Source organism: Nocardioides marinus (genome assembly GCF_013408145.1).
Classification (GTDB): domain Bacteria; phylum Actinomycetota; class Actinomycetes; order Propionibacteriales; family Nocardioidaceae; genus Nocardioides; species Nocardioides marinus.
Genome location: NZ_JACBZI010000001.1, coordinates 1,461,070 through 1,518,740, shown reverse-complemented (window position 1 = coordinate 1,518,740; position 57,671 = coordinate 1,461,070). Strand labels below are relative to the sequence as shown.

At 72.2% G+C, this 57,671-nt stretch carries 42 protein-coding genes (2 of these 42 only partly in view); 19 read left to right on the top strand and 23 right to left on the bottom strand.

The features are described 5' to 3' along the window. Both BKA05_RS07185 and BKA05_RS07180 read left to right on the top strand, forming a co-directional pair. Window positions 1-3,908 carry the 3' portion of an ATP-dependent helicase gene (locus BKA05_RS07185; protein ID WP_343045556.1) on the top strand. The gene continues 790 nt to the left of window position 1, outside the view, so only the last 3,908 of its 4,698 coding nucleotides appear in the window; its start codon lies off the left edge, out of view; it ends in the stop codon at window positions 3,906-3,908. After that, window positions 3,908-4,708, top strand: coding sequence for an Fpg/Nei family DNA glycosylase (locus tag BKA05_RS07180; RefSeq protein ID WP_179530822.1), 801 nt, complete (start codon window positions 3,908-3,910; stop codon window positions 4,706-4,708). Before BKA05_RS07185 ends, BKA05_RS07180 begins: the two co-directional genes overlap by 1 nt. A gap of 15 nt (window positions 4,709-4,723) precedes the next feature. Here BKA05_RS07180 and BKA05_RS07175 read toward each other — a convergent pair whose 3' ends face one another. The 3 genes from BKA05_RS07175 to BKA05_RS07165 all read right to left on the bottom strand — a co-directional run bounded on the left by BKA05_RS07175 (window position 4,724) and on the right by BKA05_RS07165 (window position 9,519). Further along, a complete protein-coding gene (locus BKA05_RS07175) occupies window positions 4,724-8,518 on the bottom strand; it encodes a M12 family metallo-peptidase (RefSeq protein ID WP_179530821.1) in 3,795 nt (1,264 codons plus the stop codon). 41 nt (window positions 8,519-8,559) lie between these two features. Continuing rightward, window positions 8,560-8,871 (bottom strand): helix-turn-helix domain-containing protein, encoded by a 312-nt coding sequence (locus BKA05_RS07170; RefSeq protein WP_179530820.1) that lies wholly within the window; start codon window positions 8,869-8,871, stop codon window positions 8,560-8,562. Between the two features lie 123 nt (window positions 8,872-8,994). After that, the gene (locus BKA05_RS07165) at window positions 8,995-9,519 is read right to left on the bottom strand and encodes a CinA family protein (RefSeq protein WP_246289771.1); all 525 of its coding nucleotides are present in this window, start codon (window positions 9,517-9,519) and stop codon (window positions 8,995-8,997) included. 32 nt (window positions 9,520-9,551) lie between these two features. On the opposite strand from BKA05_RS07165, the gene BKA05_RS07160 reads away from it, so the two are divergent. Both BKA05_RS07160 and BKA05_RS07155 read left to right on the top strand, forming a co-directional pair. Then, on the top strand, window positions 9,552-11,333 hold the full coding sequence (locus tag BKA05_RS07160) for a glycoside hydrolase family 15 protein (protein WP_179530819.1): 1,782 nt from the start codon (window positions 9,552-9,554) through the stop codon (window positions 11,331-11,333). Window positions 11,334-11,756: 423 nt separating this feature from the next. Then, window positions 11,757-13,235 (top strand): HNH endonuclease signature motif containing protein, encoded by a 1,479-nt coding sequence (locus BKA05_RS07155; RefSeq protein ID WP_179530818.1) that lies wholly within the window; start codon window positions 11,757-11,759, stop codon window positions 13,233-13,235. An 83-nt stretch (window positions 13,236-13,318) separates the two neighbouring features. On the opposite strand, the gene BKA05_RS07150 is transcribed toward BKA05_RS07155, so the two are convergent. The 6 genes from BKA05_RS07150 to BKA05_RS07125 form a co-directional block, all read right to left on the bottom strand. Next, complete coding sequence (locus BKA05_RS07150) at window positions 13,319-16,117, bottom strand: ExeM/NucH family extracellular endonuclease (protein ID WP_179530817.1); 2,799 nt, start codon at window positions 16,115-16,117, stop codon at window positions 13,319-13,321. A gap of 117 nt (window positions 16,118-16,234) precedes the next feature. Beyond that, on the bottom strand, window positions 16,235-18,544 hold the full coding sequence (locus BKA05_RS07145; RefSeq protein WP_179530816.1) for a 5'-nucleotidase C-terminal domain-containing protein: 2,310 nt from the start codon (window positions 18,542-18,544) through the stop codon (window positions 16,235-16,237). 205 nt (window positions 18,545-18,749) lie between these two features. Further along, on the bottom strand, window positions 18,750-19,358 hold the full coding sequence (gene pgsA, locus BKA05_RS07140; RefSeq protein WP_179530815.1) for a CDP-diacylglycerol--glycerol-3-phosphate 3-phosphatidyltransferase: 609 nt from the start codon (window positions 19,356-19,358) through the stop codon (window positions 18,750-18,752). A 27-nt stretch (window positions 19,359-19,385) separates the two neighbouring features. Beyond that, window positions 19,386-20,780: a 30S ribosomal protein S12 methylthiotransferase RimO gene (rimO, locus tag BKA05_RS07135; RefSeq protein ID WP_218842704.1), complete on the bottom strand. Its 1,395-nt coding sequence runs from the start codon at window positions 20,778-20,780 to the stop codon at window positions 19,386-19,388. Between the two features lie 133 nt (window positions 20,781-20,913). Beyond that, the gene (locus BKA05_RS20240; RefSeq protein WP_218842356.1) at window positions 20,914-22,617 is read right to left on the bottom strand and encodes a helix-turn-helix domain-containing protein; all 1,704 of its coding nucleotides are present in this window, start codon (window positions 22,615-22,617) and stop codon (window positions 20,914-20,916) included. 2 nt (window positions 22,618-22,619) lie between these two features. Continuing rightward, window positions 22,620-25,067, bottom strand: coding sequence for a DNA translocase FtsK (locus BKA05_RS07125; protein WP_343045555.1), 2,448 nt, complete (start codon window positions 25,065-25,067; stop codon window positions 22,620-22,622). Window positions 25,068-25,092: 25 nt separating this feature from the next. On the opposite strand from BKA05_RS07125, the gene BKA05_RS20235 reads away from it, so the two are divergent. Then, complete coding sequence (locus BKA05_RS20235; RefSeq protein ID WP_343045554.1) at window positions 25,093-25,329, top strand: hypothetical protein; 237 nt, start codon at window positions 25,093-25,095, stop codon at window positions 25,327-25,329. Between the two features lie 146 nt (window positions 25,330-25,475). Here BKA05_RS20235 and BKA05_RS07120 read toward each other — a convergent pair whose 3' ends face one another. The 11 genes from BKA05_RS07120 to gcvT form a co-directional block, all read right to left on the bottom strand. Beyond that, a complete protein-coding gene (locus BKA05_RS07120; protein ID WP_179530812.1) occupies window positions 25,476-27,089 on the bottom strand; it encodes a Na+/H+ antiporter NhaC family protein in 1,614 nt (537 codons plus the stop codon). Between the two features lie 82 nt (window positions 27,090-27,171). Beyond that, complete coding sequence (locus tag BKA05_RS07115) at window positions 27,172-28,857, bottom strand: ribonuclease J (RefSeq protein ID WP_179530811.1); 1,686 nt, start codon at window positions 28,855-28,857, stop codon at window positions 27,172-27,174. Window positions 28,858-28,905: 48 nt separating this feature from the next. After that, window positions 28,906-29,802 (bottom strand): 4-hydroxy-tetrahydrodipicolinate synthase, encoded by an 897-nt coding sequence (dapA, locus tag BKA05_RS07110; RefSeq protein WP_179530810.1) that lies wholly within the window; start codon window positions 29,800-29,802, stop codon window positions 28,906-28,908. Between the two features lie 10 nt (window positions 29,803-29,812). Next, entirely contained in the window at window positions 29,813-30,760 is a 948-nt protein-coding gene (locus tag BKA05_RS07105; protein WP_179530809.1) for an LLM class F420-dependent oxidoreductase, read from the bottom strand. Between the two features lie 32 nt (window positions 30,761-30,792). Beyond that, on the bottom strand, window positions 30,793-31,272 hold the full coding sequence (locus BKA05_RS07100) for a dihydrofolate reductase (RefSeq protein ID WP_179530808.1): 480 nt from the start codon (window positions 31,270-31,272) through the stop codon (window positions 30,793-30,795). Window positions 31,273-31,281: 9 nt separating this feature from the next. Beyond that, entirely contained in the window at window positions 31,282-32,106 is an 825-nt protein-coding gene (locus tag BKA05_RS07095) for a thymidylate synthase (protein WP_179530807.1), read from the bottom strand. A gap of 22 nt (window positions 32,107-32,128) precedes the next feature. Beyond that, window positions 32,129-32,953 carry a trypsin-like serine protease gene (locus BKA05_RS07090; protein ID WP_179530806.1) on the bottom strand — a complete coding sequence of 275 codons (825 nt, stop codon included), beginning with the start codon at window positions 32,951-32,953 and terminating at the stop codon, window positions 32,129-32,131. Further along, a complete protein-coding gene (locus tag BKA05_RS07085) occupies window positions 32,950-33,786 on the bottom strand; it encodes a PhzF family phenazine biosynthesis isomerase (protein ID WP_179530805.1) in 837 nt (278 codons plus the stop codon). Before BKA05_RS07085 ends, BKA05_RS07090 begins: the two co-directional genes overlap by 4 nt. 7 nt (window positions 33,787-33,793) lie before the next feature. Then, window positions 33,794-35,299, bottom strand: coding sequence for a hypothetical protein (locus BKA05_RS07080; RefSeq protein ID WP_179530804.1), 1,506 nt, complete (start codon window positions 35,297-35,299; stop codon window positions 33,794-33,796). A gap of 8 nt (window positions 35,300-35,307) precedes the next feature. After that, window positions 35,308-35,577 carry a hypothetical protein gene (locus BKA05_RS07075; protein ID WP_179530803.1) on the bottom strand — a complete coding sequence of 90 codons (270 nt, stop codon included), beginning with the start codon at window positions 35,575-35,577 and terminating at the stop codon, window positions 35,308-35,310. Window positions 35,578-35,581: 4 nt separating this feature from the next. Further along, entirely contained in the window at window positions 35,582-36,709 is a 1,128-nt protein-coding gene (gene gcvT, locus BKA05_RS07070) for a glycine cleavage system aminomethyltransferase GcvT (protein WP_179530802.1), read from the bottom strand. Window positions 36,710-36,782: 73 nt separating this feature from the next. On the opposite strand from gcvT, the gene BKA05_RS07065 reads away from it, so the two are divergent. Then, window positions 36,783-38,291, top strand: coding sequence for a leucyl aminopeptidase (locus BKA05_RS07065; RefSeq protein ID WP_343045553.1), 1,509 nt, complete (start codon window positions 36,783-36,785; stop codon window positions 38,289-38,291). Window positions 38,292-38,310: 19 nt separating this feature from the next. On the opposite strand, the gene BKA05_RS07060 is transcribed toward BKA05_RS07065, so the two are convergent. Beyond that, on the bottom strand, window positions 38,311-38,700 hold the full coding sequence (locus tag BKA05_RS07060; RefSeq protein WP_246289770.1) for a hypothetical protein: 390 nt from the start codon (window positions 38,698-38,700) through the stop codon (window positions 38,311-38,313). A 112-nt stretch (window positions 38,701-38,812) separates the two neighbouring features. Here BKA05_RS07060 and lpdA point away from each other — a divergent pair, with 112 nt between their 5' ends. The 9 genes from lpdA to BKA05_RS07015 all read left to right on the top strand — a co-directional run bounded on the left by lpdA (window position 38,813) and on the right by BKA05_RS07015 (window position 51,187). Further along, window positions 38,813-40,228 carry a dihydrolipoyl dehydrogenase gene (gene lpdA / locus BKA05_RS07055; RefSeq protein ID WP_179530800.1) on the top strand — a complete coding sequence of 472 codons (1,416 nt, stop codon included), beginning with the start codon at window positions 38,813-38,815 and terminating at the stop codon, window positions 40,226-40,228. 63 nt (window positions 40,229-40,291) lie between these two features. After that, window positions 40,292-42,124 carry a 2-oxoglutarate dehydrogenase, E2 component, dihydrolipoamide succinyltransferase gene (gene sucB / locus BKA05_RS07050; RefSeq protein WP_179530799.1) on the top strand — a complete coding sequence of 611 codons (1,833 nt, stop codon included), beginning with the start codon at window positions 40,292-40,294 and terminating at the stop codon, window positions 42,122-42,124. Window positions 42,125-42,249: 125 nt separating this feature from the next. Continuing rightward, window positions 42,250-45,780, top strand: coding sequence for an ATP-binding cassette domain-containing protein (locus BKA05_RS20010; protein WP_179530798.1), 3,531 nt, complete (start codon window positions 42,250-42,252; stop codon window positions 45,778-45,780). 24 nt (window positions 45,781-45,804) lie between these two features. Beyond that, complete coding sequence (locus BKA05_RS07040; RefSeq protein ID WP_179530797.1) at window positions 45,805-46,713, top strand: TIGR01777 family oxidoreductase; 909 nt, start codon at window positions 45,805-45,807, stop codon at window positions 46,711-46,713. A 21-nt stretch (window positions 46,714-46,734) separates the two neighbouring features. Continuing rightward, entirely contained in the window at window positions 46,735-47,493 is a 759-nt protein-coding gene (lipB, locus tag BKA05_RS07035; protein WP_179530796.1) for a lipoyl(octanoyl) transferase LipB, read from the top strand. A gap of 28 nt (window positions 47,494-47,521) precedes the next feature. Continuing rightward, entirely contained in the window at window positions 47,522-48,454 is a 933-nt protein-coding gene (locus tag BKA05_RS07030; protein ID WP_179530795.1) for an ATP-binding cassette domain-containing protein, read from the top strand. Next, window positions 48,451-49,422, top strand: a complete 972-nt coding sequence (locus BKA05_RS07025) for a hypothetical protein (RefSeq protein WP_179530794.1) — start codon at window positions 48,451-48,453, stop codon at window positions 49,420-49,422. Before BKA05_RS07030 ends, BKA05_RS07025 begins: the two co-directional genes overlap by 4 nt. Before the next feature lie 74 nt (window positions 49,423-49,496). Next, complete coding sequence (gene lipA, locus BKA05_RS07020) at window positions 49,497-50,438, top strand: lipoyl synthase (RefSeq protein ID WP_179530793.1); 942 nt, start codon at window positions 49,497-49,499, stop codon at window positions 50,436-50,438. Window positions 50,439-50,479: 41 nt separating this feature from the next. Beyond that, complete coding sequence (locus BKA05_RS07015; RefSeq protein WP_179530792.1) at window positions 50,480-51,187, top strand: DUF4191 domain-containing protein; 708 nt, start codon at window positions 50,480-50,482, stop codon at window positions 51,185-51,187. Between the two features lie 28 nt (window positions 51,188-51,215). On the opposite strand, the gene BKA05_RS07010 is transcribed toward BKA05_RS07015, so the two are convergent. Beyond that, window positions 51,216-52,049, bottom strand: coding sequence for an SCO4651 family lipoprotein (locus tag BKA05_RS07010; protein WP_179530791.1), 834 nt, complete (start codon window positions 52,047-52,049; stop codon window positions 51,216-51,218). 9 nt (window positions 52,050-52,058) lie between these two features. Then, on the bottom strand, window positions 52,059-52,487 hold the full coding sequence (locus BKA05_RS07005; RefSeq protein WP_343045552.1) for an RDD family protein: 429 nt from the start codon (window positions 52,485-52,487) through the stop codon (window positions 52,059-52,061). A gap of 195 nt (window positions 52,488-52,682) precedes the next feature. On the opposite strand from BKA05_RS07005, the gene glnA reads away from it, so the two are divergent. The 4 genes from glnA to BKA05_RS06985 form a co-directional block, all read left to right on the top strand. Further along, window positions 52,683-54,101 (top strand): type I glutamate--ammonia ligase, encoded by a 1,419-nt coding sequence (gene glnA / locus BKA05_RS07000; RefSeq protein WP_179530790.1) that lies wholly within the window; start codon window positions 52,683-52,685, stop codon window positions 54,099-54,101. A 454-nt stretch (window positions 54,102-54,555) separates the two neighbouring features. Continuing rightward, on the top strand, window positions 54,556-54,768 hold the full coding sequence (locus tag BKA05_RS06995; RefSeq protein WP_179530789.1) for a hypothetical protein: 213 nt from the start codon (window positions 54,556-54,558) through the stop codon (window positions 54,766-54,768). Beyond that, window positions 54,765-57,236, top strand: a complete 2,472-nt coding sequence (locus tag BKA05_RS06990; RefSeq protein WP_179530788.1) for an AAA family ATPase — start codon at window positions 54,765-54,767, stop codon at window positions 57,234-57,236. The genes BKA05_RS06995 and BKA05_RS06990 overlap by 4 nt, the downstream gene beginning before the upstream one ends. Continuing rightward, window positions 57,233-57,671: the 5' portion of an acyltransferase gene (locus BKA05_RS06985; protein ID WP_179530787.1), read on the top strand. 173 nt of this gene lie beyond the right edge of the window; the window shows 439 of its 612 coding nt (coding positions 1-439); the start codon lies at window positions 57,233-57,235; the stop codon falls past the right edge of the window. The genes BKA05_RS06990 and BKA05_RS06985 overlap by 4 nt, the downstream gene beginning before the upstream one ends.

Sequence of the window (57,671 nt, the reverse complement as noted above, 5' to 3'; positions counted from 1 at the left end):
ACTCCGAGGGCGGCGGCCGCGACAACAGCCTCTGGCCGCACGTCGAGGAACGCGTCGCGGACCTCATCGAGGCCCACCGCTCCACCATCGTCTTCGCCAACTCCCGGCGTCTCTCCGAGCGGCTCACCGCCCGGCTCAACGAGATCGCCGCCGAGCGCGCCGGCGTCGAGCCGGAGCCCGGCGACGTGGTGCCTCGACAGCAGACGCGGATGCCCGCCGAGGTGATGGCGCAGTCCGGGGTCTCGACGAGCTCGACCGACAACCCGGGGGCGCCGGTGCTGGCCCGCGCCCACCACGGCTCGGTCTCCAAGGAGCAGCGCGCCCTCATCGAGGACGACCTCAAGCGCGGTCGCCTGCCCGCCGTGGTCGCCACCAGCAGCCTCGAGCTCGGCATCGACATGGGCGCGGTCGACCTCGTCGTCCAGATCGAGTCCCCGCCCAGCGTCGCCAGCGCCCTGCAGCGCGTCGGCCGCGCCGGCCACCAGGTCGGCGAGGTCTCCCGCGGCGTGCTCTTCCCCAAGCACCGCGGCGACCTGGCCCAGACCGCCGTCGCGGTCGAGCGGATGCGCACCGGCGCCATCGAGTCGATGCGGGTGCCGACCAACCCCCTCGACGTCCTCGCCCAGCAACTCGTCGCCGCCACCGCCATGGAGGCGTGGGACGTCGACGCCCTCTACGACCTGGTCCGCCGCGCCGCGCCGTTCACCGGTCTGCCGCGCTCGGCGTACGACGCCGTGCTGGACCTCCTCACCGGTCGCTACCCCTCCGACGAGTTCGCCGAGCTGCGCCCGCGCATGGTGTGGGACCGTGTCACCGGGCAGCTCACCGCTCGTCCGGGCGCGCAGCGGCTCGCGGTCACCAGCGGCGGCACCATCCCAGACCGCGGCCTGTTCGGCGTGTTCCTCGTCGGCGGCCCTTCGACAGGCTCAGGGAGCGGTGGCGGGGGCGCCCGGGTCGGCGAGCTCGACGAGGAGATGGTCTACGAGTCCCGCGTCGGCGACGTCTTCGCGCTCGGCGCGACCTCGTGGCGCATCGAGGACATCACCCACGACCGCGTCCTGGTCACCCCGGCCCCCGGCATCCCGGGCCGGCTGCCGTTCTGGAAGGGCGACGGCCTCGGCCGCCCCGCCGAGCTCGGGCAGGCCGTCGGAGCGCTGGTGCGCGAGCTCGGCTCCGTGCCGCGCAAGCAGGCGGAGGCCCGGGTCCGCGAGCAGGGCCTGGACGAGTGGGCCTCGACCAACCTCGTCGACTACCTCCACGAGCAGATGGAGGCCACCTCGGTGCTGCCGAGCGACCAGACGCTGGTGGTCGAGCGGTTCCGCGACGAGCTCGGCGACTGGCGGCTGGTGCTCCACTCGCCGTACGGCACCCAGGTCCACGCCCCCTGGGCGCTGGCGATCAACGCCCGGCTGCGGGAGCGGTTCGGCGTCGACGGGCAGGCGGTGGCCAGCGACGACGGCATCGTGGTCCGCATCCCCGACACCGACGCCGAGCCGCCCGGCGCCGACGTGGTGGCCTTCGAGCCCGACGAGATCGAGGAGATCGTCACCGCCGAGGTCGGCGGCTCCGCGCTCTTCGCCTCCCGGTTCCGCGAGTGCGCCGCCCGCGCCCTGCTGCTGCCGCGCCGCGACCCCGGGCGTCGCTCCCCGCTGTGGCAGCAGCGCCAGCGCTCGGCCGCGCTGCTCGAGGTCGCCTCGAAGTACCCCTCCTTCCCGATCGTCCTCGAGGCCGTGCGCGAGTGCCTCCAGGACGTCTACGACCTGCCCAGCCTGGTCTCGCTGATGCGGCGGGTGGAGCGCCGCGAGGTCTCCGTCGTCGACGTCCCCACCCACGCGCCGTCGCCGTTCGCGCGCTCGCTGCTCTTCGGGTACGTCGCCCAGTTCGTCTACGAGGGCGACTCCCCCATCGCCGAGCGGCGGGCCGCGGCCCTCTCCCTCGACCAGGGCCTGCTCGCCGAGCTGCTCGGTCGCGCCGAGCTGCGCGAGCTGCTCGACCCCGCGGTGCTCGAGGAGGTCGAGGCCGAGCTCCAGCGCACCGCCGAGGACCGTCGGGTCCGCGACGCCGAGGGTGTCGCCGACCTGCTGCGGCTGCTCGGCCCGCTGACGACCGAGGAGCTGGTCGCCCGCTCGGTGCCCGACGCCGACGTCAAGCAGTGGGCGCTCGACCTGGCCACCGCCCGTCGGGCCGTCGAGGTCCGCCTCGGTGGCGAGGAGCGCTGGGCCGCCATCGAGGACGTCGGCCGGCTGCGCGACGGCCTCGGTGTCCCCGTCCCGCCCGGCACCCCCGACGTCTTCGCCGACCCAGTCGAGGACCCGCTCTCCGACCTTGTCGCCCGGCACGCGCGCAGCCACGGCCCGTTCACCGCCGAGGAGGTGGCCACCCGGCTGGGGCTCGGGGTCTCCGTCGTCCGGCTGACCCTGCAGCGCCTGGCGGCCCAGGGGCGCGTGCTGGATGGTGAGTTCCGACCCTCCGGCGCCGGCACCGAGTGGTGCGACGCCGAGGTGCTGCGCAAGCTGCGTCGCCGCTCGCTGGCCCGGCTGCGCAAGGAGGTGGAGCCGGTCGAGCCCGAGGCGCTGGGCCGCTTCGGCACTGCCTGGCAGCACGTCTCCGGCAAGCGCGGCCTGCGCGGCCTCGATGGCCTGCTCGCCGCGGTCGACCAGCTCGCCGGCTGCGCCGTCCCCGCCAGCGCCCTGGAGCCGCTCGTGCTGGCCTCCCGGGTCCGCGACTACGAGCCGGCCATGCTCGACGAGCTCACCGCCTCCGGCGAGGTGCTGTGGGTCGGCCACGGTGCGCTCGGCAGCAACGACGGCTGGGTCAGCCTGCACCTGGCCGACCAGGCGCCGCTCACGCTGCCCGAGCCGGTGCCCTTCGACCACAGCGAGGCCGCCGAGGCGGTGCTCGCCGCGCTGGCCGGCGGTGGCGCGTGGTTCTTCCGCCAGCTGGCCCAGCAGGTCGAGGCCGCCGGGGTCAGCGCCACCGACGACGTCCTCACCAGGACCCTGTGGCAGCTGGTGTGGTCGGGCCGGGTCGCCGGCGACACCCTGGCCCCGCTGCGGGCGCTGACCCGGGGTGGCGGCACCACCCACCGCACCAAGCGCGCGCCCGCGCGTCCGCGCTTGGCCTCGACCACCGGCTCGGCCGGCCGGCTGCGCGCCACCGGCGCCCGCACCGGTCCGCCCGAGACCGCCGGGCGCTGGGCGCTGCTTCCCGAGCTCGACACCGACCCCACCCGCCGGGCCCACGCCGCCGCCGAGCACCTGCTCGACCGGCACGGCGTGATCACCCGCGGCGCCGTCGCCAGCGAGCGCATCCCCGGCGGCTTCGCGGCGGTCTACAAGGTGCTGGCCGCCTTCGAGGACTCCGGACGCTGCCGCCGCGGCTACTTCGTCTCCGGCCTCGGCGCCGCCCAGTTCGGCACCGTCGGCGCCATCGACCGGCTGCGCACCTTCTCCGAGCCCACCACCGGCCCGGACGCCGCCCCCACGAGCAGCAGTGATGCCGAGGTCGTGTCGGTCGCCCTGGCCGCGACCGACCCCGCCAACCCGTACGGCGCGGCCCTGCCCTGGCCCGAGCGCTCCAGCGCCGAAGAGGGCGGGGCCGGCCACCGCCCCGGCCGCAAGGCCGGCGCCCTCGTCGTGATCGTCGACGGACGCCTGGTCCTCTACGTCGAGCGCGGCGGCAAGACCCTGCTCACCTTCAGCGACGACCCCCAGCTGCTCGGCCTGGCTGCCCGTTCCCTCGCCGACGCCGCGGCCCGCGGGGCCCTGGGTCGGATGACGGTGGAGAAGGCCGACGGCGAGCCGTTGCTCGGCTCCGGCACCACCCCGCTGCGCACCGCGCTGACCGAGGCCGGCTTCGTCTCCACCCCGCGCGGCCTGCGCCTGCACCCCGGCCCCGGGCGCCGCTGATGCCCGAGGGCGACACCGTCTTCCGGGCCGCCCGGCTGCTCGACCGCGAGCTGTCGGGCCGCCGTCTCACGCGCACCGACTTCCGCGTCCCCCAGCACGCGACCACCGACCTGTCCGGCGGGCTGGTGCTCACGACGCTGCCGCGCGGCAAGCACATCCTGACCCGCATCGAGCACGACGGTCTGGCCTGGACGCTGCACACCCACCTGAAGATGGAGGGCGCCTGGCGGGTCCTCGACCACGGCCGTCGCTGGCCGCGGCCGGCCCACCAGGCCCGCGTGGTGCTGGAGTCCGAGGCCAAGGTCGCGGTCGGCTTCAGCCTCGGCGTCGTGGAGCTGCTGCCCACCGACGCCGAGCTCGGGGTCGTGGGTCACCTCGGCCCCGACCTGCTCGGCCCGGACTGGGACGAGCCAGAGGCGCTGCGGCGCCTGCTGTCCCAGCCCGACCGCGAGGTGGGCGACGCGCTGCGCGACCAGACCAACCTCGCCGGCCTCGGCAACATGTACGTCGCCGAGCTCTGCTTCGTCTCCGGGGTGCACCCGCGGCGACCCGTCGGCGAGCTGACCGGCCTGCCGCGGATGCTGCGGCGCGGCAAGCAGATGCTCGAGCTCAACAAGGAGCGGGCCGTCCAGTCCACGACCGGCGACCTGCGCGAGCGGGAGCGGATGTGGGTCTACCGCCGCGACCGCTCCCCCTGCCGCCGCTGCGGCACCCCGGTCGCCGTGGACATGCAGGGCCCGGCCGGCAGGGAGCGGGCGATCTACTGGTGCCCGCGCTGCCAGCCGGAGACCCCCGCCTGACCACCGGGGCCGGTCTCACGGCCGGGTGAGCCAGGCGATCCCCTCGATCTCCACGTCCTTCTTGCTCAGTGTGCGGATCTCGAGCTTGCCGCTGCGTCGCTTGTCGAGGTGCAGCAGCAGCACGACGTGCTCCTGGGTCTCGTCGGTCTTCAGCGAGTAGCGGCCGAGGTCCCGACGCCCGAGGTCGACGGTGATCGAGCCCGCCTTGCGGCCGGTCGAGACGACCAGCGCGAGCACGTCGGCCCTCTTGACCTTGCTCTTGGTGGTGAGCAGCGCCCCCCGGGGGTCGCTGCGCCACAACGAGCCGCCGAAGGCGGACTCGGTCTTCACACGTTTCCAGCCGGTGAGGTTCTTCAGCGTGCCGGGGCCGTAGGGCACGGCGACGACCGCGCGCACCGGGGTCGTGTCGATGTTCCCGGCCTCGTCCACTGCAGCGGCCTCGAGCACGCGGGTGCCGCTCTTCACACGGGCGAGGTCGACGGCCCCGTCCGCGCACGGCAGGGCCTTGCCGTCCAGCGTGCAGCGGAACGTCGAGCCGGCCTCCGACGACAGCAGCGAGGCCGACAGCCGCTTGCTGGACAGGATCTCTGCCGGCGCCGTCACGAAGGAGGTCTCCGGCGCCACGTCGTCGACCACGGTCACGACCAGGTCGAGCGCCACGTCGTCGGTCGGGTCGTCGGCGGCGTACGTGCCGGTGACGACCGTGCCGACGGTGATCGTGCGCGGCTCCCCGGTCGGGGTGATCGTGCACGAGGCGGTGGCGGCCGCCGCGGTGCCGGCGGTCGTGGCCGTGCAGAGCTCGCCGCCGTCGCGGTCGACCAGCGTCACCGCAGCGGTGCGCGGGTCACCGGCCGAGCCGTCGTCGGGCTCGGCGAGCGCGACGCTCAGCGTCACCGGCTCGTCGAGCCGAGCGACGCTCGGGCCGGTCCACCGCACGTCGAGGTCCTCGGGCGTCACGGTGACCGGGAAGGACTCCTCCACCAGCAGGTCCTCGGGACCGGTCACGGTGACCGTCGCCTCCGCGGTCCCCGGTGCGTCGGTGAGGCCGCCGACCACGCCGAAGACGCCGCTGCCCCCGCGGCGCACGGCGCTCACGCCGCTGATACCGGTCACCGCGACCTCGAGCGCGTCGAGCGTGTCGGCATCGGCGCCGGTCACCTCGACGGTCAGCGGCTCGCCCTCGGTGTCGAGCAGCGGGTCGGAGTGCTGCACCGCGGCGGAGGCGGGAACGGTGAGCCGTACCGGCGACTCGATCGTGAAGTCGGCGCGGTTCACGTCGTAGAAGTAGTTGTCGACCGCCTCGATCCGCAGCCGGGCCCGCTCGGTCGCTGTCCGCGGCCAGGTGACCTGCTCGCTGCCGTCGTTGGCGGTCGTCGCCAGCACGGTCGGGAAGGTCGCGCCGCCGTCGGTGGAGAGCAGGATCCGCACCTGCGGGGCGTACGCCGCAGCGCTGGTGCCCGCGACGTCCCAGGTCACGGTGCCCGGGGTGCCGCCCTCCACGACCGTCGCGGCAGGCTGGGAGGTGACCCGGAACGGGCCGGCCGACCCGACGCTCAGCGTCACGTCGTCGTACTGCGTCCCGCCGCCGGTCGCGAAGCCGTCCCGGGCCGTCAGCCGGAACGACAGCGACCGGGTCGCGGTGGGCAGCCGCTCGGAGTAGCACTCGACGACCTCGGGCGCGAGCACCTCGCCGGAGGCCGCCGGGCAGGACCCGGTGGCGGCGTTGGTGTTGCCGCTCAGCACCTGCGCGAGGTCCGGGAAGGAGCGGCTCGGGTCGTCGGTGGCGAGGTTGAGGTCCGGGGAGCCGTAGGTCAGCGACTCCTCCCGCGAGACGTCTGCAGCGGTGCCGAAGACCCGGAACAGCGGCCCGGAGGCGGTCGAGCTGCTGGTGAGCTGGGTCCCGGTGGTGCCGCCGGTGTCGTTCTGCTCCCACAGGTAGGTCAGGGCGTCACCGTCCGCGTCGGTCGCGGAGCCGGTGAGCTCGAAGGGGGTGCGCAGCGGGATGGTGCGGTCGGCCGGGGCGGTCACGGTGGGCGCGTGGTTGGCGGTCTCCTCGACGAGGAAGCCCTGGTTGGTGCCCGGACCGCCCTGCACCTGCACACCGGTCGTCGCCGTGAAGCCGGGCGCGTCACCGGTGACGGTGACCCGCTCGACGTCGACGCCGCGGCCCGCCGAGACGTTGAACTGCAGCGTGAAGCCGTCCGCGCTCACGGGCGGCAGCAGCGCGTCGTACCCGACGACGGTGGGGCGGAAGCCGGTCAGCCGGTAGACGGTGCTGGAGATGTTGAGGGAGTTGTACTCCAGGAAGGACGTGCCGATCGTGATCGGCTCGGCGCCCGGGTAGTGGAAGGTCAGCTCCTCGACGTCGTCGAAGCCGGTCATCGAGATCGTCTGGACCTCGTCGAAGACGCCCGGGGAGTCGGTGACGTGCGCGGTGACCTCGTCGATGGTGCGTTGGGAGAAGGCGGGGTCGGTGTGCGGCTGGAGGTCGTCGGTGTCGCAGATGCCGGCGTAGGCCATCACCGAGGAGCCCGAGCCGGGCTCGACCGAGGTGCCGCCGTTGCGGTTGCCGCCCGAGCACGCGCCCTGGGTGCCGTTGAAGGTGTGGTTGCCGGCGAACTGGTGGCCCAGCTCGTGGGCGACGTAGTCGATGGCCATGAAGTCGCCGTTCGGGAACGGCAGGCCCGTGCAGCCGCCCGCCTTGTCTGCACCGCCCACGGCGCCGAGGTAGGCGACGCCGCCGCCGTTGATGCCGAGCATCAGGTGACCGACGTCGTAGTGGTCGGCGCCGATGATCTGCCCGGCCACGAACTGCATGCGGGTCAGCAGGGCCCCGCTGCAGCCGCCGGTCTCCGGGTCGAGGTCGGCGGCGTCGAAGCAGGCGCTCGCGCCGCACGGCCCATCGGGCCCGGTCGCCTTCGCCGCGGTGTCGAGGCTGAGCGCCTCGCTGCCGTCGACCAGCACCATGTGGATGGCGAGGTCGTCGTTGTAGATCTGGTTGACCCGGTTCATCAGCACCGCCTTCTGGGCGAGCACGATGTCGGGGTCGGCCGGCTGGCCACCGCTGCCGAAGTAGCGGGCGTAGGCCGGGTCGGTGACCAGCGCCAACCGGAAGGTACGCCGCTCGACCAGCGCGCCCGGAGCGGTCCGCGCGGCCGCGGGCAGCCCGCTCGCGCGACCGGGCGCGGCGGCGCGGATCAGCCCCTCGGCGACCCGGTGCAGCTCGTCCTCCCCGGGCAGCGCGGCCCGGTCGTAGACCACGTGCGTGGTCTCCCCGGGCGCGTCGACCGCGGGGTCGACCGACCAGGCGCCCTCGGGGCCGCGGACGGAGGCGTGGAAGCCGAGCGGGGTGACGTCGAGCCGCACGGAGGAGCGCGGGTCTCCGACGACGTGGCCGGCGTAGGTGCGGATCTCCGGGTGCGCGGCCTGGAGGCCTGCCTGCAGGACCGGGTCCTCCACGACCGACAGCGTGCGGGCGGCACCGTCCGGGCCGGGCACCTGCACCCGGACGCTGCGGGCGCCGGGGGCCGCACCAGCCAGCTGGCGCGCGAGCCCGGCCACGTCGAGGCGGTAGGCCGCGTAGGTGTCGGGGCGCACCCGCACCGGGGCACCGTCGACACGGTCCGCAGGTGGCAGTGCGTAGCCCTCCACCGCGGAGAACAGACCCACCCGACGGTCGGTGTCGCGGCTCCCCCCGTCGCCGATCGTCTCCGCGGTGGCCGGCGCGACCACCAGAGCCGGGAGCACCAACCCGAGAGCGGCGACCAGGAGCAGCACGAGGGGCGTGGGGCGCACGCGGGTGAGGGGCACGCCGGGGCAACGACCCGCGAGGGCGCGCGGTTACGTGAGGATCAGGCGGCGGAGGCGACCGAGGCGGCCACGCGGGCGTCGACCGGCAGCACCGGGATCGGGGTGGGGGCCATCGCGGCCTCCTCGAGCGCCACGGCGTCGGAGACCGAGCGCAGCACCGAGGACAGCGGCACGTCGAGCGCACCGCACAGCGAGGCGAGCAGCTCGGAGGAAGCCTCCTTCTGCCCCCGCTCGATCTCGGAGATGTAGCCGAGGCTGACACGCGCCTCGGCGGAGACCTCGCGCAGCGTCATGCCCCGATCCACGCGGTGGGCGCGGAGCACCTCACCCAGGAGACGTCGGAACAGCACCATGGCTCAACGCTACCGGACGCCGTGACCTTCCCGGGTGGCTATCCCCCGCTGGTGGACCGCCCGGGAGCAGTCTTTGCACGGTCCTCACGCCCTGCGAGGGCACGACACGACGTGCACCCACGCTCAGCACGGCTCCGTGTTCGCTGAGAGCAGAACGTCGACCAGCATGTCGAGCGCGGCAGAGACCGTCCCCGCGCGCACGTCCTGCCGGTCGCCGCCCAGCGTGAGCCGGCGGTGCGTCTCCACACCCGGGCCGACCAGACCCACGAAGACCGTCCCTGCCGGCTTGCCCTCCTGCAGGTCCGGCCCCGCGACCCCGGTCGTGGCCAGCGCCCAGGCGGCCCCGGTGCGGCTCGCTGCCCCGCGGGCCATCGCCTCCGCGCACGCCGCGGACACCACGCCGTCCGAGGCGATCAGCTCGGCGGGGACGCCGAGCAGCCGCTGCTTCAGCTCGGTCGCGTAGGTCACCAGCCCCCCGACGTACGCCGCGGAGGAGCCGGGCACGGCCGTGACCGCGCCCGAGAGGAGCCCCCCGGTGAGCGACTCGGCCGTCGCGAGGGTCTCGCCGCGCTCGCGCAGCAGGCGCACCACCTCCATGGCGGGCTCCATGGCGGGCTCCATGGCGGGGCTCGCACCGTCGTCGACCATGGGGGTGAGCGTGGCACACGTAGGTTCGAGGCATGGCGCTGCGCATCGAGGACTACGCCCTCATCGGAGACCGCCGCGGCGCCGGGCTCGTCGGCACGAACGGCTCGATCGACTGGCTGTGCCTGCCGCGCTTCGACTCCCCCGCCTGCCTGGCAGCCCTGCTCGGCACCGAGGAGCACGGCTTCTGGCAGTTCGAGCCGGTGGGTGACTACGCCGTCGAGCGGCGCTACGTCGGTGACTCCGCGGTGCTCGAGACCACCTTCCGCACCGAGGACGGCGAGGCGACGCTGACCGACCTGATGCCGCACACCGCCGGCCGCGCCGACGTGGTCCGGGTGCTGTGGGGCGTCAAGGGCCGCGTTCGGTTCACGCACACGTGGCGGGTGCGGATGGACTACGGCCACGTCCGTCCGTGGGTGCGCCGCGCGGAGGCCGGCGGTGAGCCGGTCATCACGGCGATCGCCGGCCCCGACACCCTCGTGCTGCGCGGCCCCGACCTCCCGGTCGCGGTCGACCACACGCACCAGGGCGAGGTCGAGGTCGAGGAGGGCCACGAGCTGCGCTTCTCGATGACCTGGATCCCCTCCCACCGCTCGCTGGAGGACCTCGCCGCCCACGAGGACGTCATCAACAAGACCGTCGAGGCCGACGAGGGGTGGGTCGACGCCTGCCGCGACGACCTGCCGCACCTCGAGGTCGTCAAGCGCTCGCTGCTCACCCTGCGCCTGATGACCCACGAGGAGACCGGCGGCATCGTCGCGGCACCGACGACCTCGCTGCCCGAGTGCTTCGGCGGCACGCGCAACTGGGACTACCGCTACTGCTGGCTCCGCGACGCCGCTCTCACCCTCGGCGCGCTGATCGAGGCGGGTTTCACCGACGAGGCCACGCTGTGGCGCGACTGGCTGCTGCGCGCCGTCGCCGGCGACCCCGAGGACCTGCAGATCATGTACGGCGTCGACGGCGCCCGACGGCTGCCCGAGATCGAGCTCGACCACCTGCCCGGCTACGAGGGCTCCACCCCCGTGCGCGTCGGCAACGACGCCGTCGGCCAGCTCCAGCACGACGTCTTCGGCGAGGTGATGGACGCGCTGGCCCGGGTGCGCGAGCACGCCACCGACCCCGACGGCAACGCCTGGTCGCTCCAACGGGCGCTGGTCGGCTCCCTGCTCGAGCACTGGGAGGAGCCGGACCGGGGCATCTGGGAGATCCGGGGCGAGCCGCAGCACTTCACCCACTCCAAGGCGATGGCCTGGGTCGCGGTCGACCGCGCCGTCCGTGCCGTGGAGACCTACGGCCTCGAGGGCGACGTCGAGCGGTGGCGGGAGGTCCGCGACCGCGTGCGCGCGGAGGTGCTCGAGCACGGGTACGACGAGGAGCGCGGCACGTTCGTCCAGCACTACGGCAGCTCCGAGGTCGACGCCTCCCTGCTGCAGCTGGCCGCCTTCGGGTTCATCGAGGGCGACGACCCCCGGATGCTCGGCACCATCCGCGCCATCGAGGAGGACCTGATGCGCGACGGCCTCGTCCTGCGCTACCGCACCTCCTCGGGTGTCGACGGCATCGAGTGCGACGAGCACCCGTTCCTGGCCTGCTCGTTCTGGCTGGTCTCCGCCTACGCCGCCGCCGGCCGCGTCGACGACGCCCACGCCCTCTTCGACCGGCTCGTCGGTCTGGTCAACGACGTCGGCCTGCTCGCCGAGGAGTACGACCCCGGCGAGGGCCGGATGGCCGGCAACTTCCCCCAGGCCTTCAGCCACCTCGCGCTGGTCCGCGCCGCCTTCGACCTCGCCGACGCCTCCACCACCGGCTGACCCGACCACCGGTCGAGCAGGCGAGCGCCAGCGAGCCGCCCCCTGCTGGCCGGGCCCCCTGCTGGTCGAGCAGGCGAGCGCCAGCGAGCCGTCGTCGAGACCCCAAACGCCGACAACCAACCGCCCCCCACAGGGCGACTGGTGGGTTCCTCGTGACCCCCTTTCACGGCACGCCCTCCGGTCCGGTTCGACTACTGGGTCACCGTGGGTGGGCGTCTGGACGTTCGCGCTGCAGCAGGCCCTTCATTTATCGAAGACACGGTTGCCGTCCGCTTCGCTACCGGCACCTGGTTGCGCGCCGCTCGCATGCCTTGCGGCACGTCGAGGTGCTCGCTCGGGTTGCGGCTGGATCGTCCTCCACAGATTCACTTCGGAGCCCTCACGACCATTCCATTCGAACACTTGTTCTAGTAGAATCTGGTCATGGCACTCGGGCACCACGACACCACTGCGCAGGGCTCTCCTGCAGTGTCGACCGGTGACCTCCTGTCCCTGGCCGTCGCGCAGAAGCAGGCCGCCGACGACGCCGACCGCCAGCTCTTCATCACCATTGCCGCCTGGGCCGACCGGCACACCACCGGCGCCCTGCTCCCCGACCTCTACGGCACCTACGGGCTGGCCGACGACGACGCACTGACCGAGGCCGAGAACGCCTGGGTCTCCCGGTTCGGGATGTCGGGTGCCGACACCATGCTCGAGCTCGCCGGGCCTGGTGCCCCCGAGGTCTCGGAGTTCGCGGTCATCGAGCTTGCCGCGGCGTTGGGCCGTTCCACCGACTCCGGGCGGGCCCTGCTCTCTGACGCGGTCGAAGCCCGCTACCGACTGCCGAAGATCTGGCAGCGACTCCTCGACGGCCAGGTGCAGGTCTGGCGGGTACGGCGGGTCACCGAGGTCACCCGTCAGCTCACCGCCGACGCTGCTGCGTTCGTCGATGCGCACCTGGCCCACGTCGTGCACACCGCCTCGTTCGCCACGGTCAAGCGGCTCGCGGCCGAGGCGGCAGCACGGTTCGACCCCGAGGGATGTGAGATGGAGGAGGTCGACACCGCCGCGTCTCTGCACGTCACCCTCGACCTCTCGACCGCGTGGACCATCGGCACCGCCAACGGCGTCCCCCTGTCCGGCCTGCTGGACCGCGCCGACGCCGAAGAGCTCGAGCACGCGATCCGCACCATCGCCGAGCAGCTGCTCGCCGCCGGATCCACCGACACCCTCGACGTCCGCCGTGCCAAGGCCCTGGGCTACCTCAGCCGCGGAGACCTCACCCTCGACCTCGCTGATGAAGGTGGTCGAGCAGCGACGAGCGCCAGCGAGGAGCGGGCGTCGAGACCACCCCGCTCGAGCCGTCCCCGCCAGGTCGTCCTCCACCTCCACCTCTCAGAAGCCGCGCTCCGCGGAAACGAAGGACCCGGCACCCCCGAGGTCGACCCTGACACCGGCCGGCTCGGTCTCCACCTCGCCCGCCTCGAGAACCACCACCAGACCCTCACCGCCGACACCGTCCGCGAGTGGCTCGCCGTGCCCGGCGCCAACATCGTGGTGAAGCCGGTCATCGACCTGGCCGACCAGATCGCCGTCGACTCCTACGAGATCCCCGACCGCATCTCCACCCGGGTCAAGCTCAAGCGCACGACCTGCGTCTTCCCGCACTGCACCCGCACCTCAGCCAAGGTCGACCTCGACCACATCGAGGAGTACGTCCCACCCGACGAAGGTGGACCACCCGGCCAGACATCAACACAGAATCTCGCCCCCTTGTGCAGACGCCACCACCGAGCCAAGACCCACCCATCCCCCGACGGGCAGTGGGACTACCAGCAGCTCACCCCCACCACCTGGCTCTGGACCAGCCCCCACGGCATCCGCATGCTCGTCCACCCCGACGGCACCACCGAGCTCTGAACGCACGACAGCGCCGGCCGCGACCGAGGTCGCGACCGGCGCTGCGGCGTGCAGTGCCGCTGTCGCGGCAGAGCCTGCCGAGATCAGCGACGGACGGTCAGCACCTCCGAGGTCTCGGAGGCGGAGACCGCGTCGTCGCCGGCGTACGCCGCGGTGATGGTGTGGTCACCGGGGGTGCCGAACGGGTTCGGCAGGTGCAGGTTCACCCGCCCGTGCTTGTCCAGCTCACCGCTGACCTCGACGCCACCCGCGGTGACGGTCACCGTGCCGGTGGGCACGCCTGCGTCGCTGGTGACCTCGACCTTGAAGGTCAGGTTCCCCTTGCCCGCCTTGGGCTCCTTCGGCCGGACCTCGAGCGCCACCGTCGAGGGCGCGGTCTGCGGGGCCTCCGGGACGAGGTCGAGGCCGACCTTGACCGGGTCGTGGTCGCTCGAACGGAACGGACCGGCGTCGTGGAAGTCGGTGCCGTGGTAGTTCCACCGGGAGTACTCCATGGCCACGGACTCACCGGAGTTGATGTTCCAGATGTCCACGCCGGTCACGGCTGCCAGGGCCGCGTCGTTGGCGAGCACGTGGTCCAGCGAGCCGGACAGGCCGCTGAAGGAGTAGGACCACTCCTCGTCTGTCGAAGCGGTCTCGGTGTCGGTGTAGCCGGCGTCGTGGAGGACCTGCATCGGGTCCTCCATCGAGTAGGCGTTGAAGTCGCCGGCGAGCAGCACCGCGTCGGTGCCGGTCTCGGCCGCGATGCCGGGGACCCAGGCCGCGAGGGCCTCGGCCTGCGCGATGCGGTCGGGGTTGGCGTTGCCCTGGCCGGTGCCGTCGTCGGCGCCGGAGCCCTTGGACTTGAAGTGGTTGACCACGAAGAGGAACTCCTCGCCGCCACCCACGGGCGCGAACACCTGGCCGATCGGCTCCCGGGCGTTGCCGAAGGCCTGGCCCGAGGCCGACTGGTCACCGAGTGCACGGGCCTCGCCCACCCGCTCGACGTTCGCCGGCTGGTAGATGATCGCGTTGGTGATGACGTCCTGCTCCGAGGCCGGCGGCAGCTCGTCGGACGACGGGTTGGCCGCCCACTTCTGCTCCCCCGCGGCCGCGTTGAGTGCGGCGACGAGCGCCTCGGTGGCCTCGTCGGGCTGCTCGCCGAGCGCGGCGGAGTTCTCGATCTCCATCAGGCCGACGACGTCGGCGTCGAGGGTGTTGATCGCGGCGACGATCTTCTCCTGCTGGCGCTGCAGGTCCGCCGGGTCCCAGGCGCCGCGCTGGTCGCAGCCGCCGCGCACGTTGTTGCCGTCGCCGTCACGGTCGACGTAGGCCAGGCAGCCGTTGTCGCCCACGTTGTCGTCGTCGGCGTCCCCGAGGGTGGTGAAGTAGTTGAGCACGTTGAACGACGCCACGCTCAGGTCGCCGCCGACCTCCTCGGGCGCCGCCGTGCGGGTGTTCTCGAAGACCGCCGGCGAGGTGCTCGTGTAGTCCGGGCCGCTGACCGAGGTCGTCGGCTGGAAGCGGTACGTCGGGTTGCTCGGCGAGCCGCCCTCGGTGAGCACCACCGGCTCGGTGAAGGTCGCCGCGGCGCCGACCCGGACCGGGTCGGTGTTCGAGACGTAGGGCGGCGTGAGGAACTGGCTGCGGGTGTAGTCGGTGCCCGACCCGTCGTCCAGCGTGATCGCCCGGGCGGCGTTGTCGGCCTCGACCGCGGCGATCGCGGCGAGGTCCTGCGCGTCGGCGACCTCGGTCGGCTGGATGAGCGGGGTGTCGCCCAGGGCCAGCCCGACCTCGCCGTACTGGTTGGTGGAGTAGGTGTTGGTGACGGTGAACCGCTCGCCGGTCGGGTCGAACAGCATCCCCTCCAGCGCCTCCTTCTCCGCGTCGGAGGCGGGCCAGGCACCGGCGTACGCCGTCACCGGCTCGGCCGGCTCGCTCAGCTCGACGACCCCGGCCTGCGAGGACACGACCTGGGTCTGGCCGGCGTACTCGGTGACGTCACCCGTGACCTGCACGTGGTCACCGGGCTCGACGGTGATGCTGCCGGCACCCTGGGGGAAGTAGACGAAGACGCCGTCGGAGCCGGCGCGCTCGGCCTCGCCGCCCGTGCCGGGGGTCTGGAGGTAGAAGCCATAGAGGAAGCGCGGCACCGCGGTCACGACGCCGGTGGTGACCACCTCGGTGCCCACGAGGGGGCTGGTCGAGCCCTCGCCCTGGATCTCGGCGATCGTGGCCTCAGTGGGCTCCGGGTCGGGGTCGGGCCCGTCGGAGGCGGAGTTCTGCGGGTCGGGTGCGCCGAGGGTGAACTCGGCGGCGTTGACGTCGCCGTCGGGGCTGGTCCGCGAGGCGGAGGTGGTGTTCGACGCCCCGGGGGTCTTCGTCGTCTCGAAGGTGTTGCTGTTGACGCCGAGGAGGTCGACGACGCCGGGCACCGAGGTGACCGAGCCGGTGCCGGGGTTGAGGGCGGTGGTGCCCTGGGTCAGCCACACCGTGAAGGCGGTGCCCGACATGGACACGTTGCCGACCGCGTCGGGAGTGGGCAGCGGGGTCGTGCCTCCGGCGCCTGCGCCCTGCTGGACCAGGTAGTGCCCGCCGGCGGGCACGATGCCGGAGAGCGGGGTGACGCCGGTCGCGGCGGCGGTGCCCCCGGAGGATCGGTACTGCACCGACATCCCGTCGACGCTGATCGGTGCGTCGGTGGGGTTGTGCAGCTCGATGAAGTCGTGGGTGAACGTGGCGCCGGCGTTGCCGCCGCCGCCGTAGGCCTCGCTGATGACGAGACCGGTGCTGACGGCCTGGGCGGGGGCCAGGCTCAGACCGGTGGCCAGGGTGGCGAGGCCGAGCGAGCCGGCGCTGAGCAGCGCGAGCCGGCGGCCTGCGCCCCAAGAGGTGGTGGGCACGGGTGACTGCCTTTCCGAGAGGGGTCCGGGAGAACCGACGGCGAACGCCTCCCGACCGTCCGGGGACGACCGGGAGGCGTTCGCTGTCAGGTGGTGCTCAGAGGTGCGGGTGCCGGGTCAGCGGACCTTGAACCGCAGGGTGTCCGAGGCATCGCCGTAGGAGACGGTGATGACCTGCACGCCCTTGTCGTCGAAGGGACCGACGCGGGTGACGGCCTTGCCCTTCTTGTCCAGCTTCACGGTCTTCTCGACACCGGCGCCGGAGAGGACGACCTTGCCCGAGGCGGGCTCGCCGTCGACCTTCACCGTGACGGTGACCTTGAGCTTCTTCTTGCCGGCCTTCAGCGGGCCCTTCGGGTTGCGCTTGGTCGTGATCTCCGCCATCGCGGGCTGGGCCTCGAAGGCGAGCGGCACGACGATCTCGGTGCCGGTCGTGCGGCCCTTCACCACCAGGCCCGCGGGGCTGCCGTGGTAGGCGGGCACGATCCCGGTCACCGTGGCGGTGCCGGTCTCGTCGTCGGGGTTCTCACTCACCGTCGGGTCGACCGCGAAGGCTCCCAGTCGCTTGTCGCCGATCCGGACCACGACCTCCTCGTCGGCGAGGGTGGCCAGACCCGCGCTGGGCGCGAGGACCAGTGACGAGAGCTCGAGGGACACCTCGTCACCCGGCGCGTACGTCGCGGGGGCACCCTCGGGCAGGACGACGCCGAGGGAGTCCTGGGCGTAGTCGACCGGCACGGCGGTGCCCGTCCCGAACTCGGCCATGTACGCCACCATCGACTCCAGGTCCACCTGGCCGGTGTCGCGGGGGTCGGCGCCCTCGGCGAAGACGGAGAAGTTGTCACCGCCGCCGGCAAGGAAGGAGTTGGCCACGACCGAGTACGACGTCTCGGGGTCGATCGCCTCACCGTCGAGCCACATGCCGGTGATGTGCTCACCCGCGGCCGCGGTCGGGTCGTAGGTCCACTCGAAGCCGTCGGAGGCCCCCAGGTGCAGGAACGGCCGCGAGGAACCGGCCGGCTGCCACTGCTGCTCCAGGAGCTCCTCGAGCTGCTCACCGGTCAGCGTCATCTTCACCAGGGTGTTGGCGAAGTTCTGCATGTCGGCGGCCTGCTTGTAGGTCAGCGTCGCCGGGTAGCCGCCCTCGGCCAGCCCGACGATGTCGGCGCGGAGGCCACCGGGGTTGATGAAGCCGATCTGGGCGTCGGCCGCCCACCGCTGGGCCTCGGCCACGAGGTGACCGGCGGTGGACTCGCCGCCACGGTTCTCGGTGGTGCCGTCGGCGCGCTTGGCCCGGGTGAAGGGCCCGGCGATCTCGCCGAGCGGCTCGGCCCCGAGCTCGTCGGCCACCTCCTGCGCAGCCTCGACGATCGCCTTCACCTCGGGGTCCTCGGCGAACGGGTCGGTGGTGCGACCCACGTTGATGATCTCGCTGCCGTCACCGACCTTGAGCGAGGGCTCGACCTGGCCGTCGGCGTCGACGGTGAAGGTGAGGCGGTTGATGTTGAGGCCGTACTGCCCGGCCGAGACCACCGGACGGGGCTTCAGGGGGGCGTCTGCGGGCGCGATGAGGCAGTCGTAGGCCAGGTGGGTGTGGCCGGAGATGATCGCGTCGACCGAGGAGTCGACGTCCTGCACGATCGAGCCGAAGTCGGTGTCGTCGGCCAGCGCGCCGATGGCGGCGCAGTCGGTGGTCGGGGCGCCCTCGTGCACCAGCATCACGATCAGGTCGACCCCGTCGGCCTCGAGCGCGTCGGCCTCGGTGTTGACCGCCTCGACGATGTCGGTGACCTCGAGGTCGGCGATGCCCGTGGGCGAGACCAGCTCGGGCAGGTGCTCGGTGACCGCGCCGATGAAGCCGACCTCGACGGCGGAGTCGCCCTCGCCGATCGTCTGGACGTACGTCGGCTCCAGGGCGTCCTCGCCGGAGTCCTTCATCTTCACGTTGGCGCCGATGTAGGTCCACTCGGCCCCACCGCGCGGGTTGGTCTCGGCGTCGAAGGGCGCCATGACCCGGTCCACCAGGTCGTCGTAGCCCTTGTCGAACTCGTGGTTGCCCACGGCGGACACGTCGAGGCCGGCGGCGTTGAGCACGTCGAGCGTCGGCTTGTCCTGCTGGATGAAGGACTCGAACGTCGAGGCGCCGATGAGGTCACCGGCGGCGGCGAAGATGGTGTTCTCCTCGCCGTACTCGGCGCGGACGGAGTCGACGGCGGTGGCGAGCTTCGCCGCGCCGCCGGCGTCACGACCGGCGAGCAGCCGCCCGTGGAAGTCGTTGATGCCGACGATGGTGACGTCGACCGGCGAGAGGGCGTGGGCGGCAGGGGCCTGGGCCACGAAGGTCGCCGAGGTGGCGGCGACCGCGAGCCCGAGGCCGGCCGCTGCGACGCGTCGGCGCAGCGGCGAGGACCCGGAGCGTGAGTGCACTGGGGGAACCCTTCAGGTGGGGCTGGTACGGACCAGCGCACCGTAACCCCGCCAGGGGGTCGTGCGACCTCCCCGATCGTGAACGTCGTGTGACGCCCCCACGAAAGCGGGGATCCGGTGAAGGGTTGCCATCCGGGGACCGTCCGGATGGTCAGGTGTTGCCTCTGGCGCCGCAGGGCGCCGCGTGATCTGGTGAGGGGTTGGGTCAGCCGCGCAGCTGGTGGCGCTGCTTCCAGACGTCGCGGTAGAACTCCCAGCCCGACCACAGCGTCAGCGCGACCGCGACGGCCAGCAGGCCCTGCGAGACGTAGAAGAGGACCTCGCCCGGGGTCTGCAGGGCCGAGGGCAGGTCGGGGTCGCGCAGCGGCAGCACCAGCCCGCCCAGGGCCAGCGCCTGCGCGGTGGTCTTCCACTTGCCGAGGTCCTTGGCGGCGATGACGACCTTCGACAGCACCGAGAGGCGCAGCAGGGTGACGCTCCACTCGCGCACGAGCACCAGGATCGTGACCCACCACCAGATGTCGCCGACGATCGCCAGCCCGATGAAGGCCATGCCCGTGATCGCCTTGTCGGCGATCGGGTCGGCGATCTTGCCGAAGTCGGTCACCAGGTTGCGGGCCCGGGCGATGTCGCCGTCGATCTTGTCGGTGATCATCGCGACCGCGAAGATCGCGTAGGCGACAAGACGCCAGGTGCCCGACTCCCCACCGTCCACCAGCAGGGCCCACCCGAAGAAGGGCACCATCACGATGCGCAGGCTCGTGAGGAGGTTGGGCAGGTTCCAGTTGCTGGGCTTCTGGGACGTCTCGGTCACGTGCTCTCCTGGGTCAGGGGCGTCCGGTCAGGACAGGGGCCGGGCGATGAGGTCGATGCCGTCGGTGGCGACCACCTCGGCGCGGACGAGGTCGCCCACCGCGACGGTCGTGTCGTCGAGCCCGTCGAGCAGCGTCGTACCGTCGACCTCGGGGCCCTGCAGGGCGGCCCGGCCGACGACCTCGTCGTCCTCGACCGACTCCACCAGCACCTCGACGAGCTCGCCGATGCGCTCCTCGGCGCGCTCGGAGGTCAGCTGCTCGACCAGCGAGGTGACGTGCTCCGCGCGGGCCCGGACCTCGTCCTCGTCGAGCTTGTCGTCGAAGCCTGCGGCCTCGGTGCCGTCCTCGTCGGAGTACCCGAAGACGCCGGTGACGTCCATCCGCGCAGCGACGAGGAAGTCGCACAGCACCTGCAGGTCCTCCTCGGTCTCGCCGGGGAAGCCGACGATCACGTTGGAGCGCACGCCAGCCTCCGGCGCCAGGGCGCGGACCTGCTCGAGCAGCCCCAGGAACGACTCGGGGTCACCGAACCGACGCATCCTGCGCAGCACCGTCGCGCTGGCGTGCTGGAAGGACAGGTCGAAGTAGGGCACGACGCCCGGGGTCGAGGCGATCGTCTCGACGAGGCCGGGGCGGGTCTCGGCGGGCTGCAGGTAGGACACCCGCACCCGCTCGACGCCCTCGACGGCCGCCAGCTCGGGGAGCAGCGTCTCCAGGAGCCGGATGTCGCCGAGGTCCTTGCCGTACGACGTGGAGTTCTCGCTGACGAGGAAGAGCTCCTTCACGCCCTGGCCGGCCAGCCAGCGCGCCTCCTCGAGCACGTCGGTGGGGCGCCGCGACACGAACGACCCGCGGAAGGAGGGGATCGCGCAGAACGAGCAGCGCCGGTCGCACCCGCTGGCCAGCTTCAGCGAGGCCGTCGGGCCGGACTCCAGGCGGCGGCGGACAGACGCCGGACCCGAGGCGTGCCCGGGGACGGCGGCCGTGGACAGCGAGCGCTCGACCGGGGTGATCGGGAGCAGCAGCCGGCGGTCGCTGGGCGTGTGGGCCTGGTGGGACTCACCGGCCAGGATGCCGCGCAGCCGCTCGGCGATGTCGGGGTAGTCGTCGAAGCCGAGCACCGCGTCGGCCTCGGGCAGGGACTCGGCGAGGTCCTTGCCGTAGCGCTCGGCCAGGCACCCGACGGCGACGACGGCCTGGGCCTTGCCGCCGTGCTCGGTCTTGAGGTCGGCCGCCGCGAGCAGGGCGTCGACGGAGTCCTTCTTGGCCGCCTCGACGAAGCCGCAGGTGTTGACCACCACGGTGTCGGCGTCCTCGGCGTCCTCGACCAGGCGGAACCCCCCGGCCTCCAACCGGCCGGCGAGCTCCTCGGAATCCACGTCGTTGCGGGCGCAGCCCAGGGTCACCATCGCCACCGACAGCAGCGGACGCTCCTGGACGGGTGCGGCGGCGGTCGGGGCTTCGGTGGGCTGGGTGCCTGCGGTGTGGGTGCTCATGACGACTCGTCAGTATGGCCGGAGGCGTCGGTGCGCACCTACTCCTGACCGCTCCGCGCTACTCCCCGACGAAGGTGTCCTGCGCCTGACGACCCGTGGCACCGAGGGCACCGTGATCGACACCACCCACGCTGACCTGCAGCGAGCCGTCCGAGGACTGCACCCGCACCGGCTGGGAGACCTTCGGCAGGACCTTGACCTGTCCGAAGGCGAGGGTGCCCTTGTAGACCAGCTCGTTGGCGCCGTTGCGCACCACGACCTCGGCTCCCCCGCCGGAGGCGGTCAGCACCACCGGCACCTTCGCGCCGGTCGCGGGCGCACCGCTCGTGGTCGTGAGGCTGGGCAGCGGGTCGCGCACCTCCACCGGGGTGTCGGTGACCAGGCGGGCCACCGACCACGCGAGCACGAGGGCCATCACCGCGGCCACGAGGACCGACCAGTTGGGGCCGCCGCGGGTGCCCCGCAGCGCCCCGCCCTGGCCCAGCTCGGCCTCGAAGACGCGTCGCGGGGTGACCGGCGCGTCGGCGTACCGCTCGTCGTAGGAGGCGACCAACGGGGCCGCGTCGATGCCGAGGACGCGGGCGAGCGTGCGCAGGTGTCCGCGGGCGTAGAAGTCGCCGCCGCACGGGCTGAAGTCGTCGACCTCGACCGCCTCGATGACGTGCGGGCGGATGCGGGTGCGGTCGGCCAGCTGGTCGACGGTGAGACCGAGGCGGGTACGCGCAGCGGCGAGCTCGGGCCCGATGACCGGGTCCGGCGCGGGCTGCTCCTCCTCGGGCAGCACGATCGGCTCGACGGCGTGTCCCTCCGTGGCGATCGGGCGGACACGGTCGCCCCAGACCTCGGTCTCCTCGACCAGGTCCACGCTGCCGGGTCGCCGCAGCTCGCGGGCCTCCGGCAGCTCGGCACGGGCGCTCTCGTCGGTCTCGTCGTGGGCGGCGTCGAGGCGCAGGGCCGTGGCGCCGATGATCGGCTGGGTCATGGTCAGGTCGCTGCGGATCTCCGCGCGGACCGCGGTCACCGGCTCACGCAGCGCCGACGGCGTGGCGCTCGCGCTCATCGCCGGGGCGGCGACCGTCCCGGACGTCCCCGACGCCATGGACGGCAACGGTGCGGCCGATCCCGCACGCTCGGGCAGGAAGCGGGCCACCGAGTCGATGGCGTGGGCCAGCATCGGCCGCAGCCCGGCGTGCACGCGCTCGGGCTCGGGCTCGGGGACGTCGTGCTCGTCGTACGCCGGGGAGCCCGCGCCGTCGGTGTCGTCGTGCCCGTCGTCGTGCCCGTCGTCGTGCCAGTCCTCGTCGGAGACGTAGGTGTAGCCGTCAATCTCGGCGACCTCGCAACGGTCCTGGGCGAGCGCGGCGAGAGCGTCGACGACGTCGCCGTCGGTCAGGCCGGTGACCCTGGTCGAGAGCGAGAGCGGGACCTGGATCGGGTCCTCGCCGCTGAGCACGTCGATGGAGCCGTCGCGCAGGAACCGCCGGCGCGGCAGCACCTCGACGGCCTCGATCTCGGTCCACGGCAGACCGCGCCACTCCTTGCCGGCGCGCAGCCGCACGCCGAGCTCGTCGGCGACGAAGAGGGGTGCACGGGCGTCGAGGACACCCTGGGCGTGCACGAGGGCGATCGCGGCCAGCACCACCGCGACGACCCAGTCCACGGTGGTGCCGCCACCGGCCGCGCGGGCGAGGTACGCCGCGGCGACCACGCCCGCGACGACACCGGTGCTCGCGGTGAGCAGCGTGTTGCGTCGTACTTCCACGTTCACATCTCCCCCTGCAGGGTCGCGATGACGCCGTCGACCTCGTCGGGCTTCACGAGCACGTCGCGAGCCTTCGAGCCCTCACTGGGACCGACCACGCCTCGGGACTCCAAGATGTCCATGAGACGACCGGCCTTGGCGAAGCCCACACGGAGCTTGCGCTGCAGCATCGAGGTGGAGCCGAACTGCGTCGAGACGACCAGCTCCACCGCCTGGACGACCAGGTCGAGGTCGTCCCCGATGTCGTCGTCGAGCTCCTTCTTGCTCTGCTGCGGCGCGGTGACGTCCTCGCGGTACGACGGCTCCAGCTGCCCCTTGCAGTGCTTGACCACCTGGGCGATCTCGGCCTCGGTGACCCACGAGCCCTGCACGCGGACCGGCTTGGAGGCGCCCATCGGCAGGAAGAGGCCGTCACCCTGCCCGACCAGCTTCTCCGCACCCGGCTGGTCGAGGATGACCCGGCTGTCGGTGACCGAGGACGTGGCGAAGGCCAGCCTCGAGGGCACGTTGGCCTTGATCAGGCCGGTGACCACGTCCACCGACGGGCGCTGGGTGGCCAGCACCAGGTGGATGCCCGCCGCTCGCGCCAGCTGGGTGATGCGGACGACCGCGTCCTCCACGTCGCGGGGCGCGACCATCATCAGGTCGGCGAGCTCGTCGACGATGACCAGCAGGTAGGGGTAGGGCTCGAGCTTGCGCTCGGAGCCGAGCGGCACCTCGACCTTGCCCGCCCGGACGGCCTTGTTGAAGTCGTCGATGTGGCGGAACCCGAAGTTGGCCAGGTCGTCGTAGCGCAGGTCCATCTCGCGCACGACCCAGGCCAGCGCCTCGGCGGCCTTCTTGGGGTTGGTGATGATCGGGGTGATCAGGTGCGGGACGCCCTCGTAGGCGTTCAGCTCCACCCGCTTGGGGTCGACCATGATCATCCGGACCTCGTCGGGCGTGGCCCGCATCAGCACCGAGGTGATCATCGAGTTGATGAAGCTGGACTTGCCCGAGCCGGTGGCGCCGGCCACGAGCAGATGCGGCATCTTGGCGAGGTTCGCCACGACGAAGCCGCCCTCGACGTCCTTGCCGAGCCCGGCCACCATCGGGTGGTGGTCGGCGCGGGCGCGGCCCGAGCGCAGGACGTCACCGAGGGAGACGACCTCCTTGTCCACGTTGGGGATCTCCACGCCCACCGCGGACTTGCCGGGGATCGGGCTGAGGATGCGCACGTCGGCACTGGCCACCGCGTAGGAGATGTTGCGCTGGATGTTGGTGATCTTCTCGACCTTCACGCCGGGGCCGAGCTCGACCTCGTAGCGCGTGACGGTCGGGCCACGGGTGTAGCCGGTGACCTGGGCGTCGATGGAGAACTCCTCGAGCACCTGGGTGAGCCGGTCCACGACCTCGTCGGAGGCCTTGGAGCGCGCCTTGTGCGGCGAGCCCTCCTTGAGGACGTCGTTCGCCGGCAGCGTGTAGGTGATGTCGCCGGAGAGCGCGAGCTGCTCGACCCGCTGCGGGAGCGGCGAGTGCGGAGGCGGCTCCAGGACGTCCTTGTGGTCGGGCTGCGCGTCCTCGGTGTCGGCGACGGCAGCCATCGCCTCGGTCGGCACGTCGTCGAAGATCCCCAGGCCGGCGTCGTCGTCGGTGGGGGTGGCGTCCTCCTCCAGGGCGACGTCGAGCGCGTCCTTGCCGCGCTTCTTGCGGCCCTTGGCGGAGGTCTCGTCGACCAGCGGGGTGTCGTACGCCGGGTAGCCCTCGGGCTCGTAGCCCTCCTCGCCCTTGCGCGGGCGGCGCCTCGTGGTCGGCTCGTCCTCGTCGTGGACCCGGCCCAGGGCCCGGTCGCGCAGGTCGGCGAGCTTGTCGGGCACCTGGTAGACGGGGGTGGCGGTGATGACCAGCACCCCGAAGACGCCGAGCAGCATCAGCAGCGGCACGACGAGGTAGGAGGTGCGCAGCAGGTCCAGCAGCAGCGAGGAGACGACGTACCCGACGGCTCCCCCGCCCTCCTGCAGCGGCGTGGCGTCACCGTCGACCGGCTGGGGGCTGCCGTTGGCCACGTGGACGATGCCGAGCAGCCCGAAGGACAGCGCGGTCCAGCCGATGACCTGGCGGCCGGCCGGGCCGTGGCCGACCGGGTCACGCATGACGCGCCAGCCCGCCCAGACCAGGGCCATCGGGACGAACCAACCGATCTTGCCGACCGTGCCGGCGACGGCGACCCGGACCGGGTCGGTCACCGGGCTCTGCACCTGGAACCACACCGCGGCCGCCGAGACCAGCGCGATGGCGACGAGCGCGAGCCCGGCTCCGTCGCGGCGGTGCTCGGGCTCGAGGTCACGGGCGCCGCGGCCGATGCCGCGGGCCACCGCGCCGATGCCGTGGGCGACCGCGAGCCAGAAGGCCACGATCCCGCGCAGCAGCGCGCCGAGCGCCAGCCCCACCGGGTTCGGGCCGCTGCGCACCGAGCGCGGAGCCGGCCGCCCGGCCGTGGCCTTCTTGGCCGTCGCCTTCTTCGGCGCAGGCTTGCGCGCCGGCGGTCGCTTGGCCGCGCTCGAGGTGGTCCTGGTGGAGGTACTCCGTGGTCGGGTGCCCGAACTCGTGCCGCTGCCGGTCCTGCTCGTGCTGCGGGTGGACGTGCTCGTGCTCCGCGACCCCGGCGGGGAAGACGTACGGGTCGCCATGGTCACGACCCTAGGCGACCACCCCACGAGTCACAGGGATTGACTCACGTCCCACCCTCACGTGTCGCTTGAGGGTTTTCCGACGACACGTCCGAGCGCAGCGAGGACGTGACGCGGAGGAGGACGAGCGAGCCCGCGACCGAGGCACGAGGTCGCGACGGCGTGTCGAGACCCAGCCGAGCCGGCGTATCAATACGCCGGTTCGGCGTCCCGGGGCTCGTGGGCGGAGTCGGGGAGCGCGTCGAGCGGCGGGGAGAGGCGGCGGGCGGCGAGCATGATCGCGACCCCGACCGCCATGGTGACCAGGAAGCCGATCGTGGTCGACCCGGTGAGGGCCAGGCCGCAGTAGCCGAGCGTGGCGGACACGACGGCGACCGCGACGTACGGCAGCTGCGTGGTGACGTGGGTGATGACGTTGCAGCCGGCACCGGTCGAGCTGAGGATCGTGGTGTCGGAGATCGGCGAGGCGTGGTCGCCGGCCACCGCACCGGCGAGCACCGCACCCAGCACGGGGAGCAGGAGCTCGGGTGCGTCGACGGCGTTGACGATGCCACCGGCGATCGGCAGCAGCAGCCCGAAGGAGCCCCAGCTCGTGCCGGTGGCGAAGGCCATCGCCAGGGCGACGAGGAAGACGACCGGGACCAACCACTCGGTCGGCAACGAGGAGTCCTCGACGAGACCACCGAGGTACTCCCCCGTGCCGAGGGAGTCGATGAGCGAGCCCAGCATCCAGGCCAGCAGCAGGATGCTGACGGCGGGCCACATCGAGCGCAGTCCCTCCCACCAGCCGCGGCCGAAGGTGGACCGGCCGAACTTCGGGTTCGAGGCGGTGTCGCGGGCGTAGTAGTACAACGATGCGGCCAGGGCCGGCACGACCCCGACGAGCAGCGACCAGGTCACGTCGGCCTCGGCCAGCAGGTCCAGGGGCGCCCAGGACCCCGAGGCGCGCACCCCGCTCCAGACGATGCCGGCCAGGACGCCGACGACCAGCAGCGCGAACGGCACCACGAGGGCGCGCTTGGCACCCGGGCGGTGGACCGGCAGGTCCTCCGAGAGCTGTCCGGGGATGTCGTCGCCCGGCTCGTAGGTCTTGCCCTCCTCCAGCGCGCGGCGCTCCTCGCGGCGCATGGGGCCGAGGTCGACGTTGAGGACCACCACGAGCACGACCATCAGCAGCGCCGCCCAGGCGTAGTAGTTGGCGGCGGCGGCGCGCACGTAGGCACCGAGGTCGCTCACGGTGAGCGCGGACGCGGCGATGATCGGCGTGAAGATGCCCAGGATGTAGGCGCCCCAGCTGGAGAACGGCATCAGCACCGCCACCGGCGCGGAGGTGGAGTCGACGAGGTAGGTCAGCTTCGCCCGGGACACGCGGTGCCGGTCGGTGATCGGTCGGCTGACCTGGCCCACGGTGAGCGCGTTGAAGTAGTCGTCGACGAAGATCGCGCCACCCAGGGCCGCCGGCAGCGCGATGGCGCCGCGACGGGTGCGGATGCGGTCGTGCGCCCAGTCGGCGAAGGCGCGGGTGCCGCCCGACATCGAGACGAAGGCGGTGATGACACCGAGCGCCAGCGTGAAGACGAGGATGTAGACGTAGGTGGTGTTCAGCTCGCCGTCGACCCAGAAGATCTGGGCGAAGGCCGACCACAGCTCCTCGAGGGTGTCGACGGGGCTGAGGTCGGCGACCAGCAGCGCCGCCGAGACCACGCCGAGCCCGAGGCTCAGCAGGACCTTGCGGGTGGTCACCGCCAGCCCGATGGCCAGCACCGGGGGCAGCAGGGTCAGCAGCGGGTAGTCGTCGATCACGTCGCACCTCCTGGGTGGGCCGGGAGGCTACCGTCCGTGCCGGGGCTGCGCACCACCCTGGCGGCGGGTCGGCGTCGCGCCCTCAGGCCTCGACCACCACCGGGATGATCATCGGCCGGCGGCGGTGGGTGTTGGACACCCAGCGGCCGATCACCCGGCGTACGGTCTGCTGCAGCTGGTAGGCGTCCGTGGCCCCGTCGGCCACGGCCTTGTCGAGGGCATCGATGATGGCCGGCTTGACGTCCTCGAAGACCGAGTCGTCCTCGGCGAAGCCGCGGGCGTGGATCTCCGGGCCGCCGGCGACCTTCCCCGAGGAGGAGTCGATGACGACGATGACGGAGATGAAGCCCTCCTCGCCGAGGATGCGACGGTCCTTCAGGTCGGACTCGGTGATGTCGCCGACCGAGGAGCCGTCGACGAACACGTAGCCGCAGTCCACCTTCCCGGCGACCGAGGCCACCCCGTCGACGAGGTCGACCACCACGCCGTCCTCGGCGATGACGACGTTCTCGACGCCGGTCATCCTCGCCAGCGCGGCGTTGGCCTGCATGTGCCGGATCTCGCCGTGGACGGGCAGCACGTTGCGGGGCTTGACGATGTTGTAGCAGTAGAGCAGCTCTCCGGCCGAGGCGTGGCCGGAGACGTGCACCATCGCGTTGCCCTTGTGGACCACGCGGGCGCCCCAGCGGGCCAGGCCGTTGATGACGCGGTAGACGGCGTTCTCGTTGCCGGGGATGAGCGAGGAGGCCAGCAGGACGGTGTCGCCCTCCTCGATGTGCACGAAGTTGTGGGTGCGCTGGGCGATCCGCGACAGCGCCGACATCGGCTCGCCCTGGGAGCCGGTGGAGATCAGCACCTGGTGCTGGGGCGGCAGGTCGGCGAGCTCCTTGGCGTCCACGATGGTGTTCGGGGGGACGGTGAGGTAGCCCAGGTCGCGCGCGATGCCCATGTTGCGCACCATCGAGCGGCCGACGAAGGCGACCTGCCGCTCGTGGGCGTACGCCGCGTCGAGCACCTGCTGCACGCGGTGCACGTGCGAGGCGAAGCAGGCCACGATGACCCGCTGCTGGGACTCGCGGAAGACCTGGTCGATGACCGGGGTGATGCCGCGCTCGGTCGGGGTGAAGCCGGGGGTCTCGGCGTTGGTGGAGTCGGTGAGGAAGAGGTCGACGCCCTCCTCCCCCAGCCGCGCGAAGGCACGCAGGTCGGTGATCCGGCCGTCCAGCGGCAGCTGGTCCATCTTGAAGTCACCGGTGTGCAGCACCATCCCGGCGGGCGTGCGGATGGCCACGGCCAGCGCGTCGGGGATGGAGTGGTTGACCGCCACGAACTCCAGCTCGAAGGGCCCGAACGTGATCCGCTCGCCCTCCTTCACCACGTGGTGGACGGTCTCCTTGAGACGGTGCTCGCGCAGCTTGGAGCCCAGCAGGGCCAGGGTCAGCTCGGAGCCGACCAGCGGGATGTTCCCCCGCTCGCGCAGGAGGTACGGCGTCGCGCCGATGTGGTCCTCGTGGCCGTGGGTGAGCACGAGCGCCTCGACGTCGTCGAGCCGGTCGCGGATCGAGGACCAGTCCGGGAGGATCAGGTCGACGCCGGGCTGGTGGTCCTCGGGGAAGAGCACGCCGCAGTCGACGATGAGCAGCCGGCCGGCGTACTCGAAGGCGGTCATGTTGCGCCCCACCTCGCCGAGACCACCGAACGGGGTGACCCGCAGGCCTCCTTCGGCCAGCGGAGCGGGTGCGGTGAGCTCGGGGTGCGGGTGTGACATCTCGTCCTGTTCTGCCGGGGTGGCTGTGGGTGTGCCGGAGCGCGGGGCCTAGAGCAGGCCGGCGGCCTCCAGGCCGGTGCGCAGCGCGGCGAGCTCCTCGTCGTCGAGGGGCACGAGCGGCGATCGCACGCGACGGTTGTCGAGGACGCCGAGCAGCTCCAGGCCGCCCTTGGCGGTGGTGGCGCCGTAGTTGGCGACGCCCATGACGGCCTCGAAGGCCGGCAGGAGCCGCTGGTAGGTGGCCAGGGCGGCGGCGTGGTCGCCGGCCAGGAAGCGCTCGATCATCGAGGCGATCTCGGTGCCGGCGACGTGGCCCACGACCGAGACCAGCCCGCAGGCGCCGTGGGCGAGGAAGCCGAGGGTGTTGACGTCGTCGCCGGAGTAGACGGCGTAGCCCATCTGCGCGAGGCGCGCGGCACGGGGCATGTCGCCGACGGCGTCCTTGACCGCCACGACCTGCTCCCAGCCCAGCGTCTCCTCGTAGGTCTCGAGCCCGATCGTCGAGCCGGTGCGACCGGGGACGTCGTAGAGCATCACCGGCAGCTCGGCGGCGTCGACCACCTGGCGGAAGTGGTGGAGCATGCCCCGCTGGCCGGGCTTGTTGTAGTACGGCGAGACGAGCAGGACGCCGTCGGCGCCCTTCTCCCGGGCCTGCTTGGCCAGGACCAGCGAGGTGCGGGTGTCGTTGGTGCCGACGCCGGCCACGATCGGGACGTCGGGGCCGACCGCGTCCCGGACCGCGGCGAGCACCTCGCCGTCCTCGTCGGTGGTCGTGGTGGGCGACTCACCGGTGGTGCCGGAGACCACCAGCCCGTCGTGCCCGTGCCCCAGCAGGTGCTTGGCGACCCGCTGCACACCGTCCAGGTCGACGCTGCCGTCCTCGAGGAAGGGCGTGGCCATCGCGGTCAGCATCCGACCGAAGGGAGCGACGGGGGCGGAGGTCATGCGGCCAAGGTTATGGGATCTGCGGGGCGACCTGCTCGGCGACCAGCCGCAGGTGGTCGAGGTCGCCCAGGTCGAGGGTCTGCAGGTACAGCCGGGACTGCCCGGACTCGGCGTAGCGGGCGATCTTGTCGACCACCTCCGGGACCAGTCCGGCCAGCCCGTTCTCGCGCAGCTCCTCGACCTCGCGCCCGATCGCCGCGGCCCGTCGGGCGAGCTCGGCCTCGGTCTCGGCCACGCACAGCACCAGCGCCGAGGAGGTGGTCAGCGAGTCGGGGTCGCGGCCGATCTCCTCGCACGCCGCGCGCACCCGGGCGATCTGCTCCAGCCCCACGTCGAACGGCACGAACGGGAGGTTGAACTCGTCGGCGTACCGCGCCGCCAGCGCCGGGGTACGACGCTTGCCGACGCCTCCGATGAGCACCGGCGGTCCGCCGGCGTGACCGTCGCGCTGCACGGGCTTGGGCAGGCCGGGCGACTCGCTGACCTGGTAGTGCGTGCCGTCGTAGGAGAAGCCACCGTCCTCGGCCGACGGGGCCGACCACAGCCCGGTGACCACGGCCAGCTGCTCCTCGAACCGGTCGAATCGCTCGGCGGTGCCGGGGAAGGGGATGGCGTACTTCTCGTGCTCCTGGACGAACCATCCGGCGCCGATGCCGAGCTCGACGCGTCCGCCGCTCATCTGGTCGACGTTCGCGACCTGGATCGCCAGCGGTCCGGGGAAGCGGAAGGTCGCGCTGGTCATCATCGTGCCGAGCCGGATGGTGCTGGTCTCGCGCGCCAGCCCGGCCAGGGTGGTCCAGGCGTCGGTGGGCCCGGGCAGGCCCGGCGTGCCCATGCCCAGGTAGTGATCGGAGCGGAAGAACGCCCCGAATCCGAGGCGCTCGGCCTCGAGGGCGACCCGCAGGAGGTCGTCGTAGGTGGCGCCCTGCTGGGGCTCGGTGAAGATGCGCAGCTCCATGGCGCCCACCCTACGAAGCACCCCCGAACGGCCTACCGCCGGCGCAGCCAGACCCGGTCGAAGCCCTCGAGCTCGTCGCGCCGGGTCTCCTTCCAGTGGTGCCGGTCGAAGTCGGGGTAGAACACGTCGCCCTCCGGCTCCAGCGGGATCTCGGAGATGACCTGCTCGGTGGCCAGCGGCATGGCGGCGGCGTACACGCTGGCGCCACCGGCGACCACGATCTCCCCCGGGAGCCGGGTGGCCTGTACGAGGGCGTCGTCGAGGTCACGGGCGACGTGGACCGCGTCGTGCCCGGGCGACCAGGCGGGGTCGCGGGTCAGCACGATGGTCTCCCGGCCCGGCAGCGGGCGCCCGATCGACTCGTAGGTCGTGCGGCCCATCACGAGCACGTGGCCCATCGTGAGGTGCTTGAAGGCGGTCTGCTCCCCCGGCACGTGCCAGGGGATGTCGGGTCCCCGGCCGATCACCCCGTTGCGGGCGACCGCGGCGACCAGGACGATCCTGCGACTCATGACGATCCCTCAGACCGCGATCGGGGCCTTGATGGCCGGGTACGGGTCGTAGCCCTCGACGGCGATGTGCTCGAGCTCGAAGGCGTCCAGCGCGGTCACCGAGGGGTCCAGCACCAGGGTGGGCAGCGGGCGCGGCTCCCGGGTCAGCTGCAGCCGGGCCTGCTCGAGGTGGTTGAGGTAGAGGTGGGCGTCGCCCAGGGTGTGCACGAAGTCGCCGACGCGCAGACCGGTCACCTGCGCGACCATGTGGGTCAGCAGCGCGTAGGAGGCGATGTTGAACGGCACGCCCAGGAACACGTCGGCCGATCGCTGGTAGAGCTGGCAGCTGAGCCGGTCCGGTCCGCCGTCGGCGTCGGGCGCGACGTAGAACTGGAACAGCGCGTGGCACGGCGCGAGTGCCATCTCGGGGATGTCGGCGACGTTCCACGCGGAGACGACGTGGCGACGCGAGTGCGGGTCGCGTCGGAGGTTCTCCACGACCTGGGCCAGCTGGTCGACGTGGCGGCCGTCGGGCGTGGGCCACGAGCGCCACTGGGCGCCGTAGACGGGGCCGAGGTCGCCGGACTCGTCGGCCCACTCGTCCCAGATGCTGATGCCACGCTCCTGCAGCCAGCGCACGTTGGTGTCGCCGCGCAGGAACCACAACAGCTCGCCGAACACCGAGCGGGTGTGCACCTTCTTGGTGGTGACCAGCGGGAACCCGCCACCGCGCTCGGGTGCGAGATCGAAGCGCATCTGGTGCCCGAACACCGACAGCGTGCCGGTGCCGGTGCGGTCGGTGCGCTCGACGCCCTCGTCGAGGATCCGGGTGAGGAGGTCGAGGTAGGCCTGCACGGTGCGAACGCTACCGCCGCTGCTACGAGCCGGCCTTCTTGCCCGCCCTCATGGTGGCGCGCACCCAGTCGATGATGCCCGGGGCGTTCAGCTCGGCGTACACGCCCGGGAACAGCGGGACCGCGCAGCCCAGGCCGTAGCTGACCACGCCGACCTGGACGACCTTGCCGCTTTCACGGGTGCCGAAGATCGGACCGCCGGAGTCGCCCTGGCAGGAGTCGCCGCCCAGCTCGGAGGCGCAGAACTCGGTGTCGGCGTTGAACCCGAGCAGCAGGTTGGTGATGCACTCCAGGTCGCTGCTGACCGAGACGTCGACCTTCTTCAGGTTCTCCGGAGCCTCGCTGCCACCCGAGGACTCCACGCCCCACCCGGCGACGGTCAGCACCGTGCCCGCGGCCTCGAGCGCGTCGTCGGCAGCCTTGGGGAGCGCGATGCGCGGCGCCTTGATGCGCTTCTTGGTGCGCCACAGTGCCACGTCGCTGGAGCCGGTGTCGTCGTAGTCGGGGTGCACGGCGAAGCCGGAGACCCGCAGCACCTGCCCGCCCTTGGCCGACAGGTCGGTGCGACCGACCACGACCTGGACCTGCTTCTTCGAGAAAACCGTGCAGTGGGCGGCGGTGAGGATCCAGCGCTTGCCGACGACCGAGCCACCGCAGATCTGGCCCTCGCTGCCGGACGAGCCGGCACGCTGGATGGAGGCCATGAAGGGGAACTCCCCCTTCTTCGCGTCCTCGCCTCCGACGATGGCGGTGGCCGGCGCGGGCAGCGCCGCGACGGCGAGGGCGAGAAAGAGCAGGGGGGCGAGCAGGCGCACGAGGACGCCTCGCACGGCGGGGTGGGGGGTCACGTGGCGAACGCTACGCGTCCCTCGACGGTCGTGACGGTCGATCCCGCGACCCGAACCTGCCCGTCCACCACGTCCACGTGCACGCGCCCGCGTCGCTGCAGTGCGGCGCCCTGCGCTGCGACGTACGACGCGGGGAGCCGCCCCGTCGAGGTCAGCCACTGCCCGAGGCCGGCCTGCAGGCTGCCGGTGACCGGGTCCTCGGTGATGCCCAGGCCCGGGCAGAACGCGCGCACCTCGAGCAGCACCTCTCCCCCGGGCGCGTGCAGGCCCGCGACCCCGATGTCGAGCCCGTCGAAGGCGGCCCAGTCGGGGCGCAGCGCGGTGACCGCTGCGGCGTCGGCGAGCAGGACCCCGACCCAGCCCGGGCCGTTGTCGATCCACTCCGCGTCCACGACGGCGGCCTCGTCGATGCGCAGCGCCCGGGCGATCCGCGTGAGGTCGTCGGCGGAGACGGGCCCGCTGCGCACCAACGGCGGCGCCTCGAGGGCCAGCCGCTCGCCGCGGTGCACGCGCACGAGGCCCGCGCCGCACTCCTGCACCAGCACGCCCGGCGTCGCCGGCACCCCGCCGGCCCCGAGCCAGGCGTGCGCCGATCCGAGCGTCGGGTGCCCCGCGAAGGGCAGCTCCTCGCCGGGGGTGAAGATCCGCAGCCGGTAGTCGGCGGCGGGGTCGGTCGGCCGCAGCAGGAAGGTCGTCTCCGACAGGTTCGTCCAGCGCGCGAAGGCGGCCATCTGGTCCTCGGACAGGTCGTCGGCGTCGTGCACGACCGCGACCGGGTTGCCGGTCAGGGGGCCGGACCCGAAGACGTCGACGCAGCGGTAGGTGTGGGTCACGGGGCGATCATCTCGCCAGCAGCGCCGTGCTGTCCCCCGCCCCGGCGCCGACGGCGTGCACCCGGCAGTCGCCGGTGCGGACCTGGCAGGTGCGCACCTCCAGGGTCCCGGTCGACGAGACCCGACCGGCCTCGGAGGCGCCGGGCAGGGCGGCGCGGTCGGCCAGCAGGTAGGTGATCCGGTCGGCCGCGGTGAACCGCGCGTCCAGCAGCACGTCGGCGCGCTCGGTGCCGGAGGCCAGCTCCTCGCCCGTGCCGACGGCGAAGACCCGCACCCCCGAGCCGTCCTCCCCGCTGCGGGTCCACACGAACTGCTGGCGCGGCGAGACCTCCCCGCCGTCCCCCAGCCGCACCACCGGGGTGCCCAGCAGCTGACGGATCGCGATCGACTCGAAGCCGACCTGCCGCAGCTGCGTGACGCCCACGACGTCGACGAGCGCCCCCTGCTCGGGCGCGCTCACCACGGTGCTCACCGACCCGGTGCCGGTGTGCCACTCGTGCTCCCCGGCCGCGTCGACGAAGACGAGCACCGGGGCGGCCAGCCGCACCAGCCGCGGCTGCACCTCGCCGCCGTCGGTCGCCGTCTCCAGCCGGGCCACGACCTCGGCGTCGGGGACGTCGGCGACCTCCAGGGTCGACCCGTCCTCGGCCACCCACGCCACCCGACCGGCCGGCTCGGAGGCCACCAGGCCCGCGGACGGCTCGGCCCGGCCGAGCAGCACGCGCTCCCCCTCGGGCCCGAGTCGTACGACGTCGCCCCGGTCGTCGAGGTAGACCACCTGCGTCCCCAGCTCGGCCAGCGCGACGACCCCGTCCACGTCGGCGGTGCCGCCCGCCAGGTGCAGCCGGCCGTCGGCGTACCACGCGACGGGCGCGGGGTTGCGCGCCGGCGAGACCACCACCGGTCCGAGGGCCGGCTCGGGAGGCGCCGGGTCGGGGAGCAGGGCGGTGACCGCCACACCGACGAGCAGGGCGAGCGTCACGACCGCCAGGACCGGCAGGACTCGTCCCCGGCGCCGCGCGGGCTCCGCCCCGGTCGGCGGCGGCACGGGCAACCCCGGGACCGCAGCGACCACCGCGGCGAGCAGCTGCGGGTCGGGGACCGTGCCGGAGACCGTGCCGGAATCAGGGTCGTGCGCCCGCCCCAGCGCCGTCCAGGCCAGGCGGACCCGCACCGGCACCGGCAGCCGGTCGAGGTCCGCCGAGAGCCCGGCGGGCAGCGTCACCGTGCGCGGCTCGGCCCAGGGGGCGGTCCACCACGACTCCCCGGCGGCCCGGGCGGCGGCGCGCTCCTCGAGCAGCAGGTCACGCAGGGTGGCGTCGGGGTCGTGCTCGTCGCGCAGCCGCCGCCAGGAGCGGCGGGCCCGGCCCAGCACGCGGTCGGCCAGGGTCGCGGCGTGCCCGGCGGGGTGGCCGAGCAGCACGGCGAGGCGGACGAGGTCGGGGCGCCGGGCGGCGGCGTACTCCTCGAAGCCCGCCTCCCGGGAGTCCGGCCCGCGACCCGACCGCGCCACGACGGGGCTCAGGCGTGCAGCGACATCGGGCCGTAGACGCGACGCTCGAGCTCGAAGAGCGTCACGGCGTCCACCCCGTGCTCGGCCAGCTCGGCCCAGGTCTCACCGACCCAGGACTCGGCGTCGGCCTGGCTGGTGAACCGCTGGTCGACCAGGTCGGACGGGGCGTCGGGGCCGAGGGTCACCTCGGCGCCGGAGGCGTCCTCGAGCCGCCACCACCAGGGGCGCTCGGCGGCGGTGGGGGCGCGGAAGGTCGCGGGCTGCTCGGGGAGGTTCATGGGCTCAGGCCTCCCGGACCGACGGGTCGACGAAGGGCGGCTTGGTGAGCGCGAAGACCTCGCGCCGACCGCGGACGTCCACCGAGACCTCGGCGTCGGCCGCCACCGTGGCGGCCACCAGCGCCAGGCCCACGCCCTTGCGCAGCGTCGGGGAGAAGGTGCCGGAGGTGACCTCGCCGACCGGGACGTCGGCGGTGAGCATGACGCGCATGTGCGGACGCGGGATGCCGCGACCGGTGGCGACGATGCCGCGCAGCACGCGCTGGGGGCCGTCCGCGCGCTGGCGGGTCAGGACCTCGCGCCCCCAGAACGACGGCTTGGACCAGCCGACGGCCCAGCCCAGCCGTGCCTCGACCGGGGTGATGTCCATCGAGATGTCCTGCCCGTGCAGGGGGTAGCCCATCTCCGTGCGCAACGTGTCGCGGGCACCGAGCCCGCAGGCGAGCATCCCGTGCTCCTCGCCGGCCGCCAGCAGCGCGTCCCACAGCGACTCGGCGGCGGCGTTGGGCGCCACCAGCTCATAGCCCCGCTCCCCGGTGTAGCCGGTGCGGCACACGGTGACCTCGTGGCCGTCGCGGGTGCCGGTGGAGAAGGCCATGTAGTCGTGGTCGACGGGCAGGCCCAGGGCGGTGAGCACCTCGTCGGAGCGGGGGCCCTGGACCGCGAGCACCACCAGGTCGCGGTGCCGGTCGGTGACCTCGATGCCCTCGGGCGCCGCGGCAGCCAGCCGTCGGACGACCTCGGCGGTGTTGGCGGCGTTGGGCACCAGCAGCACGTCGTCGTCGGCACGCAGGTAGACGATCAGGTCGTCGACGACGCCGCCGGTCTCGTCGTCGCAGCACAGGGTGTACTGCGCCTGGCCCACCTCGATGCGGCCCAGGTCGTTGGTCAGGCAGGAGTTCACGAACTCGGCCGCACCGGGCCCGGTCACCGTCGCCTTCCCGAGGTGGCTGACGTCGAAGACCCCGACTGCCTCGCGGACCGCGGTGTGCTCCTTGACGACCCCCGCGCCGGCGTACTCCAGCGGCATCGACCAGCCGCCGAACTCGGCGAACTTGGCGCCGAGGGCCTCGTGCCTGGCGTGCAACGGCGAGGTGAGCAGCGGGCCGTCGGTCTGGTCCTCCAGCGTCATGGCGCGAACCTATCGCAGCGCCCGACCCCCCGACCGGGGCAGGCGAGCACCACCGCGTGGCTATCCTGCGGCGGTGACCTCGTTCATCCTCCGCAACGCCAGCCCCGCCAAGACCAAGGTCGACGCCGTCGTCGTGGGCGTGGTCGCGCAGGACTCCGGGGTCGACCTCGCCCCCGGCGGGGAGGAGGTCGCCAAGGCCTACGGCCGCAAGCTCCGTCCGCTGCTGTCCTCGCTGTCGCTCAAGGGCAGCCTGGGCGAGACGACCCGCATCCCCACCGCCGGCACCATCAACGCCCCCGTGCTCGTGCTGGTCGGGCTCGGCACCGCCCCCTCGACCGCCGACCTGCGTCGGGCGGCCGGCGCCGCGGCGCGGGCGGTCCCCAACGCCGCCTCGGTCGCCGTGGCGCTGCCGACCCCCGGTGCCGCGGAGGTGCGGGCGGTCACCGAGGGGTGGCTGCTGGGCGGCTACCGCTTCACCACCTACCAGCGCGACACCGCCTCCGACGCGAGCGGCCCGGGCGAGGTCGTGGTCCTGAGCGCCGGCGCGCGCAAGCAGGAGGTCGTGACCGCACTGGAGGAGGCCCAGGTGGTCGCCGCCGCGGTCGCCGGCTGCCGCGACTGGGTGAACACCCCGCCGGGCGACCTCACACCCCCGCTCTTCGCCGACGTCGTGGTGGCGGCGGCCGCGCCCCTGACCAAGGGCCGCGGCAAGAAGCTGACCCTGACCGTCCACGACGAGGTCTCCCTGGCCGAGCTCGGCTGCGGCGGCATCCTCGGCGTCGGCCAGGGCTCCGAGGCTCCCCCGCGCCTGGTGGAGATCAGCTACGCCCCCAAGGGCCTGCCCGAGGACGCCCCGCACCTCGCCCTCGTGGGCAAGGGCATCACCTTCGACTCCGGCGGCCTGAGCATCAAGCCGGCCGCCTCGATGCACGAGATGAAGTCCGACATGGCCGGCGCGGCTGCGGTCGTGCAGGCCACCCTCGCCATCGCCCGGCTGGACCTCCCGGTGCGGGTCTCCACCTTCGTGCCGATGGCCGAGAACATGCTCTCCGGTGCCGCCACCCGGCCCGGCGACGTCCTGCGGATGTACGGCGGCACGACCGTCGAGATCTTCAACACCGACGCGGAGGGCCGCCTCGTCCTCGGCGACGCGCTCGTGCGGGCCACCGAGGTGGAGCCCGACCTCATCGTCGACGTCGCCACCCTCACCGGCCACATGGTCGTCGCCCTGGGAACCCAGGTCGCGGGCGTCATGGGCAGCGAGGAGGTGGTCTCCCAGGTGCTCGCCGCCTCCGAGAGCGCCGGCGAGGCGTGCTGGCCGATGCCGATCCCCGAGGAGATGAAGCAGCGGATCACCTCCTCCAAGATCGCCGACCTGGCCCAGCACGACTGGGTGCGCTGGGGAGGCGGGCTCTTCGCCGGGGCGTTCCTGCGCGAGTTCACCGCCGGGCGCCCGTGGGCGCACGTGGACATCGCCGGCCCGTCCTTCGCCAGCGGCGGCCCGTCCGGGCACCTCACGGCCGGCGGCACCGGCTTCGCGGTGGCGACCCTGGTCGACCTCGCGCGCTCGCTGGGCGACTGAGCCCGCTCAGGAATCCGGCTCAGGAATCCAGGTCGCGCGCCTGCTGCTTCTGGGCCTCGCGCTGGCGGCGGTTCCAGTCGCGCATGCGCTGCGGAACCCCGACCACGGCCGCGTCGTAGGACGGCACCTGGGCCCGGTTGCAGAAGTCGTGGGCCCACTTCACCGACGGGACCCGGCGCCGGGTCCACTCCCCGTCGTGGGCCACCAGCAGCAGCGTGACGTCACTGACCGCCGTCCGCGGCTCGACGAACCCCTCGACACCGCGCCGGGCACCGACCCAGGTGGTGAGGTGCTCGACGTCGGTGGAGTCAGCGGCGCGGACGCGCGTGGAGCCGGTGCGGTAGCCGTCCTTCGCGGGGCCACGCATGCGCGGGCCACGGTCACGACGGAAGCGGTCGAGCATTCCCATGGCCCCAGTCTGCCCGACCCACCCTCGGGCAGGTGTGGACTGTGCTGGCAGTAGTGCAAAGATGGACCGCACTCCCACGAGGAGTCACCCGCACACCCCTACGCAAAGGACCATGGTGGCCGACGCCGGACACACTCCCGGACACACCGACTTCGACGTGCTCATCCTCGGTGCCGGGTCGGGCGGCTACGCCTGTGCCCTGCGCGCCGCCCAGCTCGGCCTCAAGGTCGGCCTGGTCGAGAAGGACAAGGTGGGCGGCACCTGCCTGCACGTCGGCTGCATCCCCACCAAGGCGCTGCTGCACGCGGCCGAGGTCGCCGACTCCACGCGTGACTCCGAGCGCTTCGGCGTCCGCGCCTCGCTCGAAGGCATCGACATGGCCGGCGTCAACGCCTACAAGGACGGCGTGGTCGCGCGGCTCTTCAAGGGCCTCTCCGGCCTGGTCAAGGGGCGCGGGATCACCGTGATCGAGGGCGCCGGCACGATGACCGGGCCCCGCGAGGTCACCGTCGACGGCACCGCCTACACCGGCGCGCACCTCGTGCTGGCCTCCGGCTCCTACTCCCGGTCGCTGCCCGGCCTGGAGGTCGACGGGGAGAAGGTCCTGACCTCCGAGCACGCGCTGCGCCTGGAGCGCGTCCCCTCCTCCGTCGTCGTGCTCGGCGGGGGTGTCATCGGTTCGGAGTTCGCCAGCGTGTGGCGCTCCTTCGGCGCCGACGTCACGATCGTGGAGGCACTGCCCCGCCTGGTCGCCGCCGAGGACGCGGCCTCCTCCAAGGCGCTGGAGCGGGCCTTCCGCAAGCGCGGCATCGCCTTCCGCACCTCCACCCGGTTCAGCTCCGTGGAGCACACCGGCTCCGGCGTCGCAGTCACCGTCGAGGACGCCAAGGGCGGCACCTCCGTGATCGAGGCCGAGCTGCTGCTCGTGGCAGTCGGCCGCGGCCCCGCCACCGACGGGCTGGGGTACGCCGAGCAGGGTGTCGCCATGGAGCGCGGGTTCGTCCTCGCCGACGAGCGCTGCCGCACCAACCTCGAGGGCGTCTACGCCGTCGGTGACATCGTCCCCGGCCTCCAGCTGGCCCACCGCGGCTTCCAGCAGGGCGTGTTCGTCGCCGAGGAGATCGCCGGCCTCGCTCCGGTGGTCGTCGAGGAGTCCGCGATCCCGCGCGTCACCTACTCCCACCCCGAGATCGCCTCGGTCGGTCTCGACGAGGAGACCGCCCGCTCGACCTACGGCGAGGACGCCATCGAGACGCTGACCTACGACCTCGGTGGCAACGGCAAGAGCCAGATCCTGCAGACCCAGGGCTTCGTCAAGCTCGTACGCCGCACCGACGGCCCCGTCGTCGGGGTGCACATGGTCGGCGACCGGGTCGGCGAGCTGGTCGGTGAGGCCCAGCTGATCTACGCCTGGGAGGCCCACCCCGAGGACGTCGCCCCGCTGGTGCACGCCCACCCCACCCAGAACGAGGCACTCGGCGAGGCCCACCTCGCCCTGGCCGGCAAGGCCCTGCACGCGCACGGCTGAGCCACCGGCTCACCACACCCCAGACACCGAGCAGAACCACCACCCGCTACCGAAGGAACCGCATTGGCCACCGAAGTCACCCTCCCGGCGCTCGGGGAGTCCGTCACCGAGGGCACCGTCACCCGCTGGCTCAAGCAGGTCGGCGACACCGTCGCGGTCGACGAGCCGCTGCTCGAGGTCTCCACCGACAAGGTCGACACCGAGATCCCCTCGCCCGTCGCGGGCACCCTGCTCGAGATCAAGGCCGACGAGGACGACACCGTCGAGGTCGGCGCGGTCCTCGCGATGATCGGTGAGGAGGGCGAGGGCGGCGGCGACTCGGCCGACGACTCCGCCGACGACACCGCCACCCCCGAGGCCCAGCCGGCCGACGAGGACGAGGCGGAGAAGAAGGCCGAGCAGGAGGAGCAGATCGCCGAGGAGACCGGCGACCTGCCCCCCGGCGACGAGACCCCCGAGCAGGAGAAGGCGCCCGCGGCGTCCGGCTCCGGTGGTGGGTCCGGCACGTCGGTGACCCTCCCCGCGCTCGGCGAGTCGGTCACCGAGGGCACCGTGACCCGCTGGCTCAAGCAGGTCGGTGACAGCGTCGAGGTGGACGAGCCGCTCCTGGAGGTCTCCACCGACAAGGTCGACACCGAGATCCCCTCCCCCGTGGCCGGCACCCTGCTGGAGGTCAAGGTCTCCGAGGACGAGACGGTCGAGGTCGGCGCCGAGCTCGCCGTGATCGGCGACGGCTCCGCGGCCCCTGCCGAGGAGCCCGAGCCCGAGCCGAAGGCCGAGGAGAAGGCGGAGCCCGAGCCCGAGAAGGAGCCGGAGAAGAAGCCGGAGAGCACCCAGCCCAGCCCCGCGGAGGAGCCGGCGCCCAAGACCGAGGAGGCCCCGGCGCAGCCCGCCGCACGGGCCTCGGAGCCGCCCCGCCAGGAGACGTCGTCCTCCTCGGGCGGGTCCGCCGACGGGCCGGGGTACGTCACCCCGCTGGTGCGCAAGCTCGCCGGCCAGCACGGGGTGGACCTGTCCGCCGTCGAGGGCACCGGTGTCGGCGGTCGCATCCGCAAGCAGGACGTGCTCGCCGCCGCCGAGGCGGCCAAGCAGCCCGCCGCTGCCGCCCCGGCCGCCGCCGCCCCCTCGGGCAGCGCCTCGACCCCGGCCGCCACCGGTGCGCCGGTCCCGGTGAACCCCTCCCCGCTGCGGGGCACCACCGAGAAGATGTCGCGCCTGCGCAAGATCATCGCGACCCGGATGAACGAGTCGCTGGCCGTCTCCGCGCAGCTGACCCAGGTCGTGGAGGTCGACGTCACCAACGTGGCGCGCCTGCGCGACCAGGTGAAGGCCGAGTTCGCGGCGCGGGAGGGCGTGAAGCTGTCCTTCCTGCCGTTCTTCGCCAAGGCGGCCGTCGATGCGCTCAAGCAGCACCCGAAGCTCAACGCGACGATCGACGACGAGGCCGGGGAGGTCACCTTCCACGACCACGAGCACGTCGCCTTCGCGGTCGACACCGACAAGGGCCTGCTGACCCCGGTCGTCAAGGACGCCGGCGACCTCTCGATCTCCGGGCTGTCCAAGAAGATCGCCGACGTCGCGGCTCGCACGCGGACCAACAAGATCGGTCCCGACGAGCTGTCAGGCGGCACCTTCACCATCACCAACCTGGGCAGCGTCGGGGCGCTCTTCGACACCCCGATCATCAACCAGCCGCAGGTCGCCATCCTCGGCCCCGGTGCCGTGGTGAAGCGCCCCGTGGTGATCGACGACCCGAACCTCGGCGAGACCATCGCCGTGCGTCACATGGTCTACCTCGCGCTGACCTACGACCACCGCCTGGTCGACGGCGCCGACGCCGGTCGCTTCCTCCAGGAGGTCAAGCAGCGCCTGGAGTCCGGCTCGTTCGAAGTCTGAGCGCCAGCACCCAGCACCACCACGACGGCCCGTCCGGGGACACCCGGGCGGGCCGTCGCGCGTCTCGTGACCGGACCGTAATCAACAGGCGCGAAGCGGGTCCGGCGTCGTAGGTTCGTCCCACCGTGACCAGCACCGTCTCGCCGCCCACCCCGCGGCCCACCCAGTCCACCCTGCCCACCACCGACCACCGCCAGCCGATCGACTGGCGCCGTCTGCGGGGGCCGGTCGCCGCGGCCTGCGTGCTCGGCTCCTTCGTCGCCGCCATCGGCACCAGCCTCGGCACCGTCGTGGCCGGCCGGCTCGCCGACGCCCCGGCCACCGGGCTGGTCGGCCTGCTCGCGCTGTGCGTCATCGGCGGCGCGCTGGTCGACACCGTCGCCCGCACGGTCTGGGCCGGTGTGGTGGACCGGGCCGAGGGCCGGCTGCGCGGCGACCTGCTCGACGCCGCCATGGCCCAGCCGCTGGCCGAGCTGAGCGAGCAGGCCGTCGGCGAGATCCTCGACCGGGTCGACGACGACACCCACGAGGTCGGCAGCCTGCTGCGCCAGAGCGTCTGGATGGCGATGCGCACCCTGCTCGCCTCGGGGCCGCTCTGGCTGGTCGCCGGGTTGACGTGGGCGCCGGCGTTCGTGCTGTTCCCCGTGACCGCGGTGGTGACCTTCTGGTTCGTGAAGGCGCGGTTGCCGGAGATCTCGCGCCGCAAGGTCATCGAGGAGATGGCCTGGACCGACCACGCCGCCGCGATGGAGGAGGGCGTCGCCGCCCGCGACGACCTGCGCACCAGCCTGGGCCAGGCCTACGTCGTACGCCGCAGCACCGAGCTGGCCGCGACCCTGCACCGCCGCTTCGACGAGGTGCTGTCGATGGAGAGCAGCGTCAGCCGGCGCACCGGCACGCTGCTGCACGCCATGCTCGCCGCCACCGGCCTGGCCGGGGTCGCGCTGGTGATCGACGGGCGGCTCTCCACCGGGGCCCTGATCACGTTGTTCCTGGTGACCACCCAGTTCGTGGGCCAGGTCGACCAGCTGGCCCGGCACCTGCCGGACCTGCAGGCCGGGTTCGGCGCGGTGCTGCGGCTGCGCTCCCTGCTCGGCGCGCTCCCCGAGCCCGCCGGCGGCGTCCCGATGCCCGACCGTGTCCCGGAGGTCCGCTTCCGCGACCTGCACTTCTCCTACGGCACCGGCACCTTCGCCCTGGAGGGCGTGGAGCTGACGATCCCGGCCGGCACGACCTGCGCCTTCGTGGGGCGCACCGGGTCGGGCAAGTCGACGTTGGCCTCGCTGGTCTCCCGGGCGGTGGAGCCGCAGCGCGGCACGGTGCTGCTCGACGGCACCGACGTGCTCGACCTCGACCTCCAGCAGCTGCGGGCATCGGTCGGCGTGGTCACCCAGCGCACCGAGATCCTGGCCGGCACCCTCGCGGAGAACATCGCGCTCTTCGCCGAGCTGCCCCGCCGCCGTCTCGAGGACGCCGTCGCCGAGCTCGCGCTCACCGACTGGGTCGCCGGCCTGCCCGACGGCCTGGACACCCTGCTCGGCCCCGGAGGCTTGACGTTGTCGGCCGGGGAGGAGCAGCTGGTCGCCTTCGCCCGCCTCCTGGTCCGCGACGTCCACGTCGTGGTCCTCGACGAGGCCACGGCCCGGATGGACCCCGTCACCGAGGCCCGGGTGGTCCGCGCGGCCGACCGGCTGCTGACCGGGCGCACCGGTCTGCTGGTGGCCCACCGGCTCACCACCACCGAGCGCGCCGACCGGGTCGTCGTGATGGACCACGGACGGGTGGTGCAGCAGGGTCCGCGCAGCGAGCTGGCCGCCCAGCAGGGGCCGTTCCGCTCGCTGCTGGAGGCCAGCGACTCCTCGGTGACCGGCTCCCCGCAGCCGCCCGCTCCGGTCGAGCACTCCTCCCTCGACGTCGGCATCGGCAGCGCCCGCCGGGTCGGGACGCCTCCGCCGCCACCGGCCCTGCGCCCCATCCCCAGCCTGGCCCGCGGCACCTGGAACGCCCTGCGCATCGAGCCGCAGTGGGGCTTCGTGGCGATCTGGCTGTTCCTCCTCTCGGCCCTCACCGGGGCCTTCGGTGCCGTGACCGGCTGGCTGTGGGGCCTGGTGGTCTCCGACCTCCAGCAGGGCCGCTCGCCCTGGCTGCTCACCGGTGCGCTGGTGGTCTCGATCCTGGTCTCCCCGCTCCTCCTGGCCTCGGCGATCCGGCGCTACCCGCGCTGGTGGGTCGCGGTGATGATCCGGGTGCGGGCCGCGGTGCTGCAGGGCCAGACCGAGCAGCGCCGGCTGCATCGCACGCCCCCCGGAGAGGTCGTGGCGCGTGCGATGGACGCCGACCGGTTCGCCCGGTACGCCGACCGCTGGGTCGACTTCGTCAACGGCCTGCTCATCGCGCTGGTCACCGCGCTCATCGCCCGCAGCGTGGTCGCCGGCGGCATCCTGCTGCTGGTCATGGGCATCTCCGCCCTGGCCTCCTCGCTGGGGCGCCGGGTCGCCGGTCGCTCGGCGACCGCGTCCTCCGCCGCCCGGGCCCGCTTCGGCCGTTCACTGGTCTCGACCCTGGAGTCGGTGCGCACCGTCAAGCTGGCGGCCGCCACCCCCGACGTGCACCGTCACCTGCGACAGGTCGACGGTGGCCGGGTCGAGGCGGCGGTGCGCGAGCACCGGGTCCAGGCCCTGCTCGACGGCGTCCCGATCGTGATGGTGCAGGCCGGCGTGGTCGCCGCCTGGGCGATCTTCGTCGGCGGCGGCTGGGGGCTCGCGACGGCACTGCTGGTGGCCAACGCCGTCAGCGGCTTCGACTGGTTCGGCCGGGTGGCCGGGTCGGTCGTCACCGAGGCCCCGGGCACCAAGTCCTGGATGCGGGCCACCAGCGAGCTGGCCGGCGGCGGCGACCTGATGGAGCTGCCCCGCGGCGTCGACCTGGTCCACGGGTCGGCCCCCGCCCCGGCGCCCACCGAGCACGAGCCGCTGCGCGAGATCACCCTGCGCGGCTTCACCGCCGTCCACGACGACGGCACGCTCGGGGCCGAGGAGGTCGACCTGACCGTCCGCGGCGGCGAGCTCGTGCTGCTCCTGGGCCAGGTGGGGTCGGGCAAGTCCTCGCTGCTGGCGGCGATGGCCGGTCTCATCGGCAGCACCGGTGAGCTGCGGTGGAACGACCGTCCGATCGAGGACCCCGAGGTCGAGCTGCGACCGGGCCGGGTCGCGCACGTGGCGCAGGTCCCCCGGGTCCTGTCCGGCACCTTCCGCGGCAACGTCGCCCTCGACCACGCCGACCGCAGCGTCGAGCCGGCGGTCGAGGCGGCCCGGCTGGGTCCCGACGTCACCGAGGCCGGCGGCGTCGACGCCCTGGTCGGTCACCGCGGCGTCCGGCTCTCGGGGGGCCAGGTCCAACGCCTCGCCCTCGCGCGGGCCCTGGCCTGCGAGGCCGACCTGCTGCTCGCCGACGACGTCTCCTCGGCCCTGGACGCCGCGACCGAGATCGAGCTGTGGGAGACCCTGCGCGAGCGCGGCGCGACCGTCATCGGCGCCACCTCCAAGGGTGCCGCCCTGGCGCGTGCGGACCGGGTCGTGGTGCTCACCGACGGACGCGTCGCCGACGCCGGCCCTTGGTCGGACCTGGCGTCCCGCTGGTCGCACCTGGCCGGGTGAGCGGGCCCCTGGCAGGCTGAGGGCATGTCTCTGCACGTCGTCGTCGCCGGCTCCTCCGGGTTCCTCGGCACCCACCTGACCTCCGCCCTCACCCGTGAGGGGCACCGGGTCACCAGCCTGGTGCGACGTCCGGCCGAGCACGAGGGCGAGTCGACGTGGGACCCCTACGCCGGGGTCTACGACCGTGGGGTCATCGACGCAGCGGACGTCGTGGTCAACCTCGCCGGCGCTCCCCTGGTGGGCAACGTGCACTCCAAGCGCTGGGCCCAGGACGTGCTGGAGAGCCGGGTGACGACGACGCGGCTGCTGGCGCGCGCGATCGCCGAGAGCGAGCGGCCGGCGGCGTACCTCGCCGGCAACGGCATCGCCTTCTACGGATCCCAGGGCGACACCGTGCTGACCGAGACCTCCGCGAGCACCGGAGACGCGCTGCTCACCACCGTCACGCGGCGCTGGGAGGAGGCGGCCGACCCGGCGCGTGAGGCCGGCGCCCGCGTGGTCGTGCTCCGCACCTCGCCCGTGATGGACCGTCGCAGCGCCCCGCTCGGTCCGCTCACGCTGCTGTTCAAGAGCGGGCTGGGCGGCAGGCTGGGCAAGGGCTCCCAGCACATGCCGATGATCTCGTTGCGCGACTGGGTCGGCGCCGTGCTGCACCTCGCCGCCGACGACGACGCCCACGGCCCGGTCAACCTGTGCTGCGTGGAGACGCCGACCAACGCCGAGTTCACCCGGACCCTCGCCTCCGCCCTCCACCGTCCCGCCTTCGCCCGGGTGCCGGCCAAGGTGCTCGAGGTGGCGGCCGGTCCGATGGCCCCCGAGCTGCTCGGCTCGGTCAACGCCCGGCCCGCAGCGCTGATCGACCAGGGGTTCGTGCACCGCGACCCCGATGTCGCCGCGGTGGTCCGCGCGGGCCTGGACCGTCTCGATCCCTGACCCCGGGCGTAGGCTCGTGCCATGACCTCCACCAGCATCGACGTCGACGTCGTCGGGCTCGGTGAGGACGCGGTGGACTACCTGTCGGCCTGGGACCTCCAGCGGGCCGTCCACGACCGCGTCGTGACCGGCGTGGCCCCCGACAGCATCCTGCTCCTCGAGCACCCGCCGACCTTCACGGCCGGCAAGCGCACCGCCCCCCACGAGCGCCCCGCCGACCCCGGCGGCGCCCCGGTCATCGATGTCGACCGCGGCGGCAAGATCACCTTCCACGGGCCCGGCCAGCTGGTCGCCTACCCCATCGTCCGTCTCCCCGAGCACGTCCTGGTGGTCGACTTCGTGCGACGCATGGAGGAGGCGATGATCGCGACCTGCGCGGAGTTCGGCGTCGCCACCGCACGGGTCCCGGGGCGCAGCGGCGTGTGGCTGCGCGCCACCGCGGACCGGCCGGAGCGCAAGATCGGGGCCATCGGCATCCGGGTCTCCCGAGGCGTGACGATGCACGGCATCGCCTTGAACTGCGACGTCGACCTCGGCTGGTACGACCGGTTCGTCCCGTGCGGCATCAGCGACGCCGGCGTCACCTCGCTCACCCACGAGGTGGGCCGTCGGGTCGGCGTCACCGACGTGCTGCCGGTCCTGGAGCACGAGCTGCGGCGGATGCTGCGCTGGGAGGAGTACCACCCCACCCCCGACTACGAGGCCCGACCCGAGCCCGGCCGTGCCGCCGTCGGCGGGCCCCGCGTCGAGGTCATCTCGCCCAGCGCGCCGACCTCCTAGTCCACCCGGGGCGTGAGATCGTCCCCGGGTGAGCACGTTCTCGGGGCCGGTCGTGGAGACCTCCGGCCTGCGCAAGGAGTACGCCGTGCGGCGCGGCACCCGGGTCGCGGTGGCCGGCCTGGACCTCGCCGTCGAGGCGGGTGGCGTGCACGGGTTCCTGGGCCCCAACGGATCGGGCAAGACCACGACCATCCGGATGCTGCTCGGTCTGGCACGGCCCACGGCGGGGACGATGCGCCTCTTCGGCGAGCCGGTGCCCGAGCACCTCCCGCGGGTGGTGGGCCGTGTGGGAGCCGTGGTGGAGTCCCCGAAGTTCGCTCCCCACCTCTCGGGGCGGCGCAACCTGCTGCTGCTCTCCCGCTCGATCGGCGCCCCCGACAGCCGGGTCGACGCCGCCGTGGAGACCGTGGGTCTCACGGGCCGCGACCGCGACCGGTACCGGACCTACTCCCTGGGGATGAAGCAGCGGCTGGCCATCGCGGCGACCCTGCTCAAGGACCCCGCGCTGCTGATCCTCGACGAGCCGACCAACGGGCTGGACCCTGCCGGCATCCGCGAGGTCCGCGACACCATCCGGACCCTCGGCGAGGCCGGCACGACCGTCCTGCTCAGCTCCCACATCCTCGCCGAGGTCCAGCAGGTGTGCACCGCGGCGACGATCATCGGCCACGGCAGGGTGCTGGCCTCCGGTCGCGTCGACCAGCTCCTCGGTGCCGCCACCAGCCACCGGCTGCGCTGCACCGACCCCCACGCCGCTGCCGGCGTGCTGCGCACCGCCGGCCTGGCCGTCACCACCGACGAGGACTCGCTGAGCGTCGAGACAGAGGACCCGGCCGCGATCACCCGGCTGCTGGCCGCCCGCGACATCTGGGTCCGCGAGCTGGTCCCCGCCCGTCAGGACCTCGAGACCTACTTCCTCTCCCTGACGGCTGGGGACGACGACGGGCAGGCCACACGATGAGGGGGCTGCTGGTGGAGCTGACCCGGCTGCGCTGGCGCCGTGCCGTGCTGCTGCTGCTCGTGGCCGCCGTCGTGCTCCCCGCCCTGCTGCTGGCCAGCACCGCGTGGAGCACCCGGCCGATGAGCGAGTCCGACCTGGACGCGCTGCTCGTCGACCGCTACGCGCAGCGCGAGGTGACCCGTTGCGAACGGCGTCCCGAGCAGTACTCCGACGAGCGTGGCGAGACCATCGAGGCGAGCATGTGCCGTGAGATGGTGGCCGACTGGTACGGCGGACGGGCACCCCTCCAGCCCCAGCTGGAGCTCGACGGCACCGTGCTCGCCGCGGGCACCCTCGTCCTCGTGCTCGTGCTGCTGCTCGGCACCACCTTCGTGGGGCACGACTGGAACACCGGCTCGATGAGCAACCAACTGCTCTTCGAGCCACGCCGGGGCCGGGTCTGGGTCACCAAGGCCCTGGCGGTCACCCTCACCTGCCTCCTGCTGGCCACGGCGGTGCTGTCGGCGTACTGGTCGGGCCTGGTGACCCTCGCTGCCGCGCGCGACATCACCGTTCCCGACGCCGTGGCGGGCGACGGCTACCGGCAGGCCCTGCGCACCGGCGTGCTCGCGGGTGCCACGGCGCTGGGCGGCTACGCGCTGACGATGCTCTTCCGCAGCACCGTCGCCACCGTGGGCGTGCTGTTCGGGCTGGCGGTCGCCAGCGGGGCCCTGCTGGGGATCGTGGGGCAGACCACCCAGCGCTGGACCCCGCCGTTGAACGTGGCCGCGGTGATGCAGGGCGAGGTCATCTACTACGACGAGTCGGCGCTCACCCCGGCCTGTCGCAACGGCACCGCCGGCCCGCAGGAGGACTGTTCCGCGGAGTCACGGATCACCGCTCGCGACGGGGCGATCTACCTCGGGTCGGCGCTGCTGCTGGCCTGCGTCGCCTCGGCCGGCTCCTTCCGCCGCCGCGACGTCCCCTGAGCCGCGCCGCGGGTGCCACGGGGGGCCGCTGGCGATTGGGGGGTGACCTGGGCCACCGGCGTACAGTCGAGCCCGTGGCACAGGCACCAGCACCCGACGGCAGGAAGCTCCTCCGACTGGAGGTCCGCAACGCGGAGACCCCGATCGAGCGCAAGCCGGAGTGGATCAAGACCCGGGCCACGATGGGCCCGCAGTACAAGGAGCTCCAGAGCCTGGTGAAGGGCGAGGGCCTGCACACCGTGTGCCAGGAGGCCGGCTGCCCCAACATCTTCGAGTGCTGGGAGGACCGCGAGGCCACCTTCCTCATCGGCGGCGAGCAGTGCACCCGACGCTGCGACTTCTGCCAGATCGACACCGGCAAGCCCGCGCCGCTGGACCGCGACGAGCCGCGTCGCGTCGCGGAGTCGGTGCGCACCATGGGTCTGCGCTACTCCACGATCACCGGCGTCGCCCGTGACGACCTCGAGGACGGCGGCGCCTGGCTCTACGCCGAGACCGTGCGCCAGATCCACGAGCTCAACCCGGAGACCGGGGTGGAGAACCTCATCCCCGACTTCAACGGCAAGCCCGACCTGCTGGCCGAGGTCTTCGAGTCCCGCCCCGAGGTGCTGGCCCACAACGTGGAGACCGTGCCGCGGATCTTCAAGCGCATCCGTCCGGCGTTCCGCTACGAGCGCTCGCTGGACGTCATCACCCAGGCCCGCGACTTCGGTCTGGTCACCAAGTCCAACCTCATCCTCGGCATGGGCGAGACCCGTGAGGAGGTCAGCCAGGCGCTGCGCGACCTGCACGCGGCAGGCTGCGAGCTGATCACCATCACCCAGTACCTCCGCCCCTCCGTGCGCCACCACCCCGTGGAGCGCTGGGTCAAGCCCGAGGAGTTCGTGGAGCTCAAGGACGAGGCCGACGAGATCGGTTTCTCCGGCGTGATGTCCGGACCCCTGGTCCGTTCGTCCTACCGCGCCGGTCGGCTGTACCGTCAGGCGATGGACGCGCGCCAGGGCGCGTCCGCCTGACCCGTTCAGGCCCCCACGAGCAGACGAGGCTTGCCCCAGCGATGGCCAAGAGCGACACCCCCGGCGCCATGAACCGACGCCAGCAGATCGCAGAGACCTACCGGATCACCAAGCGCACCTACCCGCGCATCGGTCTGCTCCTGCTCGGCACCTTCCTGCTCGCCGGTGCGATCGGCTTCACGCTCTTCAAGATCCTTCCCGGCAGCGGCATCATCGAGTGGATCCTCTCGGTCATCGGCGGGCTGCTGCTCGGCACCCTGGCGGTGCTGATCGTCTTCAGCCGCAAGGCCCAGACCTCGGCGTACTCCCAGATGGAGGGTCAGCCCGGCGCCGCCGCGGCCGCCCTCAACGTGCTCAAGCGCGGCTGGAAGGTCGACCCGGCCGTCGGGTTCACCAAGCAGCAGGACGTCGTGCACCGCGTGGTCGGCCCTCCGGGCATCGTCCTGGTCGGCGAGGGCCAGACCAGCCGGGTCCGCAGCCTGCTGGCCTCCGAGCGCCGCAAGCACGAGCGCGTCGCCGTCGACGTGCCGATCCACGAGGTCGTCTGCGGTCGCGGCGAGGGCGAGGTCCCGCTGCCCAAGCTGATGCGTCACCTGCAGAAGATGAAGCGCCAGCTGCGCCCGGCCGACATGACCGACGTGCTCAACCGGATCAAGGCGCTCGACGCGACCCGCGGCACGCTCCCGCTGCCCAAGGGTCCGATCCCCACCAGCATGAAGGGGATGCGCGGCCAGATGCGCGGGCGCTGACCGCTGCGTCGGTCGAGCCTGTCGAGACTCAGCCCATCATCCCGGCCATGTCACCCATGTCGGTGACCTGGCTGGCCGGCGGCGCCTCGATGTCGACGTCGGTGCCCCAGTCCTCGAAGCGCATCAGCATCTCGCCGGCGACCGCACCCATGTCGATCTCCATCTGGCGGTAGAGGCCGTCCTCGGTCAGCCACAGCTCGTAGGTCACGGTCTCCGGAAGCTGGCCGGCCACGTCGCCGGCGCCCTCGAGCTGATCGAGCATCGCCTGGGAGTCCACGACGGCGGTGTAGTGGTCGAGGGTCTCGCCGTCGACCTCCTCCTGCCCGACGTACGTCGCGGTCTGCAGGCCCTGCTCGATCACCTCGGCCTGTGCGCGAGGGTCGAGCTGGCCGGTGAAGGAGCCGCCGACCGGGTTGTCGGGGTCGTCGAGGTCGAGCTTGAGGAACTTGTCGCTCATGACGGCGAGCTTCATGTACATCGCGTTGTCGACGACGATGATCTCCATGTCGCCGGTGCCGCCCATGCCGGTCATCTCCATGCGCATCGAGACCGGGTCGCTGGAGTAGTCGGCCTGACCCGTCACCTCGATGTCCTGCCCCCCGGCGGTCATCGACATCACCAGGTCGGCGGTGGTGGCCTTCTCGAAGGCCGCGACCATCAGCGCGCCGAACTCCTCGGCGCTCAGCTCCTCGCCCTCGGAGACCTCGGGGACCTCGGCGCCGGCCCCGCCGGCATCAGCGCCACTCGTGGAGCCGGTGCTCGCGGGGGCGTCGCCGGCCGCGGAGGAGTCGTCCTCGCAGGCGGTGAGTGCCGCGAGGCCGAGGGGCAGGGTCAGGGCCAGGGCGGCGAGGCGGGTGCGCATGCCCCGAGCCTACGACTCACTCCCCCGGGCGGTCTGGAGTGTCACGCAGACGGTGCCGGCGGCGATGTCGTGCAGGCCCCGCCCGTCGGGCTTGAAGACCAGCGGTGGGATGACGAGGGCGACCAGCACCTGGCGCAGCACGGCGGGCAGCAGGTCGACGGGGCGGGCCTCGCCGGTGACCCGGACGACGCGCAACCGGGTGGCGACCTGGCCGAAGGAGCCGCCGATGGTGGCGGTGAGCAGGGCGGACTCCAGGACGAAGACGCCCAGGACGACGAACCCCGAGGCCGACCCGGCCTCGGCGCCGTACACCGGGGTGAAGAGCCCGACCACCAGCAGGCACGCGAACCAGTCGACGGCCAGTGCCAGCATCCGGCGCGGCCAGGACGCGGCGTCGGGCACGGTCACGGGGGCGGACGGGTGCGCGGTGCTGCTCACGACCTACACCCTATGAGCCCCTCGGTCGGCAGCCCCGCTCGGACGGCTGTTACATCGGCGAAACACATCCGATACGGTCGAGAAACCCCTCCCCTCCTAGGGTGAGGGCTGAAGTCTGAGGCAACGTCGCCGAGGGCTGACCACTCTTCACCGATCGGCCGGCTGCCCCGCGCTGGGACGGCCTCAGGAGGACGAATGTTCCAGAGCTTCGAGGAGCTCCTCAAGTACGTGAAGGACGAGGGTGTCGAGATGATCGACATCCGCTTCTGCGACCTTCCCGGCATCATGCAGCACTTCACGGTCCCGGTGTCCTCGTTCGACGAGTCGGTCGCCACGGACGGTCTGGCCTTCGACGGGTCCTCGATCCGCGGCTTCCAGGCCATCAACGAGTCCGACATGTCGCTGTTCCCGGACCCGACGACGGCCTACATCGACCCGTTCCGGACGTCGAAGACCCTGGCGCTGAACTTCTTCATCCACGACCCGATCTCGGGCGAGGCCTACTCCCGCGACCCGCGCAACATCGCGCGCAAGGCGCTGGCCTACCTCTCCACCACCGGCATCGCCGACACCGCGTTCTTCGCGCCGGAGGCGGAGTTCTACATCTTCGACTCGGTGCGCTACTCCACCGCGCCCAACGAGGGCTACTTCCACATCGACTCCGAGGAGGGGTGGTGGAACTCCGGCAAGGAGGGTGACAACCGGGGCTACAAGACCCGCTTCAAGGGCGGCTACTTCCCCGTCGCGCCGTACGACCACTACGGCGACCTGCGCGACGACATGGTCAAGAACCTCGAGGCGTCGGGCCTGCTCGTCGAGCGCGCCCACCACGAGGTCGGCACCGCGGGCCAGGCCGAGATCAACTACCGCTTCGACACGCTGCTCAAGGCCGCGGACGACGTGATGAAGTTCAAGTACATCATCAAGAACACCGCCTGGCACGCCGGCAAGTCGGTCACCTTCATGCCCAAGCCGATCTTCGGTGACAACGGCTCGGGCATGCACGTCCACCAGTCGCTGTGGAAGGACGGCGACCCGCTGTTCTACTCCGAGACCGGGTACGGCGGCCTCTCGGACATGGCCCGCTGGTACATCGGCGGCATCCTCAAGCACGCCCCGGCGCTGCTGGCGTTCACCAACCCCACGGTGAACTCCTACCACCGCCTGGTGCCGGGCTACGAGGCCCCGATCTCGCTGGTGTACTCCTCGCGCAACCGCTCCGCCTCGGTCCGGATCCCGATCACCGGGTCGAACCCCAAGGCCAAGCGCGTCGAGACCCGGTTCCCCGACCCGTCGGCGAACCCCTACCTCGCCTTCGCGGCCCTCATGCTCGCCGGTGTCGACGGCATCAAGAACAAGATCGAGCCCGCCGCTCCGATCGACAAGGACATCTACGAGCTCCCGCCGGACGAGATGGCCGAGATCGAGCAGGTGCCGACCAGCCTCGGTGCCGTCCTCGACGCCCTCGAGGCCGACCACGACTTCCTCACCGTGGGGAACGTCTTCACGCCCGACCTGATCGAGACCTGGATCAGCTACAAGCGCGAGCACGAGATCGCGCCCGTGCAGCTGCGGCCGCACCCGCACGAGTTCGAGCTCTACTACGACATCTGATCCCGGGTCTCGCTTGACCTGCGGCTACATGCCTGAAACGGCGCCTGACCTGCGAAAACGTCTTTCAACGTCTTCCAGCGTCAGGCGCCGTTTCTCATCCTTGTGCGTACCCACTGCGCCCCAAGAATGGATTCGTTGGACCGCGGTTCAAGGCACATCCGGGGATACGTGCCTGCAACGAATCCCCGGCGACCTGACTCGTCGTCCCGCCCCGCTCCGCTTCGAACCCCAGGCGCCGGTCGCTGCCCTGCCCGACGCGATCCGGTGTTCCGGTCGACACGGTTGGAGGCACGGTCGCGCGCCTTAGTCGAAAGGTGGTCTTGCACGCCGCTTGCATAACGCCCGACCACCGCCCGCGGTCGACGATGCGTTGCTTCCGTGAGCAGACGGATCGCAACGCGCGTGCAAGCGAGGTCTGGTTGCATAAGCAGCACATGAGGTCCAGGAGGCATCCATGATCGCTCGCATGTCGGTCGGTATCGCGGCAATCGCGGCCAACCAGGCTCTTCGCCGGTGGCTCACTCCGTCGCGGCAGCAGTCGCTGCGGTTGCCTGCTTGGTGTGCAGAGGCAGCTCCGGGTGTCGTGGGACTGCTGGTGACTGTCCTCGCCAGCGAGGCCGTCGGGCGCGTGTCGTTCCCGCCGGCAGCCCCGTCGGAGGCGATGTGAGAACGCCACCGGACAGCCCGCGCGACCCCGCATCCCTTCGGATCTCGTTCCTCGGAGGGGAGTTCACCGTTGAGTGGTCCGTCGAAGGCGGAGCCGAGCCCGTCAAACTCCCTAACGGGACCACGAAAGAGGCGCTCGCCTACCTTGCCATGCAGAAGAACCTGCGGCGACTCTCCCTGGGCACGCTCTCCGAGGACCTCGGCGTAAGCGATAAGACCGTGGAGTCAGGAATCAGTAGGAATAAGAACGACCTACCGATCCTGCAGACCCCGTTCGGCTGGAAGATCTCGCCCGACCAAGTCGATGTCCTGCACTTTGAGCGCCTTGCATACGAGGCGCTCGAAGCTGCTCGGAACAAGCGCCACGAGGCTGCGCAGACGCGAGCTGACGAAGCTCTCTCTCTCTGGAGAGTCGATCTCCCGGACTTCTCGGGTTGTCTCGCGACCACGCAGGCAAGATTCAGCACCTTGCGAGCAGAGCTGCTCGACATGCTGAGAAAGTTGGAGCGCGGTCAACGCTCTCTTCTGCACAACGTGCCGCCGCGTGACCCGCACGAGCTCATTGGGCGGGATTCGGCTGTGAAGGACATCCGAAACTGGCTCCGCCCATATCCGCACAGCTCCAAGGACGTCGTGCTAATCGACGGCGTGGGCGGAGTAGGTAAGACTGCGCTGGCGAAGTCCATCGCGTACTCATACGTGGATGAGGGAACCAGCGAAGACTTCGCGGCCATCGTGTGGATCAGCGGCAAGATGACCGAGCTAACAGTCGAGATCCGGTCGCTCCCGCCTCGCCTTCGCACCATCGATGACCTCTACAGGGCCATCGCAATGACGCTTCGTCGAACCGACATCATGGAGAAGGGGCCCGAGGAGCGAGCTGCGATCATCACGGATGTCCTCTCAGATCACGACAACCGTGTCCTGCTCATCGTGGACAACCTAGAGACCGTGGAGGATACGGCAGTGTTGTCGTTCATCGAACACCCTCCCGTGCCGACCAAAGTGCTGGCGACATCGCGCCACCGCCTCGAGAGCGGCACTTTCCGCCGACTCTCCGGCCTCCGCGGGGAAGCGGCACAAGAACTGGTTCGGGCCCACGCCGCGGCTCTCGACGTTGATCTGAGCGACGACGAAGTCGAGGCCCTTGCCCGGGAGACGGATGGCGTCCCTCTTGCCATATTCTTCACGCTCGGACAGTTGGCAATCGGTTACCCGCTGTCTGAAGCATTGGATCGGCTCCGAAGCGCAAACGGAGACTACGCCGAGTTCGCCTTTCACGAGTCCGTGGAGCGGCTGAGCGACGCCAATCACGCTAACGAACGCGAGTTGCTCTACGCCACATCCCTGTTCGTCGACGGAGCATCTGCGGAAGCACTTGGATGGGTGGCCGGGCTTTCGGATGCTCCCCGCGACGTCGCAAGGACACGCGCCCTGCGAAACCTGAACGCCATGTCGCTTCTCAACTACAAGGACGGACGCTTCAACATGTTGTCGCTCACGCGAGACTTCGTGCGTGGCGACCTGGGGCGCGACATCGCCCTAAAGAATCGCGTGACGCAGCGATGGTTGTCCTGGCACCGGGATCTGGCGGATCGCGCGTTCACTGTAGACCTCGACAGCGGAGTACTGGAATTGCTGCGGCAGGAACACTCCAACGTGATCGGTGCAATTGACCACGCTCACACCCGCGACAAGCAGTTGTTCCACAAGTTCGTGACGTCGATGGCCTTCTTCTGGCTCACCGAAGGGCTGTGGGACGAGTTCGAGCACTACGTGAGCAGCGCAAAGCTCGCAGCACCAAACATCGCCGAGCGCCTCCGACTGTCGAACCGCCTGCTCTGGCTCTCAGTCCTGCGCATGGATCTCGACATGGCGAACGTGCACAAGAGTGAGAGTGAACTGCTCCTCCGGAGATCCGATGTTCCGTACGAGCGGATGCGGTTATCTGACTTCTCGGGCCAACTGGCGTTGGCACTGGGAGACGCCGAGGAAGCGACGCGATGGCTTTCTCAGGGACTTGCAGAAGCGATCTCCCTTTCGGACCGACGTGGAGTCTTCGCCACCCAGAAGTACCTGGGCGAGGTCAGTTGCATGATCGGTGACCTCGATGCGGCACGCCGGCAGTACGAGCAGGCAGCAGCGAACCTCGGTGGTCCCGGTGAAGCGGAATGGGTCCGGGGACAGGCGCATCTTGCACACCTCCAGGGACTGATCGCAGAAGGGGCCAGCGACCCAGACACGGCGCTGGCGGCGTACGAGGATTGCCTGGCCTTCCTTGCCACACACCGCGATGTCCGCCTCGCCACCCGCGCCAAGGAAGGACGAGCACGGAGCCTGAAGGCCTTCGGAAAGGCCGCAGAAGCACGCGACGTCTACGCAGACGTCGCGAGGGACTTCGAGCTGCTCGGCATGTGGGATGAATGCAATTCCGCGCGATCCTTGGCCGAGGAAGGCATGGCACGGTGATCAGCCAAGTGGCCGAAACCCAGCCGCCGGAACCGCAGGGTCCGCACCTGGTCGCGCACCCCACGGCGTCCATCGCCGAAACAGCCATCATCCGTGGGTCCGGCGTCGTGGAAGTCGGCGCGTACGCCGTGGTTGAGGACTTCGTTGTGATCGACCTCGGAGGCTCGGGCCGAGGCAAGCTGGAGCTTGCCGCACGGAGCAAGTTGAAGATCGGCGTGGTCATCCGCAACTACAACGGCAGCGTTCGAGTCGGTGAGCACACAACCCTAGGCGACTACACCGTCATTCATGGCCACGGCGGGGTCGACATCGGACGAGACGGTGGAATCGCCCCCCACTGCTCCATCGCTGCCTCCGAGCACATTTGGACGTCCTCAGAGGTTCCGATTCGGTACCAAGGCGAGACTGCACGTGGCATTCGCATCGGTGACGACG

Bases quoted from the DNA above. Each gene is read 5' to 3' on its own strand.
- BKA05_RS07025 (WP_179530794.1), top strand. From the start codon at position 48,451: ATGAGGGGGCTGCTGGTGGAGCTGACCCGGCTGCGCTGGCGCCGTGCC.
- BKA05_RS07170 (WP_179530820.1), bottom strand. From the start codon at position 8,871: ATGGTGCTGTTCCGACGTCTCCTGGGTGAGGTGCTCCGCGCCCACCGC.
- dapA (WP_179530810.1), bottom strand. From the start codon at position 29,802: ATGACCTCCGCCCCCGTCGCTCCCTTCGGTCGGATGCTGACCGCGATG.
- gcvT (WP_179530802.1), bottom strand. From the start codon at position 36,709: ATGACGCTGGAGGACCAGACCGACGGCCCGCTGCTCACCTCGCCGTTG.
- BKA05_RS07160 (WP_179530819.1), top strand. From the start codon at position 9,552: ATGGCGCTGCGCATCGAGGACTACGCCCTCATCGGAGACCGCCGCGGC.
- BKA05_RS07165 (WP_246289771.1), bottom strand. From the start codon at position 9,519: ATGGTCGACGACGGTGCGAGCCCCGCCATGGAGCCCGCCATGGAGCCC.
- BKA05_RS07015 (WP_179530792.1), top strand. From the start codon at position 50,480: ATGGCCAAGAGCGACACCCCCGGCGCCATGAACCGACGCCAGCAGATC.
- BKA05_RS07155 (WP_179530818.1), top strand. From the start codon at position 11,757: ATGGCACTCGGGCACCACGACACCACTGCGCAGGGCTCTCCTGCAGTG.
- lipB (WP_179530796.1), top strand. From the start codon at position 46,735: ATGACCTCCACCAGCATCGACGTCGACGTCGTCGGGCTCGGTGAGGAC.
- BKA05_RS07010 (WP_179530791.1), bottom strand. From the start codon at position 52,049: ATGCGCACCCGCCTCGCCGCCCTGGCCCTGACCCTGCCCCTCGGCCTC.
- BKA05_RS07105 (WP_179530809.1), bottom strand. From the start codon at position 30,760: ATGGAGCTGCGCATCTTCACCGAGCCCCAGCAGGGCGCCACCTACGAC.
- lpdA (WP_179530800.1), top strand. From the start codon at position 38,813: ATGGTGGCCGACGCCGGACACACTCCCGGACACACCGACTTCGACGTG.
- BKA05_RS07115 (WP_179530811.1), bottom strand. From the start codon at position 28,857: ATGTCACACCCGCACCCCGAGCTCACCGCACCCGCTCCGCTGGCCGAA.
- BKA05_RS07100 (WP_179530808.1), bottom strand. From the start codon at position 31,272: ATGAGTCGCAGGATCGTCCTGGTCGCCGCGGTCGCCCGCAACGGGGTG.
- BKA05_RS07180 (WP_179530822.1), top strand. From the start codon at position 3,908: ATGCCCGAGGGCGACACCGTCTTCCGGGCCGCCCGGCTGCTCGACCGC.
- BKA05_RS06995 (WP_179530789.1), top strand. From the start codon at position 54,556: ATGATCGCTCGCATGTCGGTCGGTATCGCGGCAATCGCGGCCAACCAG.
- BKA05_RS07040 (WP_179530797.1), top strand. From the start codon at position 45,805: ATGTCTCTGCACGTCGTCGTCGCCGGCTCCTCCGGGTTCCTCGGCACC.
- glnA (WP_179530790.1), top strand. From the start codon at position 52,683: ATGTTCCAGAGCTTCGAGGAGCTCCTCAAGTACGTGAAGGACGAGGGT.
- BKA05_RS07075 (WP_179530803.1), bottom strand. From the start codon at position 35,577: ATGAACCTCCCCGAGCAGCCCGCGACCTTCCGCGCCCCCACCGCCGCC.
- BKA05_RS07060 (WP_246289770.1), bottom strand. From the start codon at position 38,700: ATGGGAATGCTCGACCGCTTCCGTCGTGACCGTGGCCCGCGCATGCGT.